The organism is Natrinema versiforme JCM 10478 (genome assembly GCF_000337195.1).
Taxonomy (GTDB): domain Archaea; phylum Halobacteriota; class Halobacteria; order Halobacteriales; family Natrialbaceae; genus Natrinema; species Natrinema versiforme.
In genome coordinates, this window is sequence record NZ_AOID01000060.1 from 1 (window position 1) to 57,671 (window position 57,671).

General features: G+C 55.2%; 43 protein-coding genes and 13 pseudogenes. 31 read left to right on the plus strand and 25 right to left on the minus strand.

Annotation, left to right across the window (positions count from 1 at the left end; genetic code table 11):
• Positions 1–104, minus strand: a pseudogene (locus C489_RS22725) (IS6 family transposase); the annotation flags it as partial.
• Between the two features lie 41 nt (positions 105–145).
• On the opposite strand from C489_RS22725, the pseudogene C489_RS18200 reads away from it, so the two are divergent.
• Positions 146–562 (plus strand): annotated as a pseudogene (locus tag C489_RS18200) (zinc ribbon domain-containing protein); the annotation flags it as partial.
• 287 nt (positions 563–849) lie between these two features.
• On the plus strand, positions 850–2,124 hold the full coding sequence (locus tag C489_RS18205) for a glycosyltransferase family 2 protein (RefSeq protein WP_006432822.1): 1,275 nt from the start codon (positions 850–852) through the stop codon (positions 2,122–2,124).
• A 157-nt stretch (positions 2,125–2,281) separates the two neighbouring features.
• Here C489_RS18205 and C489_RS22330 read toward each other — a convergent pair whose 3' ends face one another.
• Positions 2,282–2,446: an HVO_A0556 family zinc finger protein gene (locus tag C489_RS22330; protein WP_169331193.1), complete on the minus strand. Its 165-nt coding sequence runs from the start codon at positions 2,444–2,446 to the stop codon at positions 2,282–2,284.
• Between the two features lie 230 nt (positions 2,447–2,676).
• Here C489_RS22330 and C489_RS18215 point away from each other — a divergent pair, with 230 nt between their 5' ends.
• The 3 genes and pseudogenes from C489_RS18215 (at position 2,677) to C489_RS23110 (ending at position 5,384) form a co-directional block, all read left to right on the plus strand.
• Positions 2,677–3,021, plus strand: coding sequence for a hypothetical protein (locus C489_RS18215; RefSeq protein WP_006432823.1), 345 nt, complete (start codon positions 2,677–2,679; stop codon positions 3,019–3,021).
• Between the two features lie 356 nt (positions 3,022–3,377).
• A pseudogene (locus C489_RS23105) lies at positions 3,378–4,699 on the plus strand (RNA-guided endonuclease InsQ/TnpB family protein).
• 115 nt (positions 4,700–4,814) lie between these two features.
• Positions 4,815–5,384, plus strand: a complete 570-nt coding sequence (locus tag C489_RS23110) for a hypothetical protein (RefSeq protein WP_394296306.1) — start codon at positions 4,815–4,817, stop codon at positions 5,382–5,384.
• A gap of 96 nt (positions 5,385–5,480) precedes the next feature.
• Here the strand turns inward: C489_RS23110 and C489_RS18230 are convergent, their stop codons facing one another.
• From C489_RS18230 to C489_RS18235, 3 genes are all read right to left on the minus strand, one after another.
• The gene (locus C489_RS18230; RefSeq protein WP_006432825.1) at positions 5,481–6,401 is read right to left on the minus strand and encodes an NAD-dependent epimerase/dehydratase family protein; all 921 of its coding nucleotides are present in this window, start codon (positions 6,399–6,401) and stop codon (positions 5,481–5,483) included.
• A gap of 175 nt (positions 6,402–6,576) precedes the next feature.
• Positions 6,577–6,762, minus strand: a complete 186-nt coding sequence (locus C489_RS21015) for a hypothetical protein (RefSeq protein WP_083902837.1) — start codon at positions 6,760–6,762, stop codon at positions 6,577–6,579.
• Between the two features lie 254 nt (positions 6,763–7,016).
• The gene (locus C489_RS18235; protein WP_006432826.1) at positions 7,017–8,000 is read right to left on the minus strand and encodes a nucleotidyltransferase family protein; all 984 of its coding nucleotides are present in this window, start codon (positions 7,998–8,000) and stop codon (positions 7,017–7,019) included.
• Positions 8,001–8,151: 151 nt separating this feature from the next.
• On the opposite strand from C489_RS18235, the pseudogene aglF reads away from it, so the two are divergent.
• A pseudogene (gene aglF, locus C489_RS18240) lies at positions 8,152–8,894 on the plus strand (UTP--glucose-1-phosphate uridylyltransferase AglF).
• A 9-nt stretch (positions 8,895–8,903) separates the two neighbouring features.
• Here aglF and C489_RS18245 read toward each other — a convergent pair.
• Both C489_RS18245 and rfbB read right to left on the minus strand, forming a co-directional pair.
• Positions 8,904–9,371, minus strand: a complete 468-nt coding sequence (locus C489_RS18245) for a GDP-mannose mannosyl hydrolase (RefSeq protein WP_006432828.1) — start codon at positions 9,369–9,371, stop codon at positions 8,904–8,906.
• Between the two features lie 9 nt (positions 9,372–9,380).
• On the minus strand, positions 9,381–10,301 hold the full coding sequence (rfbB, locus tag C489_RS18250; RefSeq protein WP_006432829.1) for a dTDP-glucose 4,6-dehydratase: 921 nt from the start codon (positions 10,299–10,301) through the stop codon (positions 9,381–9,383).
• 53 nt (positions 10,302–10,354) lie between these two features.
• On the opposite strand from rfbB, the gene rfbD reads away from it, so the two are divergent.
• From rfbD to C489_RS18260, 3 genes and pseudogenes are all read left to right on the plus strand, one after another.
• On the plus strand, positions 10,355–11,248 hold the full coding sequence (gene rfbD / locus C489_RS18255; RefSeq protein ID WP_006432830.1) for a dTDP-4-dehydrorhamnose reductase: 894 nt from the start codon (positions 10,355–10,357) through the stop codon (positions 11,246–11,248).
• Between the two features lie 167 nt (positions 11,249–11,415).
• Positions 11,416–11,538: a hypothetical protein gene (locus tag C489_RS22915; protein ID WP_006432831.1), complete on the plus strand. Its 123-nt coding sequence runs from the start codon at positions 11,416–11,418 to the stop codon at positions 11,536–11,538.
• Positions 11,538–12,776: pseudogene (locus C489_RS18260) on the plus strand (RNA-guided endonuclease InsQ/TnpB family protein). Before C489_RS22915 ends, C489_RS18260 begins: the two are co-directional and overlap by 1 nt.
• An 11-nt stretch (positions 12,777–12,787) precedes the next feature.
• Here the strand turns inward: C489_RS18260 and C489_RS18265 are convergent.
• Together C489_RS18265 and C489_RS18270 are read right to left on the minus strand one after the other, a co-directional pair.
• Positions 12,788–12,967, minus strand: coding sequence for a hypothetical protein (locus C489_RS18265; RefSeq protein ID WP_006432832.1), 180 nt, complete (start codon positions 12,965–12,967; stop codon positions 12,788–12,790).
• Positions 12,968–12,969: 2 nt separating this feature from the next.
• On the minus strand, positions 12,970–14,043 hold the full coding sequence (locus C489_RS18270; protein WP_006432833.1) for a glucose-1-phosphate thymidylyltransferase: 1,074 nt from the start codon (positions 14,041–14,043) through the stop codon (positions 12,970–12,972).
• Between the two features lie 105 nt (positions 14,044–14,148).
• Between C489_RS18270 and C489_RS21020 the strand changes: the two genes are divergently transcribed.
• Positions 14,149–15,474, plus strand: coding sequence for a sulfatase-like hydrolase/transferase (locus tag C489_RS21020; protein ID WP_006432834.1), 1,326 nt, complete (start codon positions 14,149–14,151; stop codon positions 15,472–15,474).
• 6 nt (positions 15,475–15,480) lie between these two features.
• Here the strand turns inward: C489_RS21020 and C489_RS18275 are convergent, their stop codons facing one another.
• Positions 15,481–15,951 carry a dTDP-4-dehydrorhamnose 3,5-epimerase family protein gene (locus tag C489_RS18275; RefSeq protein ID WP_006432835.1) on the minus strand — a complete coding sequence of 157 codons (471 nt, stop codon included), beginning with the start codon at positions 15,949–15,951 and terminating at the stop codon, positions 15,481–15,483.
• A gap of 159 nt (positions 15,952–16,110) precedes the next feature.
• Between C489_RS18275 and C489_RS21025 the strand changes: the two genes are divergently transcribed.
• Complete coding sequence (locus tag C489_RS21025; protein ID WP_006432836.1) at positions 16,111–17,541, plus strand: flippase; 1,431 nt, start codon at positions 16,111–16,113, stop codon at positions 17,539–17,541.
• A gap of 393 nt (positions 17,542–17,934) precedes the next feature.
• On the opposite strand, the gene aglM is transcribed toward C489_RS21025, so the two are convergent.
• A complete protein-coding gene (gene aglM / locus C489_RS18280) occupies positions 17,935–19,239 on the minus strand; it encodes a UDP-glucose 6-dehydrogenase AglM (RefSeq protein ID WP_006432837.1) in 1,305 nt (434 codons plus the stop codon).
• A 213-nt stretch (positions 19,240–19,452) separates the two neighbouring features.
• Between aglM and galU the strand changes: the two genes are divergently transcribed.
• From galU to C489_RS18300, 5 genes and pseudogenes are all read left to right on the plus strand, one after another.
• Entirely contained in the window at positions 19,453–20,358 is a 906-nt protein-coding gene (galU, locus tag C489_RS18285; RefSeq protein WP_049891057.1) for a UTP--glucose-1-phosphate uridylyltransferase GalU, read from the plus strand.
• A complete protein-coding gene (locus C489_RS18290) occupies positions 20,355–21,299 on the plus strand; it encodes a UDP-glucuronic acid decarboxylase family protein (protein WP_049891059.1) in 945 nt (314 codons plus the stop codon). The genes galU and C489_RS18290 overlap by 4 nt, the downstream gene beginning before the upstream one ends.
• A 312-nt stretch (positions 21,300–21,611) precedes the next feature.
• The gene (locus C489_RS18295) at positions 21,612–22,559 is read left to right on the plus strand and encodes a glycosyltransferase family 4 protein (protein ID WP_006432840.1); all 948 of its coding nucleotides are present in this window, start codon (positions 21,612–21,614) and stop codon (positions 22,557–22,559) included.
• A 1,388-nt stretch (positions 22,560–23,947) separates the two neighbouring features.
• On the plus strand, positions 23,948–24,850 hold the full coding sequence (locus C489_RS21035) for a glycosyltransferase family 2 protein (protein WP_006432841.1): 903 nt from the start codon (positions 23,948–23,950) through the stop codon (positions 24,848–24,850).
• A 50-nt stretch (positions 24,851–24,900) separates the two neighbouring features.
• Positions 24,901–26,080 (plus strand): annotated as a pseudogene (locus tag C489_RS18300) (ISH3 family transposase).
• 102 nt (positions 26,081–26,182) lie between these two features.
• Here the strand turns inward: C489_RS18300 and C489_RS21040 are convergent.
• Entirely contained in the window at positions 26,183–27,304 is a 1,122-nt protein-coding gene (locus tag C489_RS21040; protein WP_083902840.1) for a glycosyltransferase family 4 protein, read from the minus strand.
• A gap of 56 nt (positions 27,305–27,360) precedes the next feature.
• Positions 27,361–29,235, minus strand: coding sequence for a hypothetical protein (locus C489_RS21715; protein WP_152423193.1), 1,875 nt, complete (start codon positions 29,233–29,235; stop codon positions 27,361–27,363).
• Between the two features lie 327 nt (positions 29,236–29,562).
• On the opposite strand from C489_RS21715, the gene C489_RS21045 reads away from it, so the two are divergent.
• The 3 genes from C489_RS21045 to C489_RS18310 all read left to right on the plus strand — a co-directional run bounded on the left by C489_RS21045 (position 29,563) and on the right by C489_RS18310 (position 33,876).
• Positions 29,563–30,687 (plus strand): glycosyltransferase, encoded by a 1,125-nt coding sequence (locus C489_RS21045; protein WP_083902841.1) that lies wholly within the window; start codon positions 29,563–29,565, stop codon positions 30,685–30,687.
• Positions 30,688–30,833: 146 nt separating this feature from the next.
• Positions 30,834–32,237 carry a sulfatase gene (locus tag C489_RS18305; RefSeq protein ID WP_083902842.1) on the plus strand — a complete coding sequence of 468 codons (1,404 nt, stop codon included), beginning with the start codon at positions 30,834–30,836 and terminating at the stop codon, positions 32,235–32,237.
• Between the two features lie 43 nt (positions 32,238–32,280).
• Positions 32,281–33,876 carry an alkaline phosphatase family protein gene (locus C489_RS18310; RefSeq protein ID WP_006432848.1) on the plus strand — a complete coding sequence of 532 codons (1,596 nt, stop codon included), beginning with the start codon at positions 32,281–32,283 and terminating at the stop codon, positions 33,874–33,876.
• A 7-nt stretch (positions 33,877–33,883) separates the two neighbouring features.
• Here the strand turns inward: C489_RS18310 and C489_RS18315 are convergent, their stop codons facing one another.
• The gene (locus tag C489_RS18315) at positions 33,884–34,996 is read right to left on the minus strand and encodes a glycosyltransferase family 4 protein (protein ID WP_204366755.1); all 1,113 of its coding nucleotides are present in this window, start codon (positions 34,994–34,996) and stop codon (positions 33,884–33,886) included.
• Positions 34,997–35,301: 305 nt separating this feature from the next.
• Here C489_RS18315 and C489_RS22920 point away from each other — a divergent pair.
• Positions 35,302–35,733 (plus strand): annotated as a pseudogene (locus C489_RS22920) (glycosyltransferase); the annotation flags it as partial.
• 72 nt (positions 35,734–35,805) lie between these two features.
• On the plus strand, positions 35,806–36,048 hold the full coding sequence (locus C489_RS22925; protein ID WP_275039582.1) for a glycosyltransferase: 243 nt from the start codon (positions 35,806–35,808) through the stop codon (positions 36,046–36,048).
• On the opposite strand, the pseudogene C489_RS18325 reads toward C489_RS22925, so the two are convergent.
• A pseudogene (locus C489_RS18325) lies at positions 36,014–36,417 on the minus strand (sulfatase-like hydrolase/transferase); the annotation flags it as partial. The gene C489_RS22925 and the pseudogene C489_RS18325 overlap by 35 nt on opposite strands.
• A 102-nt stretch (positions 36,418–36,519) precedes the next feature.
• Between C489_RS18325 and C489_RS18330 the strand changes: the two are divergent.
• Positions 36,520–37,650: a glycosyltransferase family 4 protein gene (locus C489_RS18330; protein ID WP_006432852.1), complete on the plus strand. Its 1,131-nt coding sequence runs from the start codon at positions 36,520–36,522 to the stop codon at positions 37,648–37,650.
• A gap of 2 nt (positions 37,651–37,652) precedes the next feature.
• Here the strand turns inward: C489_RS18330 and C489_RS18335 are convergent, their stop codons facing one another.
• On the minus strand, positions 37,653–38,402 hold the full coding sequence (locus C489_RS18335; protein WP_006432853.1) for an HNH endonuclease: 750 nt from the start codon (positions 38,400–38,402) through the stop codon (positions 37,653–37,655).
• A gap of 737 nt (positions 38,403–39,139) precedes the next feature.
• Between C489_RS18335 and C489_RS21055 the strand changes: the two genes are divergently transcribed.
• Positions 39,140–39,379 carry a MarR family transcriptional regulator gene (locus C489_RS21055; protein WP_083902843.1) on the plus strand — a complete coding sequence of 80 codons (240 nt, stop codon included), beginning with the start codon at positions 39,140–39,142 and terminating at the stop codon, positions 39,377–39,379.
• 363 nt (positions 39,380–39,742) lie between these two features.
• On the opposite strand, the gene C489_RS22335 is transcribed toward C489_RS21055, so the two are convergent.
• The 3 genes from C489_RS22335 to C489_RS18345 form a co-directional block, all read right to left on the minus strand.
• Positions 39,743–39,886 (minus strand): DUF7563 family protein, encoded by a 144-nt coding sequence (locus tag C489_RS22335; RefSeq protein ID WP_006432855.1) that lies wholly within the window; start codon positions 39,884–39,886, stop codon positions 39,743–39,745.
• A gap of 227 nt (positions 39,887–40,113) precedes the next feature.
• Positions 40,114–40,626: a hypothetical protein gene (locus C489_RS18340; RefSeq protein ID WP_006432856.1), complete on the minus strand. Its 513-nt coding sequence runs from the start codon at positions 40,624–40,626 to the stop codon at positions 40,114–40,116.
• Positions 40,627–40,929, minus strand: coding sequence for a hypothetical protein (locus C489_RS18345; protein WP_006432857.1), 303 nt, complete (start codon positions 40,927–40,929; stop codon positions 40,627–40,629). It abuts the gene before it with no gap.
• 1,970 nt (positions 40,930–42,899) lie between these two features.
• Here C489_RS18345 and C489_RS18350 point away from each other — a divergent pair.
• Entirely contained in the window at positions 42,900–43,844 is a 945-nt protein-coding gene (locus tag C489_RS18350; protein WP_006432858.1) for a hypothetical protein, read from the plus strand.
• Here the strand turns inward: C489_RS18350 and C489_RS18355 are convergent.
• On the minus strand, positions 43,834–44,079 hold the full coding sequence (locus tag C489_RS18355; RefSeq protein ID WP_152423194.1) for a hypothetical protein: 246 nt from the start codon (positions 44,077–44,079) through the stop codon (positions 43,834–43,836). The genes C489_RS18350 and C489_RS18355 overlap by 11 nt on opposite strands.
• Positions 44,080–44,907: 828 nt before the next feature.
• On the opposite strand from C489_RS18355, the gene C489_RS18360 reads away from it, so the two are divergent.
• Positions 44,908–46,203 carry a glycosyltransferase family 2 protein gene (locus C489_RS18360; RefSeq protein WP_006432860.1) on the plus strand — a complete coding sequence of 432 codons (1,296 nt, stop codon included), beginning with the start codon at positions 44,908–44,910 and terminating at the stop codon, positions 46,201–46,203.
• A 2,244-nt stretch (positions 46,204–48,447) separates the two neighbouring features.
• Here the strand turns inward: C489_RS18360 and C489_RS22340 are convergent.
• Positions 48,448–48,624: a hypothetical protein gene (locus C489_RS22340; RefSeq protein ID WP_169331194.1), complete on the minus strand. Its 177-nt coding sequence runs from the start codon at positions 48,622–48,624 to the stop codon at positions 48,448–48,450.
• A 311-nt stretch (positions 48,625–48,935) separates the two neighbouring features.
• Positions 48,936–49,220, minus strand: coding sequence for a helix-turn-helix domain-containing protein (locus tag C489_RS18370; protein ID WP_006432863.1), 285 nt, complete (start codon positions 49,218–49,220; stop codon positions 48,936–48,938).
• Positions 49,221–49,468: 248 nt separating this feature from the next.
• Here C489_RS18370 and C489_RS18375 point away from each other — a divergent pair, with 248 nt between their 5' ends.
• The 5 genes and pseudogenes from C489_RS18375 to C489_RS18395 all read left to right on the plus strand — a co-directional run.
• Positions 49,469–49,867: a hypothetical protein gene (locus C489_RS18375; RefSeq protein ID WP_006432864.1), complete on the plus strand. Its 399-nt coding sequence runs from the start codon at positions 49,469–49,471 to the stop codon at positions 49,865–49,867.
• Positions 49,857–50,732, plus strand: a complete 876-nt coding sequence (locus C489_RS18380; protein ID WP_006432865.1) for a hypothetical protein — start codon at positions 49,857–49,859, stop codon at positions 50,730–50,732. The genes C489_RS18375 and C489_RS18380 overlap by 11 nt, the downstream gene beginning before the upstream one ends.
• A gap of 520 nt (positions 50,733–51,252) precedes the next feature.
• Positions 51,253–51,885 (plus strand): annotated as a pseudogene (locus tag C489_RS23250) (RNA-guided endonuclease TnpB family protein); the annotation flags it as partial.
• A gap of 14 nt (positions 51,886–51,899) precedes the next feature.
• Positions 51,900–52,621: pseudogene (locus C489_RS23255) on the plus strand (RNA-guided endonuclease InsQ/TnpB family protein); the annotation flags it as partial.
• 81 nt (positions 52,622–52,702) lie between these two features.
• A pseudogene (locus C489_RS18395) lies at positions 52,703–53,161 on the plus strand (hypothetical protein); the annotation flags it as partial.
• A gap of 75 nt (positions 53,162–53,236) precedes the next feature.
• On the opposite strand, the gene C489_RS18400 reads toward C489_RS18395, so the two are convergent.
• Both C489_RS18400 and C489_RS18405 read right to left on the minus strand, forming a co-directional pair.
• Positions 53,237–53,536, minus strand: a complete 300-nt coding sequence (locus C489_RS18400; RefSeq protein ID WP_006432867.1) for a type II toxin-antitoxin system RelE family toxin — start codon at positions 53,534–53,536, stop codon at positions 53,237–53,239.
• 10 nt (positions 53,537–53,546) lie between these two features.
• Positions 53,547–53,819: a ribbon-helix-helix domain-containing protein gene (locus C489_RS18405; protein WP_006432868.1), complete on the minus strand. Its 273-nt coding sequence runs from the start codon at positions 53,817–53,819 to the stop codon at positions 53,547–53,549.
• 320 nt (positions 53,820–54,139) lie between these two features.
• Here C489_RS18405 and C489_RS18415 point away from each other — a divergent pair.
• Positions 54,140–55,438 (plus strand): annotated as a pseudogene (locus tag C489_RS18415) (RNA-guided endonuclease InsQ/TnpB family protein).
• Between the two features lie 824 nt (positions 55,439–56,262).
• Here the strand turns inward: C489_RS18415 and C489_RS18420 are convergent.
• Positions 56,263–57,564 (minus strand): annotated as a pseudogene (locus tag C489_RS18420) (RNA-guided endonuclease InsQ/TnpB family protein).
• Positions 57,565–57,671 lie beyond the last annotated feature (107 nt).

Consider the following 57,671-nt stretch of genomic DNA (forward strand, 5'->3'; position numbering starts at 1 on the left):
TGGCGAATACCCTTTTCAATGATCTCGCGGGGTGTCCGCTCTCGCTCCACAAACTCCAAGTCGATCCATCCAGTAGAGATGTCGAGGCGGTCAGTTTTGGCCATGAGCATCCAAAGCTTTGACCGCCTCGTTCCTAACTTAACATGGCCGGATTCGCAAGGATAACGACAAAGGGCGGTACGTCAACGACAAGATCCACAAGATGCCGTTCGCCCGCTTGCTGAACTACATCGAGTACAAGGCTCACGACTCGGGTACCGATGTGCAGTTGGTCGAAGAATACGACACCTCGCAGACGTGCAACCGCTGTGGGTCTGAGGGCGTCCGCGAGACGCAGGGACGGTTTGAGTGTCCCGAGTGTGGATTGGACGATAACGCGGACAAGAACGGTGCGCTGAATATCGGCAACCGAGCCTTGGGCAAGTTCTCGAAACCGCTGTCCGAGGCGGGGGCTGTACTGGCACAGCCCGAAACGCAGGTCATCGTCCACCGTGACGAGGAACCTGCGAACCTCTCCGTATCCGTGGGTTCAACCCCCTGTGGGGGAACCCCACGGCTTTAGCCGTGGGAGGATGTCAGCATGAGGGAATTGATCCATCCATGACTTTCGTCATTCAAGTACTAGGTATCCTAATACCGAATGTTTATCAAACCGTCCGTAGAACAGGTGCGCTGTTGACAAATATGCCGCTCAGTATGGATACCACTTAACGACCGTCGCGAGTGGTGACCGGAGAGCCAAGAGGATAATATGACAGCAAGGTCTAAACGGACGGGCGATGGCGGTGACGGAAAGAGGGATGGGGGAGCCAACAAAACATCAACCGATGACAAATCTTCTACCATTCTATGAGTACATCAGAGGGAGGTGACCAAAGCCAACCGGAGGTAGTAGAATCGGTATCACAATCAGCGGAAGCGGAACTCAATCAAGAGGGGGATCGCCAGCACGCGAAGGCCTACGAGAACGAGATCGACGATCTGCTCGTCGGTCCGGACAGCGAACAAACGCCGGTTCTGAGCGTCGTGATGCCGACACTCAACGAAGAAGATGGTGTCGCCGAGTGCATCACGCGGGCAAAAACAGCAATCGCCGAACTCGGTGTGACCGCCGAGATTATCCTGAGCGATAGCTCGACCGATCGGACACCCGAAATCGGCCGGGAATTAGGTGCTGTTATCTACGAGCCTGACGAACCCGGCTACGGCTACGCCTACCGGTATGCGTTCGAGCGAGCCCGTGGCGAGTTCATCGTTATGGGTGACGCCGATACGACCTATGACTTCGAACAGATCCCGCGCTTACTGACCCACCTCCGCGACGAAGAGGCCGATATGGTGATGGGAAGCCGTCTCGAGGGCGAGATCAAGCCCGGGGCGATGCCGACATTACACCAACACATCGGTAATCCGTTACTGACGAAATTCTTGAACGCCTTCTATGGCGCCGGAGTAAGTGACGCACATAGCGGCTTCCGAATTTTCACGCGGGATGCATTCGAGACAATGGATCTCGAGTCGACCGGGATGGAATTCGCCAGCGAGATGATCATGGAAGCCGGTGCGAAGGATCTCGAGATCGTAGAAACACCGATCGTCTATCACGAGCGGGAAGGGGAGGAGACACTCGAGAGTTTCAAAGACGGCTGGCGCCACGTCCGGTTCATGCTCATCAACGCGCCGGGGTACCTATTCTCTGTGCCAGGACTCCTGATGAGTCTTGTCGGGATGGCCGTAATGGGGCTCGCATATACCGGGGTTCCGGTTGGCGGTGTGTCTCTCGGAATCCACTCGATGATTGCCGGGAGCCTGTTAACCATCGTCGGCTATCAGATTTCCAGTCTCGGCGTCTTCGCAGCCGTAACGAGTGACCCCATTCAGAAGCCAGAGGATCCAATCACTGAACACGTGACCCAGTCGCTATCGCTCGAGCACGGCGCGACGGCTGGGCTGGCAGTGTTCGGTGCCGGTGGCGTGTACGCAGCCACACTGGCTTCCCAGTGGATCACGAACGGCTTCGCGACGCTCGAGTTCACAATGGGTGCACTGATCGCGTTTACCGCGATTATCATTGGTCTCCAGACCGTGTTCTCGTCGTTTTTCCTGAGCGCCATCAATCGGTGACTAGCGGTCTATTCGATTTCTTTTCGAGTCGGTTTCGTTCCCGGAATGGACTCGAGATTGGTATCGTCACTAATGGGGACTTCCAGCAAACCTCGAAGACGTTTAGGTCGCCGCGTCCCCGTTTTGAGTTGCGTCTCAGCGCCGAAAATTGCGGCAGTTACCAGAGTTGTGCACCGGGCGTACCACACACGTCGCAGACGACAGCATCGTTCCCCTTGTAGCTATCCTGTACGAGTTCCCCCCCATCACAAAACGAGCAATCGGTTCCCTCGAGTGCATCGATTACCGGATGCAGATCGGAACCACTTTCCTGTCGTTGCATGTGGGTTACATCTTTCTGCAGTAGGTGATAAATCCTCGGGATGGCGTACCGACAAGTGATAAAAGTGACTCCTAGCGTCACAGATAGCTCGTGTCGAGTACAGGTTTCTGAAGAGTGCGTTCCCATTTAACTGGTCTCTGAAACATCCGTTCTGAAATCCCTTCTTGAGTGTTCTCGAGATTGTAATCAAACCTCTGCCTTTGTGTAGCAGCGGACTGGACAGTGATACGATGAGCCTCGCTCTGACTCATTTCGCGGTCGGTGCGTTGTGTGCGACTCTCCTGTTAGCGTATCTGCCAGTTCGGACAGAATACGACGCGCCCCTCGTCGTTGCGAGTGGCGTCTGGGCGTTGCTTCCCGATTTCTGGCGCGTGACTCCGATCTATAGCGGTGCCTTCAGAGACCTCGGTCACTCGGCACTTGGAAACGCCTGCTGGCTGCACTCCGTTTTCGATCGTGCCGATCCGCACGAGTCAACCCGATTAGCCGCCGTGATGTTGGGAGTCTATTTCCTTGCGACTGTCATCTACGCCGAACGGCGTCGCAGCGACCCAGATATTGACTACAACCTGTGAAACCACAGTAGTGGTGTACAACAGCATCAATCCGGTACCGTGCACCGACTCGATATCCGATTCGAGTGACAGACGATATAGACATGGTCATTTCTTCTTTCACTTCAGCATCCGCGAGCGCGGCCGCACAGACGAAATATAGTACCTCTCCGGCCCCACGAATACAGTGTGACCGACAGGTCTGTACCCTACACGCCTGACTTAGGGAAATCACAGCGGTAACAGCGCAGAAGCCCACGGTAAAGCCGTGGGAGGAAGCGCGTAAGCTACACTACACGAACCACCGAACACAGCACAGCCGCCTCTCCAACGTTATACAAAATTATTAATAAAGAGTAGGCATTACTGTGATACAGATGGCGTGGGAGGTAACTCGCACCGTACGTATCCGCCTTGACGTGCCCGACGACCGCAAGATCGACCTCCACGCCACCAACAACAAATTTCAGTACTGCGCCAACCGAACCAGTGACTGGGCATGGCGCTACCCTGACGAGGACTGCGTAACCAGCAAGAGTGAAGTCGAAGACGCTATTTACGACGACCTCCGCGAAGAAACCGACTACCTGCACGCGAATCTTGTGCAGAAGGCCATCAAACGCGCCACCGACGNCAGAGTACGACACGTTCAGCATCGTCTACGACAAGCGAGCCGCCACCTACTACCGCGACAAGGTGAGTCTCGCCACCGTCAACGGCAGAATCGAATGCGAATACGACCTGCCTGAGAATACTAAAGGAACGCCACACGGCGAGTACTTGCTGAACGACGACTACTCCTTCTCAACCAGCACTGTCCATTACGACAGCGAAGCCGACGAGTTCTACCTGCACGCGGTGATGGAACGAGAACTCGATGTTGAACGTCCTGAGAAAGCCGAGCATTCGAAAGTGCTTGGCGTGGACTGCAACGTTGATGACCNATGACCATATCGCCGTGACCTCAACAGGTGCATTCGTCGGAAATGCTGACTACCTCAACCACCAGCGCCGCGAGTTTGAAAAACGACGTGCCAGTCTCCAACAAACAGGCACGCGGAACGCCCACCTAACCGTCCAGCGTATTGGTGACAGGTTCGGTCGCTGGAGTACAGACTACCTCCACCAGTGTTCAAAAGCCATCGTGGAGGCGGCTCGTCGCCACGAGTGTACGCACATTGCGTTCGAGAACTTGGAACAGANCCACCAGTGTTCAAAAGCCATCGTGGAGGCGGCTCGTCGCCACGAGTGTACGCACATTGCGTTCGAGAACTTGGAACAGATTCGAGAGCGGATTAGCGACGAGAAGAAGTTCCAGCAGTGGGCATTCAACGCACTACAAACAATGGTTGAGTACAAGGCTGAAGCCTGCGGAATCGTCGTGGAGACTGTGAATCCGCAGTACACGAGCCAGCAATGCTCGAAGTGTGGGTGTACTCTTGAAGAAAACCGTAACGACCAGCACTTTGAGTGTCTTGACTGTGAGTACACGGCGAACGCAGACTATAACGCGGCGAAGAACGTGGCACGGAAACTCGCACTCAAACTCCAGCGGGGGCAGAAGTCCCCTGTTGGAGGGGCGTTCTGTCAGTACGCCCTGCAGTCAGGGATGATGACCGTGAACGCTACTGAAGTGGCGTCCGATACTCCCGTGTCGGTAGAACGAGAGTCCACTGGCAAGCCCACCCCTGAAGNGTGAACGCTACTGAAGTGGCGTCCGATACTCCCGTGTCGGTAGAACGAGAGTCCACTGGCAAGCCCACCCCTGAAGGGGTGGGTAGCTGACTGAGACTCAGCTACAGACACTTCGTGCAATTCATGCCCATCCAGACGAAACGCAGGCAGAGCTCGCAACGCGGTTCAATATCACCAGCGCATCTATTAGCCAACGGGTTAATGCCATCGACGGATTCGACTGGTCCGATCGACGGATGTTCACCGATGCGGTGTTCGACTCGAACGCCACGGAAGCTATCGATCAGACTGCGACATCTTCTACCTCTGGATCGATGAGTGGGAACTCTACGCATGAGATACAGCACCCTTCCGAGTCCGACTCCGACAACGACGCCACCAACAACGAGTCTGAGTCAGACTCGTCTGCGACAGGGCGGCCACTCAAGACCGACAGATCGAACAACCCTCGAAATGAGGATCAACCATACAGGCGTAAACACGTGTCTGACCAACTGTCTACACTTACTGCTCAAGTCGATCAGCTCGAGCAGCAACTCGCGGATCAGTCCCAATCAACAGCACCATCTGCATCGCTTGCTCCCGAACTCGCTCATAAGGTCGCCCACGCATGTCTTCGCTCGGATTCCATCTCTGAGGACGAAGAATTACAGATTTTGCGTGAGCTGATGGGTGTCGATAGTGATTAACCTAGTACACTCTGATAGTGAGTTTAAATCACACTAGTAAGAGCGAGTCGATACTAGTGCCTCGTATGGTTGTGACATGTGCAAAACTCTGACTAGCTACTCCTGGTAGGGTGCACAGACCTGCTCGAGTCCCTCCTCGAGCGAGATATGAGGCTCCCAGCCGACTTCCTCGCGAATCTTGCTCGAATCAGCGCAGGTGTCATGGACGTAGACGCTGTCTGGAATCGGATTCTCGACGTACTCCGGCTCGATATCGGTGTTGAGTTGGTCGTTGAGCATCTCGACGAGATCGTTGAAACTGTAGGCGTCACCGGTACCAAGGTTATAGACGCCCGTGAGTTCGCGGTCAGCGGCGAGTTCGAGACCGCGGACGATATCGTCGACGTGTGTGAAGTCTCGTGTCTGTGTGCCGTCGCCGTAGAGGACTGGTGAGTCGCCGCTGGCGAGGTCGTCGGCGAACTGCGCGATCACGTTGGCGTACTCGCCTTTGTGTTCCTCGGCCCCGCCGTAGCCCTGATAGACCGAGAAGAAGCGCATCCCAGCGACATTCATGTCGTAGTGGTTGGCGAAGTACTCCCCGTAGCGCTCGCGCGCCAGTTTCGAGGCTTCGTAGCCAGTGTTGACCGAAACCGGCATATCGACTGGGGAAGGCTCGGTCTGGTTGCCGTATATGGATGACGTAGAGGCATAGACGACCGTTTCACAGCCGTCTTCGCGGGCCTGTTCGACGACGTTGACGAAGCCCTCGACGTTGACGCGTGCTCCCTTGGTGGGGTCGTCCTCGTGCATCGCGTATGAAGACAGTGCTGCCAGGTGGAACACAACATCGACGTCAGTCGGCAGATCGTCCTCGAGGACACTACGGGTGTGGACCGTAACGTCGTCGTCTACGTTTTCGGACGTCCCGAGATACTCATCATCGATCACGATCACATCGTTGTCCTGTGTGAGGTGGTTTGCTAGGTTGGAACCGATGAAGCCTGCGCCACCCGTCACTAATACACGTTGGTCGTTCATACGATGGCGTTGTTAAGCGACTCTGATAGTTCTACGGACTTTCGCCGGCGGCGGGCTGTACGCCGCGTCGCTCACCTCTAGTGGATTTCGACTGGCCACTTGACGATAGGGACTAATCAGTATCATATCGACTGTTACCTATGGCGATATTCAACGGTATGATCGGTTCGAGGTCCTACGCGTCCGGCTCGGTCGGCCCGACGATAGGGATCTTAGTTGCCGTCTCTTCGGGTGCTTTCTTCTCCTTCCCAGTTGGCGAGTAGTGTTGTCGCACGTACTCTCTACCAAAGGGGTGTTTCAGGAGACCCCAGTAGCCCATCGTCCGTTCCAGTCGGCACATCACCCGTTTGTGAGCGCTCATGGCTATCTAAGACCACGGAAGATCCTTATCCGTTTGCAGCGTTTTGACCTGCGTATCGAGACGTGAGTTGTGGTTCTCGAGCATCATGTCCCCGTACTCAGGGGAAAACCGCTGTCGGACAGTTAGGGGCTCGAATCTTCCCTGTTCCCTTTGTGAACGAAGTCATGGGGCTGCATGAGAGACGCTCGAATTTCCGTATCGGTATCCTCAACATCTACCACCGCCGCTCGACTCGAGATTGAAGGCGTTGGTCGTTACTGATCAAATGGCGGTTCAGCGAACGTCATCTCCGGGCCGATTATCGCCGAGTCCACCTCGATTTCGCGGAGATCGGTACTCGTCCCGACGACTGCTCGCTCGATCGTCCCACCGGTGATCGTTACGTCGGGAAAGATGACGCAGTCTCGAAGGGTCGCGTCGGTAATCTGGGCGCCCTCCATGACGTGTACGTTCGCCCCGACCGTCGTCTCCTCGAGCGACGCGTCGGGGTGGATCGCGCTGTCGCCGTCGAACTGCCAGGCGACGGCGTCGAGGTAGCTCTCGGGCGTCCCGATGTCGAACCAGGCGCCGTCGAACGTGAATGCGTCGACGCGCTCCCGATCGACGAGCCACTGGACGAACCAGCCCGGCTCGTCGGGGTTGTTCTCCCCGGCCAGGTACGTCTCGAGCAACTCGAGGTCTTCTGCACGAAACCCGTAACAGGCGACCGAGACGAGCGTACTCGGCGGGTCGTCGGGCTTCTCTTGGAAATCGACGATCTCGCGGCCGTCGTCGTCGAGCTCGAGGACGCCGTAAGATGTCGCGCGCTCGTAGTCGCCCACGTCGTAGGCGGCGAGCGTCGGCGTTTCCTGTTGGCGGAAGAAGTCGACAAACTCGCTCACGTCGAAGCTGAGGAGGTTATCACCCGCGATCACGATCGTGTCGTCCGTGAGGTTCTCCCGGTCGACGAGCTGAGCGAGGGCACCGATGACGCCGAACTTCTCGTCCTCATCGATCGTGTCCTCGATCGAGAGCTGGGGTTTGTGGTAGGTCTTGGTTTCGAGGTGGTCCTCGAAATCGTCCGCGAAGCGCTCGTTCGTCGAGACGTAGACGTCGTCGATTCGGTCGTCCGTCTCGAGGTCCTCGAGGACGCCGTCGATCACGGTCGTGTCGGCGACCGGGAGGAACATCTTGGGTCGATGGCGGGTGATCGGCCAGAGTCGCGTGGCGTAGCCGCCTGCGAGTACGATTGCGTCCATAGGTGTGGATTCTTCGTCGTGTAAAAGCAAGTTCCTATTTGATGTATGTTTGTCTCCGTAGACCTTCCTAGTATCGCCACTAGAGTGAACATAGTGGCTTCTCGGACTGTGTGCAAAACGTTACTACGCGTTAGGGTGATGACTCATTCATATGAAAGCAGTCGTACTCGCGGCGGGCGAGGGTACGCGGCTTCGACCGCTCACCGAGGACAAACCCAAGGGATGGTCGAGGTCGACGACAAACCAATTCTGACCCACTGTTTCGATCAACTGGTGTCGCTCGGCGCCGACGAACTGATCGTCGTCGTCGGCTACCTCAAGGAGAAGATCATCGATCACTACGGCGACGCGTACGAGGGCGTCCCGATCACGTACAGTCACCAGCGCAAGCAGAAGGGGCTGGCGCATGCCTTGGTAACTGTGGAGGAGCACATCGACGACGATTTCATGCTGATGCTCGGCGATAACGTGTTTCAGGCGAACCTCGAGGACGTCGTCCGTCGCCAGCAGGAGGATCGAGCCGACGCCGCGTTCCTGGTTGAGGAAGTCCCGTGGGACGAGGCCGACCGGTACGGGGTCTGTGATACCAACAAGTTCGGCGAGATTACGGACGTCGTCGAAAAGCCCGACGATCCGCCGTCGAATCTCGTGATGACCGGGTTCTATACGTTTACGCCCGCGATTTTCCACGCGTGTCATCTGGTGCAGCCGTCGAATCGAGGCGAGTACGAGATCAGCGAGGCGATCGACCTGCTGATTCAGTCAGGGCGGACGATCGATGCGATTGGGTTGGAGGGATGGCGGATCGACGTTGGATACCCGGAAGATCGCGAGGAAGCGGAGGAACGACTGCAAGCGCGCTTCGAATCGGCGACGGAAACGGTCTCCGACTGAAGCGGGGTTCTACTCCCGACCGATCGACGTGTTTTCGAGATATCGTTCGACGTAGGGATGCAGATCAGCGTCGTCGAACGGCGGCGTGAACACACGGAACTGGCTGTGTTGGTCGTCCGATTCTGCGATGTCCTCGAAGGGCTCGACGACGAACGCATTGGCGACGTAGTGTTTGCTCTCGACGCCGTCGACTTCGGACGTCTCGTAGAAGTGCTCGAACACTCCGAGTCGCTCCCGAATCTCGACCTCGCACCCGAGTTCCATCTCCGCGACTCGTTGCACGGCGTCGGTCAGTCGTTCGTTTTTGAATACGGTTCCGCCGGGGACGAACCACTCACCTTTGGCGGGTTCGTTTTCGCGCAATCCCAGTAGCACGCCGCCCTCGTATTTCACGACGAGATCGACTGAGACGATCGGAGCGTTCTCGACGATGGTACCCCAGTCGTCACCCTCGACCCAACGCTCGTCTTCTGTCATACTTCGGGATTAGAGATAGTAGTCGACGGCTCGTTCGAGTCCCGCTTCGAACGACCACGACGGTTCCCAGCCGAGGCGTTCGATCTTGTCCGTCTCGAGCGCGTAGCGCTGGTCGTGGCCCGCGCGGTCCTCGACGAACGTGATCTGGTCTTCCGACCCGCCGACGGCGTCGAGAATCGCTTCGGTCACCTCGAGGTTCGTCCGCTCCTCGCCGGATCCGATGTTGTACACCTCGCCGGGCTCGCCCTCGCGGAGGACGAGATCGAGCGCCTCGCAGTTGTCCTCGACGTAGATCCATTCGCGGACGTTCGATCCGTCACCGTACACGGGGAGTTCATCGCCCGCCGCAGCGTTCCGGATGAACTTCGGGATCAGTTTCTCCGTGTGCTGGCGCGGGCCGAAGTTGTTACACGTCCGGGTGATGAGCACGGGCAGCCCGTGCGTCGTCTCGTAGCTCTTGGCCAGCAGATCGGCGCTGGCCTTGGTCGCCGCGTACGGGTTGCGCGGGTTCAGGAGATCCTCCTCGCTGAAAGTCCCATCGAGGATCTGGCCGTACACTTCGTCCGTCGAAATCTGGAGGAATCGGTCTACGTCCGCGTCGACTGCCGCATCGAGGAGCGTCTGGGTTCCCTCGACGTTCGTCTCGACGAACGGGGCCGCGCCCTCGATGGATCGGTCGACGTGGGACTCGGCAGCGAAGTTGACGATTGCATCGGCGTCGGACACGAGCTCCTCGACGCGCTCTCGATCACAGATGCTCCCTTCGACGAACTCGTGGTTCGGGTGCTCGAGCACGCCGTCCAAATTGTCGAGCGATCCCGCGTAGGTCAGTGCGTCGAGCGTGACGACCTCGTCCTCGCTGTTCTCGAGGAGATGGCGGACGTAGTTAGACCCGATGAATCCCGCGCCGCCAGTAACGAGTATTCGCATACAATCACGTGCCTCCCAGCACATATTTACACTTTCGGGAAGGGGGCTTCCATATGACGGTACTCGTCGTCGGTTCCGGGGGGTTGCTCGGGAGTGCCCTCGTGGCCCGGTGTCTCGAGCGATCCATCGACGTAGTCGGGACGTATCACTCGACGGCCCCAGCGTTCGATATCCCGCTCGAGCAGCACGATATTCGAGAGACAGACGCATTCCGAACGATTCTGGACGACCATCAGCCCGATACCGTGGTCAATTGTGCCGCCATGACGGACGTGGACGGCTGTGAGTCGGACCGCGAGGCCGCGTTCGCTGTCAACGGGACCGCCCCCGGTGAAATAGCTAGTTGCTGCGCAGTGCGCGACGTTCCGTTCGTTCACGTGTCGACGGACTACGTCTTCGACGGGAACGCGTCGGAGCCGTACGACGAAACGGCGTCGACGGATCCGATACAGGTCTACGGCGAATCGAAACTTGCTGGGGAGGAAGCCGTTCAGGGTGTCGACGGCGACATACTAGTCGCACGGCTCTCATTCGTGTACGGGGTTCGCGGCGATACGAACAACCTCATCGGCTTCCCTGCCTGGGTGCGGAATACGTTGGCCGACGGTGACGACGTTCCCCTGTTCGTCGACCAGCATCTGACGCCGACTCGAGCGGGGCAGGCTGCGGACACGATCCTCGAACTGCACGAGGCGGGGGCCGAGGGCCTGTATCACGTCGCGTGTCGGTCGTGTGTGACGCCATACGAATTCGGTCACGAAATCGCACGTCTACAGGACGCAGACGACACGCTGATCGATGAGAGTCAGCAGGCGGACGTGCAGAGAGACGCAGAGCGACCGTCGTACACGTGTCTCGACGTGACTGCGGTCGAGGAGGAACTCGGGCGTCGACAACCGACGCTCGAGGACGATCTCCGGGCGATCGAAGAACAGTTCGAATCCTAGGGTCGGTTAGCTGAATCGAGGCGCTAAGCACCCTTCCTCAGCGAGCGCCGAAGGTGCGTGCAGGGAGGGGATACAGCGCCGCCCGTGTTTCTTGCACTGTTCTACAGCAGGCCATAGGCCAACGCAATCAGTAGTGCTTTACGTATAGCGTGCATAGTGTGCATACGGTGAAACGGAAGACCATCACCATTCGGGAGGACCAAGACGAGTGGATCGAGGAGCAACATCTCAACCTCTCGTCGTTCGTCCGTGAGCAACTCGACGAACTCATTGAGGAACGCGAGAACTGATGTACTATACCTACAAGTATCGCCTCGAGCCGTCCGACGCCCAACGCGAGGAGTTGGACCGCCACCGCGATCTCTGTAGGCAACTGTACAACCACACTCGCTACCGCCTCAATAAGTACCGAGAGAACCACGGCGAGTTGCCGTCCATGACCACGCTCCGGTCGGAGCTACCCGACCTCAAGAAGTGGTGGGACGGTCTCTCGGACGTGTACTCGAAGGTACTCCAAACCGTCGTGGAACGGCTATTCAACAACCTCAGTAGCCTTTCTGCGCTCAAAGAGAAGGACTATGGCGTCGGCCAACTGAAGTGGAAGCCACCACGGGAGTTTCGCAGCTTCACGTACAACCAGTCTGGCTTCAAGCTCGACAAGAAGGGCGGCTAGGCTGTGCTGTCACTCTCGAAACTCGCGGACATCCCGATCCGGCTCCACCGAGAGATCCCCGACGACGCCATACTCAAGCAGGTTACGCTCAAGAAGGAACCGACCGGTGAGTGGTTCGCCACCTTTGGCGTCGAAGTTGACCGAGAGCCACCGAAGAAGCCCGACCGTCCAAAGAACACCGTCGGGATCGATGTGGGTATCCTAAAGTATGCCCACGACACCGACGGCCACGCGGTTGAGTCGATTGACCTCTCAGATGAACGCGACCGACTCGAGTGTGAGCAACGAAAACTCTCACGCAAAGAACGCGGCTCAAACAACTACGAGAAGCAACGCCGTCGCGTGGCCGAATGCCACGCTGATCTGAAACGTAAGCGCCGAGACTTCTTGCATAAACTCTCGAACTACTACGCTCGAGAGTACGATCTCGTCGCGGTCGAAGATCTCGATGCGAAGGGTCTTGTCGAACTTGGTGGCAATTCTCGGAACCGCGCCGGAGCAGCGTGGGGAACGTTCCTTCGGATGCTCGAGTACAAGTGCGACCGCGAAGGGACGCACTTCGTGGCCGTCGATCCAGCCGGAACGACCAAAGAGTGTGCGGCGTGCGGTGTCTCGACCGACAAACCACTGTGGGTCCGCGAACACTCCTGTCCCTCGTGCGGATTCACCACCGATAGGGACTGGAACGCGGCCTGGAATATTCTTTCTCGTGGTATCAAGCAGGTAGGAGCGGGACGCTCCGAATCAACGCCTGTGGAGACTGCGCTCCCTACGGGAACCTATTCGGTTCCTGCAAAGCGCGTCTTGGAAGCAGGAATCCCCACCCTCAAGCGCGAGCCGTCAGGCGAGCGATAGGGTAGGGTAGTTCACAGCTCGTACTGTTCGGCGTGCTCGAGGAAGAACTGGCGGTCCTCCTGCGGGAGGTCTGCGAACCTGAGGACGTTCGCACAGTCGAGGCCCGGACACTTCATGACCCGGTTACCCTCCAGTTCGTTCGCCGAGACGACGGTGCCACACTCCGTGCAGGTGTGCGTGATGATGCGCATGGTTAGAGTTTGAGTTGTGAGTTCTCGCCGACGACGAGGCGCCGTCCCTCTGGGAGTTCGTCGTCGGCGCGGCCGACGTTCGCGCCCCGGCCGAGGAGACTGTCGACGATCTTGCCGTTCGTCCGTATCGTGGTGTCGCCGATGACGACGCTGTTCTCGATGTGGACGCCCTTGAGGGTCGAGTCCGGACCGATCGAGGTGTACGGGCCGACGTAGGTGCCCGACTCAATGACGGTGTTCTCGGAGATCGAGACCGGGCCGCGGACGACCGCGCCATCTTCGATGGTCGCCGTCTCGTGGAGGTCGACGCGGCCGTCGACGGTGGCGTCGGGCGCGACGCGGCCGTTCCGCTCAAGGTGGTCGTCTTCTAGTACTAGGCGATTAGCCTCGAGGATGTCCTCGGGTTTGCCCGTGTCCTTCCACCAGCCGCGGACGACGTGGGAGTCGATGTCGTGGCCGTCCTCCAGGAGGGTCTGGATCGCGTCGGTGATCTCGAGCTCGCCGCGCCAGGAGGGTTCCAATCGTTCGATGACGTCGAAGACCTCGTTCGAGAAGACGTAGATCCCGATGAGCGCGAGGTTCGTCGGCGGCTCGTCGGGTTTCTCGATGAGTTGCGTGACGGTCCCGTCGTCGTCGACATCGGCGATCCCGAACTGCTGGGGATTGTCGACCTCCTGCAGGGCGATTCCGGCGCCGTAATCGCCGCGCTCGAAGCTCTCGACGAGTTCCGCGATCCCCTGTTTGAGGATGTTGTCCCCGAGGTACATCACGAAGTCGTCGTCACCGACGAAATCGCGGGCACAGCCCGCGGCGTGGGCGAGTCCCAACGGGTTCCCCTGAACGATGTACGTGATCTCGACGCCGTAGTCGCTGCCGTCGCCGAGCAGTTCCTGGATTTCCTCGCGGCCCTTGTGGCCGAGGATGACGCCTATCTCGGTGACGCCGGCGTCCTTGAGATCCTCGATTGCGTACTCGAGGACCGGTTTATTCGCGACTGGTACGAGCTGTTTTGGGCCAGTGTGGGTGATCGGGCGGAGCCGCGACCCAGTTCCACCGGAGAGTAAGACCCCTTTCATAATGTCCTCGTTATCGTACTGGCTGAAATATCGTTCGTTTGTCCGAATAACTAACTATCCGATACTAAGAAAACGACTATAAACTTTCCCGAAAACCATCTAATAATGCTAAAGAAGTTCGCAAAAATCGGACTCGATACATTTCGGCGGTGCCAAAACCGATTAACGTATGCCTCCCGATCAAGAAAAATTCCAGCGATCAATATCGATTCTCCTCAGAATGTCCTCGTAATTACAGTTGATTGCCTACGCAATGACCGAATTTCGCGGACCGGATATCGTCGTGACACGACCCCATTTCTTGACTCATTGGACTCATTTACGCCGGCGGTTGCAGCTGCACCGTGGACATTCAGCTCAGTTCCGTCTATTCTAACCGGTTTCTATCCGCATCGGCATGGTGCCGCGTATCCCGATGACTCGTCGAGGAATCAAGATCTCAATAATCCTCCAAACGGAGTCCGGGATAACGTCTATACGATAGCTGAATTGCTCGCCTCGAGTGGCTATGAGACTAAATTTATCACGGCTATTGGGACTGCTGCGGTTCCGATCGAAGGACGGTTCAAATCCATGAAGCGGTATCACGATGCGGATGCTGAAACGTTACTCTCAGAAATTCAAGACTGGTGGAATTCAGAATCCCGTCCAAAATTCGGTTACGTTCAATTAGGTGATCTACATGAACCTCTACACGAGCCTGAGACTAACTATTTCGGTGAGATCCCAAATGTTGATGGAATTGATCGATGGCGGTTCACATCTGGCAGCATTCAAAGTGAAGAGTTCAAGGAGTACTGTTCCGCGCGGAAACACCTGTACGATACGCTCGTACGCTACGTTGATGAGCAAATCAGGCAGACATTCAATGAACTATCGGACCTTGACGACACCCTTGTTATCGTGACCAGTGATCATGGCGAGGAGTTTTGGGAATACAAGAAATTCGAAGAAGCTCATTTTGAGGACTCGCGTGGAATCAGTGGCGTTGGTCACGGCCATGCGCTTGTTCCACCAGTTCTCGAAGTACCGATCCTTACTAACCTCAACGAGATACCGTCCACCGAATCACGGCGAAGCTTGACCGATATCGTGCCAACAATTCTCTATGAATTGGAGGCAGACATTGAACTCGATTTCGATGGTCAACCGCTTCAAAATTCCACTAAAACAAACGAACCTGTACTCTCTCAGGAGATCGCGTACGGTCCAAATCAAATAAGTATTACTGGTGATAATAATCACCTTATTTATATCCCCATGGATGACCGATCTGTAGTAATCGACTTTGAGACTGGAGAGACTATTGACAACCCGGAGTTAGAAGAAAGACTCCTGAACTACGTACCACGAGAGCGAACAACCGGTTCTAATGTCGATCTTTCTCAAGATATTCAAGATCGACTCTCCGATCTCGGGTACACTGAATAGACTCAGCTATTCGTGTGGCGACTCCTCCCAATCTAACGGTATTCTATCAGTATCATAGGGAATTCGTTCCTCGTCAGGGTCCTCGTAGTCATAGAGCTTCGATGGGAAGTTAAGCAGGAACGCCGGCTCGTCCCCGATCGCTTTGAATCCGTGCCAGCAGTCGCCTGGAATGCGGATCGCCTTCTGGTTGTGCTCGCCGATGATGAACGTGTCTAGTTCGCCCTGCGTGGGGGAGTCCTCTCGATCGTCGTAGATCCCGACCTTGATCCGTCCCTTCGGACAGATAAAGTGGTCGATCTGGCCCTCAAGGTGGCGGTGCCACGCGCGGACAACACCGGGATAGGTCATCGAATAGTACGACATTTCCGGGTTGGGGTCGTAGAGCTCCCAGTCCTCGCGGAAGACTTCTACGAGGTGGCCGCGTTCGTCGGCGTTTACTTGGAGATTTCGGACTTCAATATCGTGTATTTGCGTCATATGATCCAGACTTGCTGTGGAGATATCTTAGCTCTGGTGAATTCTGAGTTGGATACAGAACACCTTCGTTCTCTCACTACCCATAATACTGAGACCATCTTTCGCTTATTCGGTGACTATAAGGCTTTCAAAGAGTAGACAAAGTCCTAAGAGCCATAGATGAATATTGGACGCTCTAGTCTCAAACTCTTTGCTGCACAATTTGGCAGTTCAATTCTACAGTTTCTTGGAATTGCCTATTTTGCACGAGTACTCGGCCCCTCTCCGTTGGGTGTATTTTTCCTATTTCAAGCCTTATTAGGTATGCTTGCGATTCCTGCTAACTTTGGACTCAGTGGTGCAGTTGAGAAGCGTATCAGTGAGGGAAAGTCACAAGGGGCATACTTATCTAGCGCTATTGTTCTCAAAATCACCCCTCTCATACTGATAGTGGTGACGATTCTCCTCTTTCAATCCTTGATCAATAACTATCTTGGTGACGATCTCGCTATTCTTCTCGCAGTTGCAATCATTCTTCAAGAAGCTTCACAACTTTCTATAGCCGTTTTGAAGGGAGAACTCCGTGTCGGTGAGACCGCGATTCTACAAGTAACTCGTCAGATAGCTTGGGTGGGTGTTGGAACAGCATTCGTTAGTCTAGGGTTCGGTTCTGTCGCGTTAATTTACGGGTTGTTGACTGGCCTATGTCTGGTATTGGTTTGGGGCTGGTACAAAGTGTCTATTATACCAGACAAACCCTCACGAGAGCATGCACATTCGCTGATTGAGTATAGCAAATACAATGCTGTATCTTCAATTGGTGGATACTTTTATAACTGGATGGACGTAGCAATAATTGGGTTATTTCTTACGCAAGCACATGTTGGGGCATACGAGATTGCGTGGCGGGTTACTTCAATCGTTATCCTCTTGAGCCGATCAATTGCAACTACAATCTTCCCCCAGATTAGCAAATGGGACTCAAAAGATGCCCAAGATAGAATTGAGGACCTCCTTCCGCAAGTACTTACTCCTTCCCTGATCCTTGTTATTCCGGCGTTCTTCGGTACAGTAGTCCTTTCTGAGGAGATTCTCGGATTACTTTTCGGCTCTGAATACACAATTGCATCATTAGCACTTATAATTCTGATGTTTGACCAAGTGACTGAAGCTGGTCAAGTTGTATTAGGTCGATCTCTTCAAGCGGTAAACCGTCCTGATCTCGCTGCCCGCGCAACTGTTGCTGGAGTGGTTATTAATTTAGGATTAAATTTAGCATTAGTAAAGCCGTTTGGCATCACTGGTGCAGCAGTTGCCACAATGATAGCATCTTTGATCAGTGGACTACTTTTGCATGGCTTTTACTTGTCCCAAATAGTTCCAATTAAAATACCATCCCTCGAATTAGCTAGTTGCGCGATCGCCGCGGTAGGAATGACAATACTGATACAGACGGTTATTGTGATCGTTGGAGTTGGATCAATAGCGAAATTATTAATTATGGTCGCTCTAGGCGCGGTCATATACACTATATTGCTTTTTTCATCACCACGCATGAGGACAAAGATGAAAATATATTTTGAAACCATTTCTACTAGAGAGAGTCAATGAATATTGGATTTTATTTCCGGATAAAGGAATTTGATCGGGAAGTTCTTTGACTTTCACACTGTAGATCTAAGGGGGTCCTCCTAGTGATACTCTTAAGTTGTTGATTTTATACTATATGGGCTTTGTTCAAATTTATGAGGCAGGTTTATTTCCACCTGATCTTAAATCCAATATTATGTTACGTTATTTGCCCCAAACAGTATGATATTGAGTTGGCCCTCAGCTAGTCTTTGAGTTGAGGTTATAATGGTTTGATCCATCCATGACCGGATATCGTGGCAGAATCGCTCAGTAGTTCGGCGAACCGATCTGGTCATCCACTATGGACTTGAGATTCAGGACTTTACTACTAACAGTTGACCATAGACTATTCCTCAGTCGGTGGCCGGATGGTTACCAGGTCAGTCCTTCGTAAGTAATTCCATCTCGCCGTTCGATAATTCGCCGTCCATCGACGACGAGGGGATTCGCCATCGTCTCGAACGCATCATCGAGGGCTGCGAACTCGTCCCAGTCAGTGACGATGACCGCGCCGTCGCTGTCCTCCAGCGCGTCGGCGGCGGTCGCGGTGTAGTCGAGTGCGGGGAATCGCTCCCGCATGGGGTCAACCGCAACCGGATCGTAGGCGATGATCTCAGCTCCGCGCTCCCGCAACAACTCGATGACGGGAATCGCACGGGAGTTTCTGATATCGTCAGTCTGGGGCTTGAACGAGAGACCGAGTACCGTAATTCGTGCCCCATCAAGGTTGACGTGTTTTTGGAGGAGGTCAACCAATCGCTCGGGTTGGTGGTCGTTCACGTCGACGGCGGCCTCAAGGATGGCCGGCTCGTAGCCTTCTTTGCGCGCGGCGGCCCGGATGGCGGCGACATCCTTCGGGAAACACGAACCGCCCCAGCCGACGCCGCTGCGGAGGAACTGCGCGCCAATGCGATCGTCACGCCCGATTGCCGCCATCACCTCGTAGGCGTCGATTCCAAACTCCTTGCAGATGTTTCCGAGGTCGTTCACGAGGCTGATCTTCGCGGCAAGGAAAGCGTTGTTCGCGTACTTGATCATCTCGGCCGTCCGCGTATCCGTCTCGATAATCGGTGTCTCAGCCGTCGAGATGAGCGGTTCGAACACCTGGTGCATATCGCTCTGGGCACCGTCGTCGTCCGCCCCTAGGACGATCTTGTCGGGGTTCAGGAAGTCGCTCACCGCACTTCCCTCACGGAGGAACTCCGGATTCATTCCGACGCCGAACTCCTCGCCCGCAATTTTCTCGCTTCCACTCTCGAGCAGTGGCGTGATCGTGTCTTCCGTTGACCCAGGAACAACTGTGCTCTTCACGATCACCGTATGCCAGTCGGACGTTTTCGCGAGCGTCTCTCCGAGCTGAGTCGCACCGGTCTCCATAACCGACAAGTCAATACTCCCGTCGTCGTTCTGTGGTGTCGGCAGACAGAGAAACGTCACATCTGTCTCAAGCACGGCATCGTAATCTGTGGTGGCACGAAGCCGACCAGTGCCGTCCTCACCCGCATGGGCCTCGAGCAGTTCCGGGAGCCCGTCCTCGTGGATAGGTGGTGTGCCAGTGTTGATCACGTCGACGATCCCCTGATCAACGTCGACATTCACCACTTCGTGTCCGAGATCGGCGAAACACGCCGCAATCGTCGTCCCGACGTAGCCGCTTCCGATGACAGAAAGACGCATCTTGTAATCCGTTTTCTCCGTACCGCACAAGAAGGATCCGGTATCTTGTGTCTTCGTTTAGTGGCTAAATAATTAGTCTAACCGATGCTCAGGAGATGCAAGGCTATCGGACCTTGATTGATTTCATCTAACAAGTAGAAGACAATTCATATGTTATCACTTGGCCGTAACGACAAAACGTATCTATCCTCGGCATAGATAGGGGAACAATTCATGGAGGTCACGAAAGCTATCATTCCTGCGGCGGGGTTCGGAACGCGGTTCCTCCCTGTCACAAAGGCTCAACCGAAGGAAATGATGCCCGTCCTCGACAAGCCGACGATCCAGTATGTCGTCGAGGAGGCCGTCGAAGCAGGTATCGACGATATTCTCATTATTACCGGCCGGGGGAAACAGGCGATCGAACGACACTTCGACAAGTCATACGAACTCGAGGAGGAACTTGAGGCCGCTGGCAAATCGGATCGACTCGAGCGCGTCCGAGAAATTTCGGACCTTGCAGATATCCACTACGTCCGGCAGAAAGAGCGAAACGGGCTTGGGGATGCGGTTCTCTACGCCCGCAAGCACGTCGGGGACGAGCCGTTTGCACTGCTACTCGGAGACACGATCATCGAGAACGACACAACATGTACCGAGACGCTTATCTCACAGGCTGAAGAACACGATTCGTCGGTCATATCTCTCGAACGCGTTCCCTGGGAGCAGGTACCATCGTACGGTGTCGCTGACGTTGACGACACGGCGTCAACGTCCGGTAGTTTTCCCGTGACCGACTTCGTCGAGAAGCCGTCACAGGAGGACGCCCCGTCGAACCTATCGATTACCGGGCGGTACGTTCTCGAGCCCGAGATCTTCGACATCCTCGAGGCGACGGAGCCTGGGGTTGGCGGCGAACTCCAATTGACGGATGCGATTCGCGCACTCGATACCGTTCGGGGCGTCGAACTCGACGGTGATCGCTACGACATCGGGAACATTCCGAGCTGGCTACAGGCGAACGTCGAAATGGCACTCAAGCACGACCACGGGGAGATGAACGACGCTATCAAACAACTGCTTGACGAACAGCTCCAGCGTAAGTCCGATGAAGATCTGGTCTACGAGAGAGAGCAATGAGCCGTATTCTCGTCACCGGTGCAGCTGGATTTCTTGGGTCCCATCTCTGTGACCGACTATTGGCAGATGGGCATGAGGTTATAGGTATGGATAATCGCGTCAGTGGTCAAATAGAAAATCTAGACGACGCTTTCATACACGATCAGTTCTTTTTCCATGAGCACGACGTGACGGAGTTCATCCACGTCTCCGGAGAGTTGGATGCGGTCCTCCACTTGGCAAGTCTCGCGTCGCCGGTCTTCTATCGAGAGCATCCAATTAAGACACTGAAAGTCGGGGCGCTAGGCACGCACAAGACGCTCGGATTGGCGAAAGAAAAAGACGCAACGTACCTCTTTACGTCGACAAGCGAAGTATACGGTGACCCCGAAGTAAATCCACAGCCGGAAGACTACCGCGGAAACGTCGATCCGTATGGTCCCCGGTCGTGTTACGACGAATCGAAACGCTATGGTGAGTCCCTCGTGCGTGCGTATCGCGAGGAACACGGTCTCGACGTTCGAATTGCACGAATCTTCAATACGTACGGCCCTCGAATGCGAATCGACGATGGCCGAGTAATCCCAAACTTCGTCCGACAGGCGTTGACCGGTCAGGATTTGACCGTATATGGGGACGGTGACCAGACCCGGAGTTTCTGCTACGTCTCGGATATGATCGAGGGACTGCTCGCGCTGTTGCACTCAGATGTACAAACTCCTGTGAACATCGGCAACCCCGACGAGCGGACGATCAACGAACTCGCCGCACTCGTTATTAATTCCACTGGTAGTGACAGCGATATCACGCATGAACCACTCCCTCCACAGGACCCTCAGGTACGATGTCCCGATATTTCGAAGGCCCGCTCCGATCTCGGTTGGGAGCCCACGGTTTCGCTGGGCGATGGGTTGGAAGCGTCGATTGAGTATTTCAGGGAACACTGTGACCTCCGATTGTAGAGTAGCGAGGATATAAGCGACAATCAATTCACAAAATATGTTCCGAAAAGTCGTAGAACCGATGGAGGAGGAGCGAGTACTCCAACTGGTGACCACCTTATGAAGATAAATATATTGATTCCGGTTCTCGGTCCAAGCGGTGGAATTCGAGTTATCTATGAAATCGCCAATAGGTTACAACGAAACCATGATGTAGTATTATATTACCCAGTAATTCCACCAGAAGCACACGTACGACGATCCAATCATCTTTTCAAACTAGCCAGTGCCAGCATTAATGCTCTCAACAGAACTCGCAATTCCGTAGAATGGATGGACTTGAACGTTCCTGTGAAGAAAGTTGTCTGTTTCCAGAACTCCTGTCAGGCCCTTCTGGAGAGGCAGGTACGAGACGGTGATATTCTAATCGCAACTTCATGGCCAACGGCCTACACCGCCAGTGAACTACCGCCGTCAAAAGGAGAAGAATACTATTTCATGCAGCACTACGAGATCTGGCCCGTTTGGAACGACCTCGATTGTTGGAAAGAGGTAGAGAGTCTCAATGGCTCACCTTCCATTGCAATGGCAGATGTCACTCCTGATGACCCCCACCTAGCGCAATACAAGGATTTAGTTGACGAATCTTACTCTCTCCCCGTTCGGATCATCCGTACCTCCGAGTGGGAGGAAAAGATACTGGATCAGCTTGGCGAGAATTCTGTCGGTTCCGTTTCGTACGGGGTGGATCACGAACTGTTTTACCCGTCAACCACAACGGAGCAACAAACTGTACTGGCTCTCTATCGAAATTCCCCGGAAAAAGGTGACCGACAAGCGATCGCTGCCTTCGAGAAACTCCATAGAAGAAACGAGGATATAGAGTTCTTGATGTTCGGTCGCAGTAAGTCCTCTCAGGTACCTCGTTTTGTGGAGTTCGAAGAGGATCCCAGCCAAGAGATGATCCGTGACCTATATTCTAGGTCGGATATATTCGTCTACCCGAGTTGGGTCGAAGGATACGGGATGCCACCGATGGAGGCAATGGCATGCCGTAACGCCCTCGTTTCGACAGACGTCGGTGCAGTTCGTGACTACACGCCACAGGAGGGGGTCGAATTTGTACCGGTTCGAGATGTAAACGCAATCGTTTCGAAAGTCGAACGGTTACTCCAGTCACCCGATCGCCTTGAATCCATGAAAGAGAGAAATAGGGAATACATTCAGCAATTCCGCTGGGAGAAGACTGCTGAAGAGTTCGAATCAATCATCACTAGTTGACTACTCTTTAGAGGTCTGAAACTACCTTATCTAATAGAGGCGCTAGTGCATCGTAACTGTACTGCTTGATACACCGTCTCCGAGCAGTATTGCCTAACTGAATTCATAACGATTCGTCGGAGAACAATCTGAGAATCGCTTCACGGAGTTGTTCCGGTACTCGGAATTGACGATCACTCACATTCATTAAAGGTATTCAGTAGATCAGAGACGTCAGTAGCTACTACCGGTTTCGCTATCGGCATCGCAGGTAACTGTCCTCTGGCCGCCATGATATCACGCTGAGGGACTACAATCATATCTGCCGCTGCGATCTACTTTGGAATCTCATTGAACATGTTGACGTAGCCAGAAGCGGTATCTTCTCAATGGTCGTTCGGACCTAAAGGAATGATGTTTGAAGGACTCGGACATGCTTGACTCACCCTCCTAAATACGGTGTTTCTCGTTTGTGTTAATGGTATTTTGAATGTGGTGCTTGTACCCATTCTTGGGATTCTTGGAGCAAGCATCGCCACGGGAAGTGCTCTCACTGTCGCGGAAATTGCAAGCATTCTCGAACTGTATTTTCTACACGATATCCACCCCTTTAGCCGAAAATTGGCGCGTGTTTGGGCTAGCTACGCTTTTCCCTCTTTCTCGGTATTTTCGTCGTCTCCCTTCTTGAAGGCGTCTTTCTCGCAAGTTCACTACCGATCCTCATTGAATTGGCGATAAAATTGATGAGCGTCTCGGTTATCCATTACTAACAAATACACTCATGCCAAATTCCAGTGACTGAAATCACAGCTATCTGTTTGTGACAACTGTGACAATTTCGTCTACCACTGAGACTAATGTACTGTAGTTGTACTGTTTGACGCACCGTTTTCGAACCGTTTGTCCGATATCTCCTCGCAGTATCTGTCGAAAAACAGGTTGATCGTCATTGCTGACGAAATCTTGAGCGCAACTCGCGGTACAGGTAAATTCCAACGGATTTCCTTGGATGATTTACGTAATATTGACGCCTAGTCACTGCCGTCGCCGAGCAGTTCCGATCTCTTCGCAGCCCTTTGTAGTTGAGGATGACATCGACTTCCTTGAGGTCCTTGCTCACGTACTTGAGGGCCGGTTTGTTCGCAGCGGGCACGAACTATTTCAAGACCGTGTGGATTATTGGCTGGCGGCGAGTGCTAGTTCCGCTGGAGAGTAAGACTCTCTCGTAATATTCTTGCTACTGTGCTGACTGAGGCTCACAAGATCAGACTCAGGATGAGATTCGTTGTTTAAGTAGTAGATCAAGAATTTATAGATCCAAGAATAGTATTTGGGTCCTTAAACAAGAGATGCATGCTAACTTCTAGCAGAAGAAGCTTTATCAGTTTTCTCCTACCAGTACGAGACTAATGACCTCATCTAATGAGACTGTTGTTGCAGTCATCCTTAATTGGAATAATTATGATGACACCTCCTCGTGTATTGAATGTTTATTATCAATAGGTTATGCTGAACTTGACATTCTGGTTGTAGATAATGGGTCGACAGATAAATCTGATCAGAAAATTGAATCGGAATATCCGATGGTGACTGTTTCACGGACAAATAAAAACCTTGGCTTTGCAGGAGGTATGAACGCTGGAATTCAAATCGCATTACAACAAGACCCTGCATACATTTGGTTGCTCAATAATGATGTAGTCATCAAAGATAGCAAAATACTAGATAAGTTGACTAGCAAGCTAGATAATAATATCACGATTGGTGCAGTCTCTCCATTAATAAAGTCGTATCCAAAAACAAATGATATCTGGTTCTGGAAAGGATATATTGATTGGAACAGTGGAAAAGCCCATCATCAAAACCCTCCTATTATAAATCAAAAAGAAATATCTAATGAGTACCTCCCTATCTGCTGTGCCCTATTCCCATCTGAAATTTTTGAAGAGGTAGGATTGTTACCTGAGATATATTTTCTCTATTATGAAGATGTAGACTATTGTACGAGAATCCGTAACAATGAATATAAACTCATTACAGATACCGATTCAGTAGTTTATCATAAACGAGGAGGAAGTACGGGAGATAGGCACAGCCGAACTTCTACCTACTATAACACACGAAACCAATTGCTTTTTATTCAGGAATTTAAAGACCGTATCAGCCCATTGTACCCACTTTGGTATATGAAAGATCTTGTTTGGGAGTCAACCTTAAGACTATACAATAAACGTTATAAATCACTTCACTCTCTCTATCAAGGTGCAGTAGATGGACTTCGACAAGTGAAAGGTAAAGGGCCTTATCCATAGAATTAGCACTTCAGAATGATAGTTAGTGGGAACGTCTGCTTGCTGAGGATATGCACTTCAAGAAGCAAGCAGACGATCCAATCCACGAAGACCAGTTCCATCACTTCCTCGTCACACGTTGACGAGGAAGTCACTCTCAACCTCGCTTCAAACGCCGAACGACATCTGAAGACGTTCACAAGGTCCTTGTCGTCGCTTGCGCCGACGGGAGCTCAATCTTGACACTCTGCGAGAAGAGCGAAGATTCCCCTACCAGAACACAGTTTTGTATCCCCTCCGAGAGAAGTTTGACCTGGAATCGGTTGAACGAATCGGCAACACATTGCTTCAGAAAGACGTTCTTGACATTCTCTCCGAACAGGTGGAGGTCGTGGCTGACCTCCACCTGCACCCCTACTATGGTGACGAAGACGAGACAGACGGTCTCTATCACTCGGAAGCGAAACATGGAACTATGCCTTCCACGCCTATGCCACACTCTACACGCGTGTAACGAACAAACGATTCATGCTGGCAGTGCCCCATCTTGAAGATGGAGACACTGCCAGCAACGTCCTTGCAGCGTTTCTTGGTGTTCTCGATGGCCTCAACTTCGGTGTTAAGCCGTCTATCTTGACCGTGAACTCTACGACAGTAAGTGTTCCATATTGCTTCAGTTCACACGTACGTGATACTGATCGTTCGGTGGGAACAAACGATTAAGCAGAAACTCTCGGAAGGATGGAGCCGCGCAATCCAGCACGATATGATAGTGTAACTCGACGGTCCAGTTGTGACCGTCGAGTTTCCCGTCTACATCCACTGTACCAACCAGAACGGACGATACGACGAATACGGAGTGGCGCGTCACGGCTATGCCGTTGACGAGCCGTTCATCGAGATATCATGAGACGATTGATACACTACGCGAAACGCTTCGGTATCAAGGCCAGCTACCGGCTCTCTGAGCAGAGTATTGCGACGATATCGATGCAAGGTCCGGTCGTACGGCTGTCGTACGTCGTAGTGAGTTTGCTCTTGCAGAACGTCTGGCGGTATCTATACTGGGAATACGTAGCGACATCCTGCCATGGCAGGTGTCGCCTCTTGTCCTAGTCATTCAAGGAGTTCATCAACATGATCTGACGGGCAGTGTGGATGGCCCTCGCGGTGCCTCAGGTCGTCCCCACAAATCGGCTACCGAACGATCGGTTTTCACCGCTAAGCGCCGGCCGGGAAGCCTCACCGTGAGTGGCAACGCTGTCACGTCGGCGGCTGACTGCCCCCGAGCACCCACCAATTTGTGAGCTCGTATCCATAGAATGAAAACTAATACCGTTGATATGAATGTCATCAAATAGAATACTGATATACCTCTTCTAATTTCCTGGCTGTCTCATCCCAATTTTGATCTAAAGCGCGTTCATAATTCGCACTACTAACTGACTTAAGTTCGGTACTATTATAGACTTCTTCCAACTGTACCTTAAGGCTATCTTTTACATCTGGATCATACAAGAACTTGTTTTCTTTTGGGAAGACTGCTGGTATACAGCCAATTTTGGGTGCTATGACTGGGACACCAAATGAGAGGCCTAGATGTGCAGATCCTGAATTGAGAATATCCCGATATGGGAGAACTAAAACGTCTGCCGCATTCATATAATTCTGTACATCTTCATCATCTATATACTTCGGTACAATCTGAAGATCATCTACTTGTTCGTCGAACTTACTGAGTTCCCGCTCAATTTTCTCATTCCAGGGTTGACCAACAACCCACAATTCGATATCATTGTATGGCAATTCGCTGAATTGCGATATTAGTTCAGGCACGCCCTTATATTCTCGTATCAGTCCGAAATAAAGATAGACGAACGAATCACTCGTAATTCCTAAATCTTCTCTGGACTCTTCTCTTCCAACGTTATTCTGATATGCCCCCATATAGTTACCGTCTGGAACTACGTGCATTTTACTTGGTTTAGCATTCCTATACATCTTAGATAACGTACCCGACGCAGACTTACATTTTACTGTTACTCCATCAGAAACTAAAAACAAAGCTTCATTGATCAGTTTTTCTGTTTTCGAATATTTCTTTTCATGATGTTGCTTATTATGAACTGTCCAAACAATTGAGATAGAGAAAAAAGAGACAAGAAGCAAATCGAATAAGAAGAAAGCAGCTCGTGAAAAGGTGATTAGATCATCAAGGAACTTATAGCTAGTAAAGTTATCAGTCATATAGTAGCCAAATACCCAGTCTAATTGCATTACATCTGCGCTTGAATTTGAAAAAGCAGTGCGAGTTAATGGTAATATAATTGGCCAATCTATACCTTTAACTGATATCCCATTTCTTTTCTTCAAGGAAGATTTCAGCAGCTCCATATATGGATTTTTGGGATTATCTCCCATCAAAAGAACTGATATTCTATCATCTTTTGACATTGTTTCCTCTATTTCAACCATCTCTAAACAATATACGCTTTTCCACTCATATGTAGTTTATGATGACTGCAGACCTCTCAGTTAGTCTCTGTTATGCCGATCTCCTTCGAATCGTATATTTTATTCGACCTATCTATATCTTCCTGAAGCCACTCTTCTGACATTCTTATCTGGCTTAGATACGGGCCCTCACTGTTATGACGCAGCTGGTACCTAGGCCAGTTTTCATTATATACAATTTTATTAGTCGAGTCAAGAGATGAGTTTTGAACAGAGAGCTCACTATTTGCTGTGGTACCAAACAACTCAAGCATTTCTTGCGTTACACTGAAAGAGGATAGAGGTTTTTTACCATACTGGTTATTGAATTTTGCGACAGACTCTAACTGCCTATATTCCTCTTCAGAGATTGACGCTTGATTAGGGTATTCGGTTCCACTATAATTTTGAACATCGTCAGCAGCTACCATTGATCCTGTAGCACTGAACACAAATATTAGTATTATGATCGGGATACCTTTCCTGATTTCATAATTCCCAATAATTTCATATGTTCCATATCCAGCCACAATGAATACAAAAATGCTAAGTGGGAATGCTAACCTGATAAGTGCTGTAACCGAAAGGGGAGTATCTAATACTAACACCGACCCAAGAAATCCTAGACAGGCTAGTGGAAACATATTCTGTCGAATACTTATATTCTGCAGCACCTTTACGAAACCTAAAGACAAAATAGAAATTAATAGTGATTGGTAAACTCCATTAATTCCAAAAAGCCATCCAAGAGAATCGACAATTCTTTCGCCACCTTCATTGATCCCTAGATAATAAATATTCTCCCCACCAGATCCAGTATTCACTCCCATTGATGTGAACGTTCTAAGAACACTCGTGGATATTACTACAAATGTATTTAGGAATTCCGTTGCATCGTAGCCCCAGTAATAGAGAGCAAGTAAGTAAGACGATAAAATCAAGGTCCAATTCAAGCTTGATATATATGGTTTTGAATCAGTATATATTTTAGCGTATATGTCAAATATGTATAAAATAAACAGTACCGGCAAGATGAGAAGTAGTGTGAAATGATGTGTAACTATTAAAAAGAATACAAGAGGAATTCCTGCGATTACGAATGCAGACTGAGAACGTTTAGAAGAGCTAGTGGCAATGAAGATCAAAAAGAATACCAAGACTAGTGCAAGTGATTGAGGGAAGAAGTAGTTTGAAAAGAAAAGATACCCCTCTGATACTGATAAAAATATCACTGAAAGATATGCTATACGGACAGAACTCGTATAGACTTTGATGTACGTATAGAGTGCTCCAAGCAAGGCGGCAAAAGATAGAGTTCCTATCATAAGAATGGATCCATGTGGTTGGATGTCAGCAACTATCGATAAACTCCCTGACAAAACATGTAACCCTGGAAAACTAGAGTAAGAAGATGTGATTGCAGAGGGATCGCCTTCTGACAATAGATCATTTATATATTTGGTATGTTTAATCAGATCTAGATTTCCTATATAAAAATAAGTTGTTTCTATTTTCGAATATGAGTTTATGAAAAACAAAATCACTAGCTGAAATATCATCCCCTTGGTGACATCATTTCTAGTGATGAATTGGTATATAAGAGAGGCATATCCAATAGGTATCAAAAACAAATATACTACCAATATAGGACCAAAAATTAGTAGGATTATAGACACACATGCAATTATAATAGTTAATTTTTGATATTGAACCTGATTCACAGCACTTATAGTGGAATCATTAGCGTAGGCTGACCCCACATACCATAATATTCCTAGTGATGTAGAAAATCCAATGGTTGTATACATTGATTTCACGGCTAGAGGAGGACTTAAAATAAATGATATAGCGAAGGCAGCAATTGCTGATCCAACTATTAAAAGACCAAAGATGACTTTGGTTTTATCTATCATATTGAAATATCTTGGAATTGATGCGTATTTTCACGTAACAATAATTCCTGTAAGGCCGATCTATTTCTGGTGGATACTTAAACTCTTGGGTTCTCTTTCTGGTGCTGTTTCGTTAAGCGTGGAAGTCGGAGTGGTATTATCTTGTGGTGTCCATGCCAAAATTGACCGCTTCAGTGGGTGTATCGACTGGATCGCGACCGCTACAACCGTCGGAGACCGCATCAATCGCTCGATGGAAACACACCAGCTGGGGAGATTCAGAACTAGACAGTGCCACATTGAATAATAGGTTTTAATTTGTCTGCACTGTTTTGGCAACACAATCCCATGTCAAACAACGGTGTGAAAAAAGTCTCCATGTTTTTGCCTGCCTTAGAGATTGGTGGAGTAGAACGAATGTCCGTAAATATGTTATATGAATTAACAAAACGGGGGATAGACACTGAAGTTATCTTGGCTAGGAAAGACGGTGGTTTTAAATCTGATATCCCGGACGATACGACTCTTGTAACATTAGACTCACCAGACCCTACCAAATATACTCTTTTACCAACTTCTCCATATTTGGCAAAACACCTAGAAAAAACTAATACTGGTAAGTTACTATCGTTCATGACTCATGCTAATATAACTTCTTTGGTTGCCGCTAAGATAGCCAAACAAGACATCAAACTAGTAATTGGGGAGCGAAACCATCTTTCCAGAAAATTAGACCGAGAACCATGCTATAGGGCCACACCAATTAAATTCCTAATACAAAATCTCTATCCTAAATCTGACCACATTATCACCACATCCAATGGAGTGGCTGATGATCTGAAAGGCTATCTGAAAAGGGAGACCTCCATTGACACAATTTATAATCCCGTTGTCACAGATGATCTGATTTCTAAATCTAGAATGAATGTTGACCATGTATGGTTTAAGTCAGATGATACACCCGTGATTTTAGCAGCTGGTCGATTACATCCACAAAAGGATTTTCGAACATTAATAAGGGCATTTAATAGGGTAGTTGATAAACGAGACGCTCGATTGCTAATTCTTGGAGAAGGTCCAGAGCGGGAGAGGTTAGAATCACTCATATCGGAATTAGAGATAGAATCATTAGTTGAATTACCTGGTTCTGTAAATAATCCGTTTCGTTATATGGCAAACGCTTCTGTTTTTGTTCTTTCTTCTAAATGGGAAGGTTTTGGTAATGTGATTGTAGAAGCTATGGCTTGTGGATGTCCAGTTGTTGCAACAGATTGTCCAAGTGGTCCTGCTGAAATCCTTGAGAATGGCGAATATGGTGAACTCGTTCCAGTTAAGAGGCCAGATCTACTATCTGGTGCAATCGAAAAAACCTTAGATAACGATAATAATAAAGATAGGATTCGAGATCGAGCTAATGATTTTACGGTTCAGGAGATCACAGATCAGTATCTTGAAGTACTTGAATTAGTATAAAAGTACATAATGGAATGAGATATGAATTTTAAATTCATAAGCGGGTATTTTTTTATGATGGTGGCCTCTATTATTCAGTTACTACATAACCTTTGCAGACCAGTGTAAATAGCTATTATTATTACGATTGACGGTTCAGTTAGTGTATGAAGAACATCATACTTATAACAGTAGATTGCTTTCGCTACGATCGGTGTGGATTTTCCGGACATAACCGTCCGACGACTCCAATTCTTGACGAGTTCGCTTCGGAATCTATCGTTTTTGATAGTACGTACGCTACTGGGCCCTACACGACTGAATCTTTTCCAGGAATACTGGCCGGAGAGCATTCCCACAATGGGTCGTACTATAGTGATAGTGTTGGTTGGAAGGCACTCGAAGACGATTCGGAAACCCTCGCTACTCACCTTCGAGACCAGGGGTACGAGACGATTGCGACCCTAACGAATCCGCATCTGGTGACGGAACGAAACTTTGACAGCGGGTTCGAGTCGTTCCGAAACCTCCGGGCAGGGCCAACAGATCACTCCAAATCGTCGGACGGTGGCTTCGATTTCGCAGATCTCATGTACGACTTTCGCGAACGGATGCGCAACTACTCGTCCGTTCTCAACCCGTACACGCTCCCGTACGTCTCCTATCGGTATCTCCAGCACCTTCGAGATTGGCCGACGATTCCCGGGGAAAAACTCACAGAGGCGTTCGTCGAGGACCTCAAGAACCAGTCAGAGCCATTTTTCGCCTGGACTCACTTCATGGACCTACACGCCCCACTCAACCCGCGGTTGATCAGAGAGGGTGGACTCTGTGCAAGCGATCGGATAGTCAAACACCTCCTCTGGGACGCAGCGCGAGCCGGCCGAGTACACGAACCGCGATACGATACGATGTACGATAGTGCCCTTCGCTACGTTGACCGATGTATCGGCTCGGTCGTCGAGCACCTGAAGGCACAAGACCAGTGGGATGATACGGTGCTCATCGTGACGGGCGATCACGGAGAGGTGCTCTTCGACCGCGACGGAGTCTACGGTCACCCACGCCACCACCTGTACGACGATCTTCTCCATGTACCGCTGTTAGTCCGAATTCCTGGCGAGGACGCAAGACGAGTCTCTACGCCTTTCTCCCTCGCCTGGCTCCACGAGCTCATCGCGGAAGTCCTCGACCTCCCGGACGGTGACTTTCCGACGTTCAGCGGCAGAGAGTCAATCTTCGACCCAATGGACGATGAATCGACTCCCGTGATTTCGGACTCAATCGACGAACGCGGACATACCGTCTCCGTTCGTAATTCCCAGACAAAACTCATCAGTCACGCACCAATTGATGAGGTCGACGATTCCTCACCGTTGGCAGCACCTGACGTTGCTTTCGATTACGTCCAAGACCCGGGGGAGAGAGTATCACTAGATGGAAACGACTACCCGGATCTCCAAGACCAGGCTAAAGGGCTTCATACTGATCCAGCGGAACTCTCGAGCATCGATGGAAAGTTCTCCGAGGACGTAGAACAACGACTGAAAGATCTTGGTTATCGGACGTAACCATGTCGTAGAGACTATTGCAACGGTTTGAGATTTAATACACATGAACGCAGACAACGTCATCCTCATCGGACTCGACGGCCTCGACTGGGACGAGATCGACACCTGGATCGAGGATGACACACTATCGAACCTCCGAGAGTTGCGCGAAAACGGAACGGCCACGGACCTCTCCAGCACCCACCCTCCCTGGACTCCCTGTGCCTGGCCGTCCCTCCTCAGCGGACGGAACCCGGGCGAACACGGTGTGTTCGACTTCTTCACTAGGGACGGCTACAACAAGCGACTCATCGAGCGGCCGGACGTCGACGCACCGTACCTCTTCGAGGCGGCCGACGCCGAGAACCGAACTCCCCTCGTCATCAACTACCCGGTCACCCACCCCGCCCCGGCCCTCGAGAACGGCGCGGTCGTCCCGGGCTACCTCGCGCGCGAGGACATCACCTTTCATCCTGAACATCTCCGAGAGGAGTACGAGTCTGAGCATGGTGAGTACGTCATCTATCCCGAGTATGGGACTGAGGACAACGCTGTCGAGGAGTACGTCGACGTCGCTCGTCATCGCCGGAACGTAGCCCGGTTCCTCGATGAACGGTACGACTGGAACCTTATGGCCGTCCAGTTCCAGGTCACCGACTCAATCTTCCACGACCTTGACGACCGCGAGAAGATCCGACAGATTCTCGAGGCGGTCGACGGCTTCGTTGGGGATATCATCGATCTGGCCGACGACCCGACGGTCCTCGTCGCCTCGGACCACGGGATGGGCGACTACGACTGGACCTTCTACGTCAACTCGTGGCTCGAGGAACAGGGATACTGCGAGACGATAGAAGGAGAACCACAGTATTTCGGTCAGCAGAAGCAGGGCGTACTGAAGGGGAAGGAATCCTCGGAAACGAACCTCGGCGCTGCGGTCCGGTTAGCGGCAAAGACCTCCTCGAAAGTAGGCCTGCCACCGCGGCGTATCCATCGTGCCCTTGATGCAGTTGGTCTCGCTCAGTTCGTGGAGCGAGTGCTCCCGGAGGACGCCCTCGTTGCAGCACAGAACGAAGTCGTCGATCACCCAAACTCGACAGCCTATCAACTCTATTTCAATAGTCTTGGCATTCACCTCAATGTCGAGGGTCGTGATCCCGATGGCATGGTATCAGAGGATGAGTATGAAACGGTCCGTTCGAAGCTCATCGAGAAGCTAACTCGGGTGCGAGATCCGGAGGGAAATCTCGTCTTCGACGACGTTCGTCCGTGTGAAGAGGTATACGATGGTGACCATCTTGATGACGCCCCTGACATCTCCTTGTTCCCTCGGGAATATCGATACGACGTGAGTGGCTCCATACTCGATACGTTCCGTCGATATTCTCACAAGAATCATAAGCCGGACGGGATTCTTCTCTCGAACCGTCCGCTTGATACGACTGACAAACCTGAGATATACGACATTGCACCAACAGTGGCGGCAGAATTGGGAATCCCGATCGACACTCGAAACGATGGGAGAGTGCTAACCCAGCAGAATGAAGATCTGGAACGAGTGGACTGGGACGATATCGCCTCGAACTATTCGGATCGCGAATCGGATACTGACATGTCCAATGTTGAAGACCGGTTAGCAGATCTCGGGTATATGGAGTAATCGTCTCTCATGTGACGTCCTGGTACACCTCGTGCGTTCGTTCCGCGACACCTTCCCAGGAGTACTCTTTTTCGACGAGGTCTCGGGCAGTTTCCCCCCACGCCCGCGTTCGGTCTGGATTTTCTATCGCGAATCTCATTCCATCCGACAGGGCTTCGATGGAGTCTGGTGCCACAAGCTGGCCCGTTTCGCCGTGGTCAACGAACTCTTCGACCCCTTCGACCGCTCGTGCGATCACTGGTGTCCCTGCTGCCCAGGCCTCGAGTAACGTAAGCGGGTGTCCCTCCCAGGCCGATGGAAGAACGAACATCTTTGCAGAGGCGTAGTGGTGTGGCACCTCTTCGTCGGAGACTCGTCCCTCGAATGAAACGGACTCCTCTATACCGAGTGACTTTGTTTGTCGCTCGAGATCCTCCCGCTTCGGACCCTCGCCCACGATCCGAAGATTCGCATGGGGGTAATCGTTGTTCACGTCGGCAAACGCCTGAATCAGGTCGGAAACTTGCTTACGTGCAGTGAGACGTCCCAGATACAGAAAATCATCCGTTCGATTGCTATCGACCGAAAACCATTCGTAATCGACACCGTTCGGTATCGCGTGAACTGAAGGATGGTGGTCACTGAGGAGGCCAACGTGCTCGTTATTCACCGAAATCACAGAATCGTAATCGAAGCCGAGAACGAACTGTTTCTCTATGAGCCGTTTGATACCCGAGAGAGCGGAGTTATCTCGTCCGACTCCAGTTGTTAATGCCGTTCCGTGGATAGTGAAAACAGTCGGTGTTCTGGTTGCAATTCCTGCAAGACGCGTGGGAACGGCGGGAAGAAACGTGTGTCCGTGGATAATATCGTAGTCATTGGAAAGGAGGCTAGGGAGTGGCGTTGCCATCGAGGTAATTCGTCCGATCGGATTCCAGTATTCTGTACAGGGGGAAAGACGGTGGATCCTGACGTCCTCCGATTGATACTCCTTGTTGGTGTCGTACCGCTCACCGTCTTTCTTGAGCGCTCGAGTATAAATATCGACTTCACAATTATAATACTTTGAGAGTGATCGGGAGAGTTCTCGAACGTGTACTGGTCCGCCACCAGTTTCTGGCCACCAATCGTCGATAACCATCGCAACCTTCATTCTATTTGTCATTGTTATGCGCCAGGACTAGGATAATCCGCTCGCAAAGCGTCAAACGAGAGGGAAATTACGTGGTCCCAGCTGTCGTCCATCACTCAGGAAGGGGATACAGAGCCGGATATATCTTTACATTTCACCGACAGACCATCAGGACGCAACCAAAACCGAATTGATGTCTCCGTCGGAACTCCCGCTCAATGAATGTTGCATTCGTCTCCAACGTGGTCTACCCCTTCGTCACCGGCGGGGCCGAAAAGCGGATTCACGAAATCGGAACCTGACTCGCAGCTGAGGGCCACGACGTCACAGTATACGGTCGTCACTACTGGGACGGACCGCAAGTGATGGACTATGAGGCGCTCACTCTCTACGGAGTCGCGCCCGCCAAAGAACTCTACAAGAACGAACGACGATCGATCACCGAAGCGGTCGACTTCTCCGTGCGTTTCCTCCCTTATCTCCGACGAAACGCCGAAACTACGACGTTATCGTTGCGTCCCTCTTCCCTATTCCCCGTTCTCGCATCGAAACTCACTACACTCGGAACGGACACGCCACTGATCACGACTTGGCACGAGGTCTGGCTCGACTACTGGGACGAGTATCTCGGTCGACTGGCTCCCTTCGGCAAGGGAGTTGAACGACTCACCGCGAAAATGCCACACCATCCGATCGCCATCTCGAGCGTCACGGCGAACCGCCTCACGGAGATCGTCCCCAACGGGATCGATGTCAAGCAGATCGAAACAACCCGACCTGCCGAAGACGGGTTCGATGTCCTCTACGCTGGCCGACTCATCGAGCACAAGAACGTCGATCTTCTTCTCGAGGCGTTCGATCGAGTCGCTGAAACCGATCCCGACATCACGCTGAGTCTCATCGACAATGGGCCGGAACGGGACGCCCTCGAGCGACAGGCCCAAACCCTGGACCTCGCCGATCGAGTGACGATGCTCGGCTTCCTCGAGGAGTACAACGACGCACACATGCGTGCGTCAGATATCTCCGAAACTTGTCGAGCGCCCGCTGGGCCAATGTGATGAGCTTGTGCTGACCGAAGGGAGATCGTCGTCGAACCCGCTATCGAAGCCGTAGACCCTCGAGACGAACGGGTTCGAGTGAAAACTACTGGTCGCAAAGCCTTCTTCCGAGAGTTGAGACGCGATCGTGTCCGTCGCGAGTCGATAATTCGAATCGATAGCGACGTCGGGATACTCTCCCGTCAGCAGTGCCGGGACCGCCTCGCGCGTATGCGAACTCGCGCTGTAGGCCTGGGTGAACCGAATCGACTCATTGGCGAGTTCGTCCAGTACCGGCGACGTGTCCCGGTGGTAGCCATAACAGGAGAGGTGATCCGCCCGGAGAGCGTCCGCCGAAAGCAGGATCACGTTGTCCGGTTCGACAGTCATTACTCGTGAGAACTGGAGGAGGGTGTTATAATTTAGACTCGAAGACAGGACGATCGGGTGACACCGTAAGGGCATTAATATCCGCTCGACTACTAGTCAGCGATGGATATCGCTTTCGTGTCCAATGTCGTGTATCCGTTCGTGACGGGGGGTGCCCAGAAGCGAATTCACGAAATCGGAACGCGACTCGTCGCAGACGGTCACGACATCACTATCTACGGCCGCCACTTCTGGGACGGGCCCGAAGAGATCACCCACGATGGCATCACGCTCCGTGCCGCCGCTCCCCCAGCGGACCTCTACACGGACAATCGCCGATCGATCACGGAAGCGATCGATTTCTCGGCTCGAGTCATCCCCACTCTCCGCCGCCACATCGACGAGCACGACGTCGTCGTCGCTTCCGTCTTTCCGTTTTTCCCAGTGCTCGCGTCGAAACTCGCAACACTCGCTACCGATACCCCGCTCGTCACCACGTGGCACGAGGTCTGGCTCGACTACTGGGACGACTACCTCGGAACCCTCGCGCCCTTCGGAAAGGCGATCGAGCGGCTCACTGCCAAGACGCCGCAGTATCCGATCGCCGTCTCGAGGGTGACGGCCGAGCGCCTCGCGTCGATCGACTCCAGTCGTGTCCGTGTCGTCCCAAACGGTATCGAAGTCGGACGCATCCAGACGACGGAGCCCGTCGAGGACGGCTTCACCGTGCTCTTCGCCGGTCGGCTCATCGACGACAAGCACGTCGACCTCCTCCTCGAGGCCTTCGACCGCGTCGCCCACACAGCCCCTGATGCCACGCTGGGAATCATCGGTGATGGCCCAGAACGCGACCGCCTCGAGCAACAGGTCCAAACTCTCGAGCACGCCGATCGCGTGACGATGCTCGGCTTCCTCGAGGAATACGACGACGTGCTTGCCCACATGCGCGCAGCGGATATCTTCGCCTCACCGTCCACCCGGGAAGGATTTGGCATCACGTTCGCGGAAGCGATGGCAGCGGACTGCACCGTTATTGCAGCGGACCATTCCGAGTCTGCCGCCTCTGAAGTCATCGGCGACGCGGGGTTCCTCGCATCTCCAACTGTTGATGACGTTGCTAGTGTGCTTGAGCGCGCCCTCAAAGGTGAGCGCCCGAACACGGAACCAACGACTCGAGCTCAACGGTATGACTGGGATACCGTCGCCGAACAGGCAGAGCAGTGTTACCGCCGGGCAATTAACAACAACTGGTAACTTCACCTATCGTTCAAAGTGATATCCTCCTCGAAATTGGTAGTTCTGATTGTATTCTGTAGCCGTTCAAGTGTCGCCTCGACCTGATCTCGATCACCGGCCTCAAGTGTAGACTCTAACTCATCGAGACCAGTCGTCAGAGTTTGTCGAAACTCGGACAGCGTCTCCTCAAGCGACCGTCGGACTGCCTGCTCTTGCTTCCATCGGAGTCTTACTCTGTCGGCTGTCGACTTCGCCGTTGCGGGACACACTGTTCGATACCGTCCCCCTCCCTGAGCAGTTACACAGTTCATCCGCTCGAGTTGAGAGACAAGTGATCGAACACAGTCTTCCGAGGTCTCCAGCTTTTGTGAGAGGAGATATGGGGAGAGACTTCGTTCCTTCAACACGGAGAGGATTTGAAGTGCATCGTCGCGCCCAATCTCATTCAACTGCCATTCGATATGGGACCCTTCGAGATAGCCGTGACAGGATTCACAGACGGCAATGAGGTTCAGCTCAACGCGAGCATCTGGCTTTGAAAGATACTTTCCGGGGACGAGATGATGGGCCTCCATCGTCAACGGATAGTTCTCGTAGTTCCCGTTGTGATTGCCACAGCGCTGGCACACGTAATTATCTCGTTCCTTAATCTCGGTGGCACGCTTTTCCCAGTCGTAACTACGTGAGGCTGGCACGTCGAACTCAACGGGATTAGTATCCACGTCTTGCTCCTCGTCCAAAACCTCCGACAGATCCCATTTCGGATTCATGGCGCACAGCCCTCCGTCGGGTGACTGTATGCTCGAACTGCTAGTTCAGTGAGACAGAGACGATGACTTCGCGCCGTGGGCAGCGCAATCGTCCCAAGTCGACCACCAACTACTACCTCCGTCACCCCGAGCGTTGGCGACCGAACCCTGCTGGGCGCACACTCGAGACAGTACAGGCGAGAGACAACCCAGTCTGCTGCTTCGGCACAGCGATACGCATACGCGAACACGATATCGGTCTCGTGGAGCGCCTCGCCACAGCCGATGCAGACGGCGCCGTTGGCACGCGGCCCAACAGGATGACCCGCTAACACCGCTTCCGGGGTCGCGGTGACCGTTGTCTCATTGTTGAGTGCCCCGTTTGTCGTCGACTGGTGTCGACCGGCATTGTCACTAGTCATCGCTCCCCTCCTTCGGTTGGTGTGCCAAGTTGAAGCATGTAAAACAGGCCAGTCGGTCCCCTCTCGGACCGTCACACCAGTCGTGATCGTACCGTTCGTTAACGCAATCTCTTTTGTCGATCGGATTTGTAGCTATCATTGCTTCTCTCACCCGAGAAGCGCGGTCCAGTGTTCCAGCACTGGGCCACAGAATTTCTATGACAGCCCGCGCTTCTCACATAATTCTATTTCATCCAGCTACTTAGTATTTTGCTAAGCGAATTGCTTAGCTGAAGGCTAAGCTGATTGTTTAGTATTTAGCGTAGTATTATGTTCTACGATACAGCATATATCACTATGGTTAACCAAAGCTATGAGCCGAACGAACGGGAGGCAATCATCATCGAACTGTTTAAAGAAGGGCGAAAATCCGATAAGCCGTGGGGGCGCGCAAATCCGCAGTTCTTTCGAGAGGAAACCAATCTAAAAAAGGGGCAAGTTGAATATGCCCTCCGAAACCTCACTAATGCAGGCTGGATTCGCCGATTGAACAAAGGTGGATTATACGAATTTGTTGACGATCCTCGCGAAGACTAACACCGTGTCCTACCGAACTCTACCGTGACAAGTGATCGTAGGGTAGTCCAGTACATAGCCCCGTAGTAGGAGTGGCAGCATCCGTGTTCACCGATGCCGTCGATATCTTCGGACAGTCCGATAATCATGAGGTTCGACGACGATTTTGAGTGTATCGTGCGGCGCATCGATCTGACAACAGGCTGGTTCGGGACTGCAGCCTCGCGAACGCTTGCCTGCTAGGAGTAGCGATTTCAACCCCCTGTCGATTCAGCGACCAGCAGCAATGGCCGTGCGGGCTGGCACCCAGCGGCCCGCAGACGGGCCTCCTCTGCCGCTGCCAGGTACCAAGGTGCAACCGAGCGTGCCTGCCTCGAGGCTGCATCACTCACTGCGTGTGGCAGCGTCACCGTCGCCCAGCTCGCGGTTGGTCCGACACGCCGGACAGCCGTCGACCTCGCCCCCGACGCCGAACACGCGGATGAAGTCCCGCGTCACGAACTCGCCACAGTCGCTACAGGTTGGCATATAATAGTATTTCACAATAACACGTCATAATCGTGGTGGTCACTGTGGGGCGTGGACCGGCCGGCGGGAGCGCCGTCGCAGCCCCGATCGCCGCGGCGAGTTACTCTGACCGGTGGCGAGCCGCCTGCGCCACGACACCCCAATCCACACGACACAGCGGTCGCTTCACACCGCAGTTCCATCGCGGCAGCCGAGTACCCCGGGCGGACAGCGCGGCCGCCACACCGTCAGGACTCTTCGAGCAACGAGCGGGCCCGTTGCACGTAGCTATTCGCGTCCCAGCTGCGGGCATCGCTGATCTCGTCGAGGAGCATCCGAGCATCAGCAGCAGACAACTGCTCAGTTCGAACGAGGACCGAGAGCAGCGTCGGTGTCGTGACGAGTCGGGTATCAGCGAGCGACGCGTGGATCAAGCCAAGCTGGTTGAACTCGTCACAGAGGAAGAGCGCAGCATCGAGTTCGTTCGCCAGGGTAACAGCGGCGTTCTCGCCGTCATCAAGCGGAAACTCGGTGTCAAGGTCGACTGACCGTGTCTCGAGTGTATCTTCTTGGTCGAAAACAGTAGTTGCAGCACGACCGTGAACGTCGTCGTACGAGGCGATATCCCGGAGTTCTTCGATGACTGCTGTTGGGACGACGACGTCGTATTGGGCCAAACAGATCGAGAGTGGATCGGGATCGTTGCTGACGGCGATTCCGAGACTCACGAGGGCGGAGGAATCTGCGACAAGCCGTGACATCTATGCGTCGGCGACCGTGTCGATGAAGGCTTCGTCCAATTGCTGTTTCAGCACACGGAGGTTCGCCGCCTCTTCGGCACCGACGAGCGCTTTGAGTTGTTCGAAAGAGATCTCGTCGTCGTAGTAGGCGGCCGCGATCTCCTGCATGAGCGCATCGTCGTGAGCGGCCTCTTGGAGGTACTCCCGGAGCGCAGTCACGAGGATATCCGTCCGGTCCTCCCCGAGGACGTCCGCGAGTGCATCGGTTCGGTCGACGAGCCGGTGGGGCGCCCGAAACTGGACGCGCTTCTTATCGCCACTCATTATGTGTACAGTGTGAGCCAACCCACTTAGCCCTTGCCGTGTGTACGTTGTGAGGTCTTTAGCTTCGGAACAGTTCAAGGCTAACACGGTAGCGGATCGGTATCGACTCATCTGTTCACGGTTGAAGCAGCACTAGGTGGATCACCGCGGCCGGCGAGGTTGCCGTGACGCAATACTTCGCGAGCGTATCCGCCGAGTTACTCGCATGACCAGCGGTCTCCGACAGGCGGGATGTCGGACCATCGACGCCTGACTGCCGGGGCACCACCCGCGATGACGACAGCGATGGTCTGGGCGCACACGACCCCGGAACGCGCAGGCCCATACTTGGATACTGGCTGACCGCCAGTACGGCGCGAACCGGATGGGTTACCGTCCGGCGGCGACCAAACAGGCGCACAAGGCGTCGAGACAGAGATCCTCGCCACGGTCCTGCTGACTTCGTCGGCCATGCCGCTGCGGTACCCCCGGGTTAGGTGCTGGCACTGCTTGGAGACGAGGAGGCCGACCACCGGATTAGCGGATGCAGACTCGTCGGCCGGCTCGGAGTGGGGTAGCTCGACCGCGCGTGCGTCTCACCTAATCGACGGTCGGAATCCTGGGGCACAGTCGGTGGCGGGACGCGTCGCTGGGTTCCGGGACCTTCGTTTTCGCTCTGGACCAGCCCAGCCCAGACTCCACCCTCCGCTCTGCGCTCGCTCGATGTGACTCATCCCCACTACTATCAGCTCGCGTACGATAGGTTTCCTCATTAGGTTTGATTGGATGTTTGAGAATAGTGGGTGGACCGGTGCGCTGACAGTAGTTAATAACTCCGTCTATTACTGAAGCATGACCTAATCATTCATATCTATCAGTAACTGGCCTCCACATTCCTCGAGAAAGAGACAAAATTCTGGCAAGTGTGATCGTCAAGTCAGCCGATGACACCTGCCCGAAGAGGGCCTGTTCTTGGGAGGGCCGCTTCGGCCGGATGGCGCTCTTTACAGAGTCGTTCCCGTCCGCCGCCGAGAGAGCACTCCAAGACGGCAGCAACGGGAACATCACCGGGCTACTTTCGGCGGCAAATTTTCGGCCCTGCGTGACGGCTGTATCGACATTGGGTAACCTCAATGGCGTCCGTATCTCGCTCACCTGATCGTCGGCGAAGACGCCGCGAAGGTTTCGGAGTGGCTTGTTCACTACTGAGTCGCGCCATGGCGTCGCTGAACGATTCATCATGGTCCTTCGCCGTGATGTATCGGAGCTGATGTGGCCTGATGACAGCTTGACCTCCTCCCGTGCCTAAAGACGCGGGTATGCGCTCGCACCATGTATCATGCCGCCAGTGGGGCTGAACGTCGGACTCGGTATCGGCATGACCATAAGCGGTACAAGGCGGTTCATTGGCGTGGTGCCGGCGCTGATTGCCGGGAGTTCATATCAAAGCAAACCCTGCAGGGGTGAGCGAAGGTTCGTCGACTGGGTTCTCAGACCCTGTCTGGGATTGTATCCCATATATACCGGTGTCCACGGTGGATACTGGTGTCCACCGGCCTTTCAGGGGGTGTAGAGACGTGATATTCGAAGCCAGCAATGAACGATTCCGTGGTTTTATATGGAGGGATCGGCTCCAAGTCATTCTTGTCGCGATCGCGGACAAGTATCGAGGCAGCGTCGTCATGGAGAATCTCGATGCGTGGAGGTGCAGATACGTAAGCGGCGTGCAGGGTGAAGCAGGGACCACTGACTGCACAACTGCTTCGGCACTACATGGTCGACGGCCAGGCCTCGCTTCGAACGCGTTCCACGATTGTCGGCAGGCAGCTCCGTCGACCTCGAGGTGTTTGTGTACCTTGGTGATCCCCTCGTCCAGCCCTGTCCTCGCGGCCGTGACGCAGTAGCGCGCCCGGCGGACTTTCCGTTGGCAGCGAGCCAGGCCCTAACGTCCTCAAGGTGTTCTCGGACTCGTCACACGCGTCCAGCACCATATGGACCACCAGTTTATCAACCAGATGTATCTCGCTGCCGACCCGGCCACCGATGGCCGAGAAAACGTCGTCCACATCTCGTCACAGGGGGCGGAATCGCCGGACTATCCCTGTGGCGCCCTTGATCTTCGCCCCCGATCGCTCACGCTCAGCCAAGTGAGCGATCCCGGATCGATCACGTACGAGGACTACAAAGGGGAGCAAGCCACCTACAAGGTCCCGGACGACGTGTTTCTGATTCTGCGAACGGCCGACGGTACGCTTCACGTTCTCAGACGCAAGGTCGACACGGACACAACCGGCGAGTGGCGCACACGGGACGTCTCGAACGAATTCACCCGAGATGGCTGGCGATCTGTTGCGATCGACGATAGCGATGCCGATGAATCCACCGACCGGATCGCAGCAGCTCTCGAGACGATCGGCCAGTACATCCTGGATCTCCGAACGCAAGCCACCTTTGCCGACGTTCGAGCGGAGTTTGGCGCCGAGGCAGAGGTACTGGCGGTCGCGGTCGGCAACGGGAGCGTTGACGGGGTCGTGAGTGACGCGTACTTCCACAATCTGCAGGTCGCAGACCAGGACTATGTCATCCCGGCGATGCTCGTTCTGGAGGCGGACATCGTGGGCGCCGATCACGTCACTGCGACACTTTCGGCTGCGAACGCCCCCGCTGACGTCGGCCCGACCGTGGCCGATATCGCCGCGGAGTCAGTTCGGATGGCAGAGTATCTTCCCTTCGCACCATCATACCCGGGCTCGACGGCAGCCGAGACGTCGGTGCCAGCCCAAACGATGGGGGTATCGTCCGAGCAGGGCGTCACCGTTGAGTTCGACGCGGACCAGGTCTCTGCCCTCGAAACGAATACGGTGTACATCCACGGCGAGTTCGCCAGCCAAGAGCCGCACACTTTCGTCGCCATCGATGAACTAGCTAGTAATTAATAAGGGAAATTACTAGTACGATCAGTGATACGAGTTCCGGGACCGTGAGCCGCCACTCGTCGGGCTGGTCGCGGCGGGCGGACGCGAGTTGGGTGCGCCGGTCGTCGCCGTTGATGACGACCTCACGTACCCCGCGACGGAGCCGGTCATCGAGGTCGAAGACTCCCGGGAGCCGCTGCCGGACACGGGTCCGGCCTGCGCAGGCCCTGGCCATGGCCGCCGGTGGCGATGCCATCGTCAATGCCCGGATTGGCGCGCTGGCAGCCCGTTTCAGGGCTACTTGAATAGCGTCCGTCGATCGGGTCGGGGCGCGGCGCCACAGTACGCCCTCGGGTGTCTGTCGGGCGGGGCGAGCGCCGGCTTCCCGTACGTGTCGGCCAGCGGCGCCACTGAGGTGGCGAAAGAACGGTTCTCCAAAACGAGGGCAGCGTCCCTCGCTTTTAGCCGTCGGTACTCGATGGCACGTGACGGCGGTCGAGCGCTGTCGGCCCACGGTACGACTATGCGTTCTCCGCTGGACAGGCTCCTGGCCCGTCCTCGAGCCGGAACCGGGCCCCTTCGCCGTTCCTGAGCCGATCGCCGCGTGTTTCGGACGGGAAACCCCGGCTTGTGACCTCGTAACAACGACACGGTCGGCGGTCGAAGCCGGCCCGCCGTCCTGCTCGGCGGGGTTCGTGCCGTCACAAGAGCGGTTGCACTCGATCAGGTCCCATGCCTCCCCACTCGTAGCTGCTGCCTGCCATCGCCACGCTAGTTTATCAGTATAATTGGGGATTTGCCGGCACGTCGCCCAGCGGTGTGGACGACTATAAAAAGCCCATACCGAATAACGTGGTGATTGGAGCGTTGACAGTCGAGGCGATTTATGAGGGAGATCCCTGTCTGGGCGTGTCGGGGGAGTCGATGCAAGCCAATCCAGCGATCACGGACGGGAGGTACTGCGAGCGCCCACCGACGCCGGCAGCCCACCGCTTGGGCAGTAGGCGAGGTGAGTGCCCATGAGTCCCACAGGGCGACCGGGTGCACACCACGTGCAGTCCGGGGCCACGCCCCGTGAGCGGCCATGACGGCGTTCGATCCCCACGACAGAGCGGGGCCGGCTGATGCACTCCCAGCGACGCCTGACCGGCCAGTCGAGGAACTCGTCGTCACACCGGCCGATGATGTCTCGCCCACGCTGTCGATCGTCCTGCCGACGAAAAACGAGGCAGCGGGGATCGGCGAGTGTCTCGACCGGATCGAACGGGCGATCGCCACCCTCGGCGTGCCGACGGAGATCATCGTCAGCGACAGTTCGACCGATCGGACGCCGGAGATCGCCCGCGCCCACGGCGCGACCGTCGTCATGCCGGACCGCCCGGGCTACGGCGCCGCGTACCAGCGTGCGTTCGAGGCCGCCCGCGGTGAGTTCATCGTGATAGGGGATGCGGATACGACCTATGACTTCGCCGCCATTCCTCGCCTCGTCGAACACCTCGTCGCGACCGACGCCGATCTGGTCCTGGGGAGTCGCCTCGCGGGGGAGATCGAGCCGGGCGCGATGCCCTGGCTCCACCGGTATGTCGGTAATCCATTGCTCACACGGTTTCTCAATACGTTCTACGGCACCGAGGTGAGCGACGCCCACAGCGGCTTTCGGGTGGTGACGCGCGCCGCGTTGGAGACACTCGAGTTGACGACCGACGGGATGGAGTTCGCCAGCGAGATGATCATGGAAGCCGGCGCCCGCGGGCTAACGATCGAGGAGGTCCCGATCACGTACCACGAACGGGAAGGAGAGGCCACCCTCGAGAGTTTCCGGGACGGCTGGCGCCACGTCCGGTTCATGCTCACCAACGCCCCGGGCTATCTGTTCTCGGTTCCTGGCCTCGGTCTGGGCGTACTCGGGCTTGTCCTCATGGGCCTCGTGGCGGCTGGTACGCCCGTCGGTGGCGTCACCCTCGGCGTGCGGTCGATGATCGCCGGCGGCGTGCTCGTCCTCGTCGGCTATCAGATCATGAGCTTCGCCGTCTTCTCGACCGTGGCGACGGATCCGATCCAACGGCCGTCGGATCCGCTCACGCGATGGCTGAATCGGGCCCTCACGATCCGGCGTGGGGGTGTCGGCGGCTGCGTGGTGTTCGCGGGCGGAAGCCTCTATGCGCTGGCCTTGCTCTACAGGTGGCTGACGGCCGGCTACGCGACACTGCCGGTCGTCACCAGCGATATCGCCGCGCTCGTCGCCATCGCGTTCGGCGTTCAGACGGTGTTCACCTCGTTTCTGGCCGCGATGCTGCGAGAGTCCCGGCTCGCCCGCACGCGGGCCAATGCCCGATCGGCCGCGGGGACGGACGGCCACGACCCAGCGGCGGGCGATTAAGTGGGTGGCCGTCCGCCACGCCATCAGGGCGCCGGCGGACGCCGCTGTCGGCTACCCGACTCTGGGTGCCCGAGTCGCGGGAGTCGGCCTGGCTGTGACCACCGGCGGTGTGTGCCGACTGCCGGACGCACGCTGCCTGGAGGTCACCAGCCACAACAAACAGGCGGGTCGCGCAATCGAACTGGCCGCGTCATCGCCTGTTCGGCGACGGTGTACCACTGCGTATAAGAGCGCTAGCATGTCTGGTCCGGCTACTAGAATCTCCTGGTTCCCCATTAGGTCTCTGTCTATACCCACTAATGAGTACGGGCATGCGTGGTATGGGAGCGTATGAGATAGCATGTGCAAGGAGTCGAAACGGGACGCGCCTGTGGTCGTCGCGACCGATACGTCCGTCGAGGTCGGCCAATACGCGGAGCACATCCTCGAGGTGCCAGCGGTGAGGCCGTGGCACACGCCGGCCCTCACCAACGTACAGTTACAGCTGGTGGCCTCTGGGTAGCGACTCGGCTCGGGCGGTCGACGAACTGCGGTAGCTCGCCAAGCGCGTGCCGGTCGAATACCGAGTCACAGCGGCATCTCACTGCACACGGCGGTGATGTAGCTGCCCGCCCGTACAGGAGCGTGTGGGCCAGGACCGAACTCACATCAGCAGTACAGGAGTGGCAGTCTTAGTCCTCACCGTCGCGCTCCGGGGTCTTACGGAGTCCCTTCTGGGCCGCTGGCGACAGGTCACTATGAACGGACTCGTCGTCGGCGGTCCGACTACGGCTCCTGGGAGGCTCCGTGTCCGGGCGCCACTCCACTGCGTCGATCGCCCTGTCATGAGCGGCGAGCGCATTGTCGGCAGCGGTGGCGTTGTCAGAGCCTCCCCGCCGCTCCGTACAGCGCAAGTACGTCGTGGTCGTCTGGTCCGCTTGCAGCCGGGCTCGGAGCGACATGAGTGCCGCGACGACGAGCGCATGGCCCAGACAGTAAAGACAGCAATCGGTGAGCCGTCCCTGGTAGCATCCGTCCTGGTATCGCGGTACGTGTCGCCTCCCGTGTGAATCGTGTTCAATGCACATGATCTTCCCCAGGCTTGCAACTGCTACCCTCTGTCCATATAAGGGTTTGCCATAGTTACGTGTCTGGTTGGCGGAGCACAGCGGTCGGCACTTGCGCCTAGCGAGCAGGTTAGGCCGGTCCAGCGCCGCTCAGTGGCGATACCGCTCCCGGAGGCACGGCGCCCCTGACGCAGTTCGCTCGGTCCGCTCGAGCGACGAACTCGAGGACTGGCGCCAGGACAGAAAGTGTAGTAGCTCGACCCCATCTGTGCCGGCCCGAATCGGCAGAGATCTGGTCCATCAGTCGCGGGCGCACGCAATGCCGCCTGCAGCGGGTTCACGTTCGAACACGCACGGGCCCGAGGCTACCAGCGACAGCACCCACCAGCGCTCGAGACAGCGGTCCCCCGCCGTGTTCGCGGCGGCACATCGAGCCACGTCGCTGGCTCCCAATGCTCGGCGGGACCGGCCCTGCACCGGCGGGCACAAGCGGCGGTGACCACCACCGAGTCACTGGCAGCTGTGTCCTAACCCGCTCCTAGTACGGGGATCTAGGCGGAGTCTCTCCCACACGACAGCTGGTCACCCATCCTCTCGGAGGACTGACTGGGCGCTACTGCCGGAGGGCGACGGCCTACTGTGCTGACGGCGCGCTGGGCGCCGGAAGTGACCCCCTGATTGATATGCGTTGCCGGCGCAGCTCTGGCGTGGGATGGGTGTCCTCGACGCAGTCACCGAGCGTGTTGCTGGCCGTAGCGACAGCGTCAGCCTGCACGAATGCCGTGACTGTGGTGTGATCCTCGAGTCCGCGGGGCCGGTGTGTCCGACCTGTGGATCCACAGAGATCGCGTACTACGAGTGGTGAGCACCACATCATCTCACGGCGGGCTGGCACCCGGAGCAACAGCATCACTGTCCGGCTATCGCGTCCCTCACGATGTCCCACGGTGCGGCGGTGTGAGCAGTTGGTGTCGCCCATGGAAAAGCCGCCCTTCTAATGCGCCGCCAGTGCACTTCGGCATGATCAGGAGCATGATAAGAGAGAACTGACAGCGTCGCCGGCCACGCGCGGCGGCCCGGCACACGTACTACCGGATTCAGTGTGATCGCTCGCTGGGCCAGTCCACGCAGCCCACCTGATCGGCCACCCTGGCTGGCGAGGAGCGGCGGGACAGCGCCGTCGCTTGCGGTCGGCCGCCTAGGTGTTCGAGCGGGTGCTAACAGCATCGGCGTTGGCCGGCGGGCCCTGGTCGCGGCGCTTCCCGGTCGGCGTATACTGCTTGCGGGCCGCTGCCCGTCCGCGTGGATGGCGCAGGAGCCCCCAGTAGAGTAGCGCGCGGTGGAGCCGTAATCCAAGCCGCTTGCGCCGGTCCATATTTCACCTCCGTGTGGGAGACTCGTATACCCGCTACCTAACTGCTGACCGTGACCCAGGCGCTCCCCGCTGGCGCGGGGAGACAAGATCGTGGTCATGCGGTCGCGGCGGCCCCGTGGGTCGCCGGCGACCGGCCACAGCGAGCCGGCTGCGCGTGGCGGCGTCTCGGCGGTGGTAGGCCGTGTCCGGCCGCGCCCGCTCTCTCGTCGCGTCCCTTGTTGGAGCCGAGGCACTCCTGTATCCGGGTATCGGCCTCGAGCGCGTCGGGCCTTCTGGTATTCTCAAGGATCAGTAGCAAACCAGAGTGGCTGTCAGTCGTCCTGCTCGAGTTCGTTCGCATCGAGTTCGCCCTCGAGATACGCAATCCCCCGATCAGTGACCCTGTAGTAGCCACGTTTCTCATCGATCTTCTCGAGCAATCCTGCATCGGCGAGTACGTTCATGCGCCGAGAGATGGTATTCTGACTTCGGTCTAACACACCGAGTTCCACAACGAGATTATACCAGATGGCAGTCGGCGGTAGCGCGATCCGATGGCCCGTGTCGGTCTCGAGTTCCTGAAGGTATTCTAAAATGGCATCGTCGGCCTCGTTCATCCATGATACACGGGCCCGCATACCCCCGAAAATCATCTGATCGGTGATTAACTGCATCGGATCAGAAGCCTCCTGAGATATATGATTTAGATCTGGACCATATACACTAGATAATTAAGTGGCTCGAGTGCCAGTATATTTCTACGGAAGCTATACGCGGATTTGACTCTCTCGAGAGTCGAAAACAGCGGATCGGTGGTGGAAGCACCGAGTCCGCGAGAAGCTCCCGTAACTACCCTACGGAAGCCATGACGAACGACGATTCGCGGGGTCTTGAAAGCCCCGACAGACACGCATCGACGGAGACCGACCTGGACACGGACGCGGTTCGCGACCGCCTCGAAGCGATCACCGACCTCACCGAAACCCTCCTCGAGGAGGTCCGCCGAACCGGAGAGACGCTCGACGACGGGACGCGCCGCGACGCGACCCGTCGGCTGCGGGAGATCGACGCGGAGGCGAGACGCGTCGGCCTCGAGCTGTGTGACCGGCCGCTCGCCGAGAACCCCGCTACCCTCGTGGGTTGTGACTCACTTACGACGACGTATTCCGGCCCGGCACCGGGGGCGATCGACGCTGCCGGATCGAAGCGCGCGGACAACCAACCCACCGGCGACTGCAATCGCGGTGATCGTGATGGCGAGTGAGTCGGCCCGCGACGATATCGCGGCGCTTCGCGAGCAGATCGCGACCCTTACCGATCGAGTCGCCGAACTCGAGTCCGAGTGCGCCCGCAAGGACGAGCGTATCGAGAACCTCGAGGCCCAGGTAGCCGAGTACGAGTCCCAGACAACGGAAGCCGAACGCGCCGCCGAGGCGGCGCTCAGGAAGGCCGACGCCAACAAGGACCGCGTCCGCGAACTCCAAGCGCGGGAACTCGAGAAGGGCGCCCACCTCCGGACCGACACCGTCGATCCCCATGAGGTCGACGTCGCCGGCGACCGCCTCGAGAAACTCGCGAAGGACGACGGCGAAACCTACTACCGCGTCCCCGACTCGAGCGATCCGCTCGACCGGGGTGACGACGTCGCACTCGCCCACGGGGACCTGCTCCCCATCCAGCAACTGGCTCGCATGGATGCGGACATGCGCCGGTCGGCGGCCAACTCGCTCCCGACGCGACTGGCCGCCAAACTCTGGCAGGCCAGAACCGATCCCGCCGTCGGCGACGATCCCTGGACCGACGGCTGCAAGTCCGTCGACGAGTACGTCACCGCCTCCGATCTCAAACACTGGATCCGCAGACAGGAGGACGGTATCAGCGAGACCTACGCGAAGAAACTCGTCTCCCGAACGATCGATGCCGTGCTTGACCTCTCCAAACACCGGCTAGCGGTCCGCAAACGGACCCAGCGCAAGAACGGCCTCGAGTACACCGAACGTCGGCTGCTCCTGCCGGTCGACGCTGAGATCCCCGGTGAAAAGAGTGCCTCGAGACCCACTAATGAGAGTTCCTCGAGTAACATAGCAAAGACGGACTCGAGCGGCCTGACTGCTCCCGGAGACAGCTGACGTCCTCGGATGACCGTGGACGGCCCCTGAACACTCGCCTCGAGAGTGAGCACGTCTCTCACGTAACCAACACTGCACCTGCCGTGAGCGGTCGTTCGTTGGGTTCGGTAGTCATGGGTCCACTATCTCGAGCAGTCTTCGGCAGTCCGTAGCGAGACGGCCTCGAGTTGCTGTCCGGAGACGACAGCTGTCCACCGACGTTCGACCTCGCTGACTCTGCTCGTGATGTCCGGTCCGGCGGGGAACCCGATTCACTATCGAGCAGCCATTGCTAGTACCGCCAAGCAATCGCACTAGTACACGCCAGCAGTGTCCACCGGCCGTCGATCTCGAGGCAGGCTGGCACGATTATCCCCCCTAGTCACGAGACAACCATGGGTCTCAGAAACTATTATACGAAATCCAGGAGAAAACCCACGGCTTTAGCCGTAGGATGAATCCGTCATTGCTGGACCAAACCACGCGACGGTGACAGGCCGACTCCCCAGCGTTTAAGAAATACCAGTGCTCCATATAAGATATGGAGGTGCGGCGTACCGTCCGCGTTGCACTCGACGTGGACAGCGACGACGCCGTACTCCTCGAAGACACCGTAGACACGTTCCTCTGGTCGGCACAGTACGTCGTAGACCACGCTTTCAAAGGTGACTACGTCACCACCAGCAAAACCACGCTCGACGACGAAACCTACGACGACGTACGCGAGAAAACGGATGGGTTCAACGGTGGACTAGTGCAAGCCGCTCGGAACAAGGCCGCTGAAGCCTGCAAAAGCGTCGTCGCACGCTGGAAAAACGGTAAGAAAGCTTCGAAGCCGACGTTCACCAGCCCACACGTCATCTACGACCACCGAACCGCCACATTCCACGACAACTACGTCTCTCTCGCCACCACAGACGGTCGCATCGAAGCCGAGTACGTACTGCCCGGCGAGGATAGTGACACGCCGCACTCGGAGTACCTGTTTTCAGACGAATACGAAATCACGGGTGCCGAACTACACTACCAAGACGGCGACTGGGTACTTCACATCCACTGCAAGAAGGAAGTGGAGTCCGACACGTCGAAACAGGCAACACCTGAGAACGGAACAGTTCTCGGGGTTGACCTCGGCGTGAACCCCCTCGCCGTCACCTCGACGGGCACGTTCTGGACGGGCGACGAANAGACGGCGACTGGGTACTTCACATCCACTGCAAGAAGGAAGTGGAGTCCGACACGTCGAAACAGGCAACACCTGAGAACGGAACAGTTCTCGGGGTTGACCTCGGCGTGAACACCCTCGCCGTCACCTCGACGGGCACGTTCTGGACGGGCGACGAATTCGACCACTGGCGGCGCGAGTACGAGAAACGCCGTGGTTCACTCCAGCAGTGCGGGACGCGCTGGGCGCACGAGAACATCCAGTCAGTCGGACGGAAGGAAGAAGGTCGCTTCAAGCTAATGCTTCACCGTATCAGCAACGAACTCATCGCTGAAGCCCGTGAGAACGGGTGTACGGTCATCGCGTTCGAGGACTTGACCGACATCCGTGACCGATCTGGTGCGTCGTGGGGCCACAAGTGGGCGTTCGACTGCCTGTACGAGTATGTCGAGTACAAAGCCGAGGAACACGGCATCACAGTTGAGCAGGTTGACCCCGAGAACACGTCACGGCGTTGCTCGCACTGCGGGTTCACGCACCCTGACAACCGCAACGGCGAGGAGTTCGAGTGTCTGAAGTGAGGGTACGAGAATCACGCAGATTACAACGCCGCGAAGAACATCGGCTTACGGTATCTCCGTCGGAACCAAACTGGGTCTGGCGGAGGCGCNGAGGCTATTCTCCTGCCGAGGAATCGGCCAGAACGGGAGTCCACGCTGAATCCCACGACTTCAGTCGTGGGTAGCTCAAGACCCGCTCAAGGAACACCGACAGCCCACCGATGTATCGGTGAGGGGTGCTCGACAGCAAGACCCACGACGCTGTCAAAGATGATCTCGAGGCGTTGAGCCGTGGGCCCTCTCAGGACTCTCCGATAAACCGTTGTGAGCCTCCTGGACACGAGCGATCCACTCCGACCAAAACGACGCTTGCCCACAGTGACCTCCTGCCGATCCAGCAGCTCGCACGGCTGGACGACGATATGCTCCAGTCGACGACCAACGCGTTACCGACTCGATTAGCTGCCCGGCTCTGGAAGGCACGGACGGATCAGAGTATCGGCGACAACCCGTGGGAGACTGGCTGCAAGGAAATCAAAGCATCCGTCAAGGCGAGTGACCTGAAACATTGGATCCGCCGCCAAGAGCCTGGAACGAGTGAGACCTATGCGAAGAAACTTGTCTCGCGAACGATCGACGCCATGCTCGATCTCTCGAAACATCGTCTGGCAGTTCGGAAACGGACTAAACGCAAGAACGGACTCGAGTACACTGACTACCAACTGACAGGGCGTGCCCACGTTGAGGAACAGTCCAGATGACGCCGCTTAATGCTATTGTCGGGCTCATCACTCGCCATACTACTTGTCGTCGCGCCAGGATCCCCAGACTTCGCGGTATTTCCCGAGTTCTCGGTACTCTTTCTTCCGCTCGAAGGCGTCGATGGCGTAGATCACCTCGTTGTCTTTGTCCCAATCGATCAGCACGCGGAAGGCACCGACCCGAAGCTTGTAGCCGGGGTGGTTCTTCAACCGGTCGAGAAAGTGGTCCGGGAAGTCGCCAATGTCTTCCAGCTTGTTGATGATCCGCTCTGCGTCGTCTGTTTCGAACTGCTCCAGCGTTTCGACCAACGTCTCCGTCAGAACGACCTCGTGAGCCACCGTTCATCCCTCAGTCGTCGATACCGAGACGTTCACGGGCCTCGTCCGTTGACATCGTCCGTCCCGCTGCAACGTCCGCGTAGCCCTCGGAGACGCCCTCTTGTGCGCCGGGCGTCAGGATCGGTTCCGTGGTGTCGCGCAGCACCTCACGGATGAACTCCGACCGGTTGGTGTACTCCAGTTCCTCAGCCAGTTCATCGATCTCCTCCAGAAGCCGCTTCGGGACCTTCACGTTCAATTTAACCATCTCCCCGTCGCCGTTGTCGTCCGCGCCCGTGCTCATACGTCGTGGTACGCGGGTGGTACTCAAAGAACTGTCGCTCAGTCTTCACCGGTCGTTGACACGTAGCGAGCGGAAGCCCACGCCTTCAGGGCTGGGTCCGAGCGACAGCACGTCGTCGCAAACCACGCGCTACGACTCGTCTGGATGTTCCACCGCTTCCAGACCGGCTTCGATAATCTCCCGGTAGGCTTTGTCAAGAGCCATATCCTGCCGTTTGGCGTAGTCTTTCACTCGTCCATTCAGCGTGTGTGATATGTCGATGTTCGGGCGCATTTGTGTCCAAAAGACATTTAGACACACAGCTACAAACATCTATCGTCGTGAGGCGAACCAACACGTTCGCGGTACGCCCGCTGTCCGACGACGACGACCGGCTCCTGCGTGACCTGTTGGACGCCTCTGCGAGCCTGTGGAACGAGCTCAATTACGAGCGCCGCCAGCAATTCTTCGACGGCGAAAGCGTGTGGGACACCGACGACTACCGGAAACAATACGTCGATGTTCTCGGCTCTGCCACCGCACAGCAGGTGATTCGGAAGAACAAATCGGCGTGGCAGTCGTTTTTCGCCGCCCACGAGAACGGCGAGGACACCGCCCCACCCGGCTACTGGGGTAACGAGGACGACGGCAGAGAACTCCGCACGTTCATCCGCAACGACCAGTACACGCTGGAAACCGGCAAGCGGTCACGAGTCGAGATACCAGTCGATCACGCCCTGAAAGACGAATACGGGCTTGGGTATCACGACCGGCTCCGCCTCGAAGTGTGTGGCGCTCCCAAATGGGACGGCGAACAGGGCCAGTTGGAGATACAGTACGACGAGACAGACGACACGTTCAGGGCTTTCCAGCCTGTCACCATACCTGATTCTCGACAGGATTCACCACTGGCTTCTCACGAAGCCGCGCTGGACGTGGGCGCGAACAACCTCGTCGCCTGTACCACCACGACCGGCCAGCAGTACCTCTACGAAGGCCGGGACCTGTTTGACTGCTTCCGCGAGACGACCGAGGAGATCGCCCGGTTACAGTCGAAATTGCGCGAGGGGCGATACAGCAGTCAGCGGATACGGCGGCTGTATCGGAAACGGACGTGACGGCGCGACCACGCGCAGGATGCACTGGTCCGGGACCTGATAGAACGGCTGTACGCCGAAGGGGTCGCTACGGTGTACGTGGGCGACCTCACGGACGTTCTCTCGACGCACTGGTGCGCCGAGGTGAACGCCAAGACCCACCAGTTTTGGGCGTTCCGGACGTTCATCGAGCGCCTGTCCCACACTGCCGAAGAATACGGTATCATCATCGAGGTGCGGTCAGAAGTGGATACAACCCGGACCTGTCCGGCGTGTGGCGAGCAGGACGACACCGACCGGGACGGTGACGTGTTCCGGTGTCCGTGCGGTCACGAAGCCCACGCCGACCTGGGCGCATCTCGCACGTTCCTCGAACGACAGGCTGGCGAATCCGTTGGGTCGATGGCTCGGCCCGTGCGTCTCAAGTGGGACGACCACAACTGGTCGGAGCTACCACACTCTCCCGAGAGGGCACGTCCCAACGAGAAGCGCACAAACCGGAGTACCGGCGACGGGAAAATTGCCTCCGTGAGTGCGGCCTAGCCAACATCCCCACCGGAGGAATCCCACGGCTTCAGCCGTGGGAGGAAGTCAAAACGTCGTAGAAACGGGAAGCCCCCATCTGCTCACGGAAACTTTACGGCCGTCGCATGGCTTGTGAGACCGCCAGTCTCATGCTACCCTCAATCGCGAGCCGTCAGGCGAGTAGTAAGGTCGGTAGTTAACGTCCTCTGGAACGAGAGAACATTCCAGTGTACCTTTCGATGACATCTCCTTCCCTCATCACAGACTACAAATAAACATTCGATGTTAATCCAACGATGATACCAATGAGAAATGTTAAGTTGATAGCCGTCGTGTTTTAAAGCAACCCCAAGCACCAGTGTTGCTATGGGGTGGGGAATTTATGAGTGAGAACACGACTACTGAAACAGCCTATTGCTCGAGTTGCGACACCGAGAGAGAAATACGCATCACCGTTCCTTGGCAAGATAATATCTGTACTGAGTGTGGACAGAGTATCGACGAATAGAGGCATTTCAGGCCACATAGACTGTCCTATACTCAAGAGATGCGTTGAGTGGCGGGCGGCCTTTCAGTGCCACCGTGGCAGACGGTCGGCAACGAGAAACTGGCCGGTCAAACGTCGTAACACGGATCCCTGGTGGCGACGGACCGACATTGACTCCTGAAGGGCATATTGATGCTCGTCGTGATGGGGACCCATGGGCGGACCAGACTCGATGAACACCTTCACGGGAGTTTCGGTAAATCAACCTTCTGTAGTAAACTACCCTACCCTACTTCGCTTACCCCAGAGGGGGTTCGCTCGTTGAGGGGAGGGCTTTGATGTGGACTCCCGACAATCAGTCTCCGGCAATAGGCCGGTGACTCTCGCCGTTCAACATCCCACCATTCACACGCACGTCTACTGGTGTCGAAGGAAATCTCCGATTTCCTGACCATTGGAAAGCTTCGCTTTCCAAGACGTCTCCGCTCCCCTACTTGGGCGAGGAACGGAGTCTGTGTTTCCGCTTCCGGGCGTACCGGAGCCCGATATTCTTCGCTGCGTTGTAGTCCGCGTTCACCTCGTAGCCGCACTTCTGGCACTCGAAGTGTTCGCCGTCACGGTTCGCTTCGTGCGTGAACCCACAGTCTGTCCGAGAACAGCGTTGGGACGTGTGGTTCGGCGCAACCTGCTTCGCCGCGACGCCGCGTTTGGCGGCCTTGTACTCGACATACTCGAACAGGCGACGGAACGCCCATAAGTGGTGCCACTTCGCCTGTGGAAGCCGCTCACGGATGTCCGTTAAGTCCTCGAATACGATCACGTCGCACCCGTTCTCGACGGCTTCCGTAACGATCTCGTTAGCAACGGTGTGGAGGTACTGCTTTCGACACGCTTCTTCGCGCTTGCCGAGGCGAAGAAGCGCGTTGTGCGCAGCTTGCGTTCCACGCTGTTGCAGATCACCGCGTCGCTTCTCGAACTCACGGCACCAATGGTCGTAGTCGTCTCCCTGCCAGAAGCGCCCGGTCGAAGCGACTGCAAGGCTGTTGACGCCGAGATCGATACCAAGGACTGTTTGGTACTCAGTATCTTCCGAAACCTCGGACTCGTCATCGTCCGAATCGTGCTTCCGAGTCGTGATGTGGAAGTAGAACTCGTCGGTCGCCTTGTCGTATTGCAGTGTGCTCGCCCGGAACTCAAACTCCTCGGACAGCACGTACCGTTCGTATGGTGTGGGGCTGTCCGAGGGAAGTTCAAAGGCACACTCGACGCGCCCGTTGACGGTTGAGAGGGACACGCGGTCGCGGTAAAAGGTCGCGCTTCGCTTGTCATAGAGGATACTCCATGACGTGAACTCCGGCTGGCTCACTCGTTTCCCGTCCTCCCACCGTTCGACGCATCCCTTGACAGCTTGGACGGCGCGTCGAATGGCTTCTTGAACGAGGTTCGCGGTGAGATCGGTTTCCTCGCGGAGTTCGTCGTAGAGCGCGTCCCGTGCGGTCGTATTGGCCGTGATGCACTCTGTGTAAGAGGCGTTGGACCAACAAAACTCGGCGGCGCGGTTGGCACAGTGGAGGAACTGACGGGCGGATTCGTGGAGGTCGTTGCGACGCTCATCGGGAACAATGAGTTTGACCGGCGCGGTTCGACGAACCTCCATGTTTCAGATTACTGTCGGATGGTACTTATACGCTTGGAAGTCGGGTGGCTACCGTCGTGCGGTTATGTCGTCCTTTATCGGTTTCCTCTCCGACCTACTCGCTCGCT

Excerpts from the sequence above, each read along its gene's own strand:
- C489_RS18245 (WP_006432828.1), bottom strand. The coding sequence starts at position 9,371 with ATGACAGAAGACGAGCGTTGGGTCGAGGGTGACGACTGGGGTACCATC.
- C489_RS18335 (WP_006432853.1), bottom strand. The coding sequence starts at position 38,402 with ATGAATCCGAAATGGGATCTGTCGGAGGTTTTGGACGAGGAGCAAGAC.
- C489_RS21045 (WP_083902841.1), top strand. The coding sequence starts at position 29,563 with ATGTCAAACAACGGTGTGAAAAAAGTCTCCATGTTTTTGCCTGCCTTA.
- C489_RS18295 (WP_006432840.1), top strand. The coding sequence starts at position 21,612 with ATGGACTTGAACGTTCCTGTGAAGAAAGTTGTCTGTTTCCAGAACTCC.
- C489_RS21035 (WP_006432841.1), top strand. The coding sequence starts at position 23,948 with ATGACCTCATCTAATGAGACTGTTGTTGCAGTCATCCTTAATTGGAAT.
- C489_RS18405 (WP_006432868.1), bottom strand. The coding sequence starts at position 53,819 with ATGAGCACGGGCGCGGACGACAACGGCGACGGGGAGATGGTTAAATTG.
- C489_RS21715 (WP_152423193.1), bottom strand. The coding sequence starts at position 29,235 with ATGATAGATAAAACCAAAGTCATCTTTGGTCTTTTAATAGTTGGATCA.
- C489_RS18275 (WP_006432835.1), bottom strand. The coding sequence starts at position 15,951 with ATGACGCAAATACACGATATTGAAGTCCGAAATCTCCAAGTAAACGCC.
- galU (WP_049891057.1), top strand. The coding sequence starts at position 19,453 with ATGGAGGTCACGAAAGCTATCATTCCTGCGGCGGGGTTCGGAACGCGG.
- C489_RS18265 (WP_006432832.1), bottom strand. The coding sequence starts at position 12,967 with ATGCGCATCATCACGCACACCTGCACGGAGTGTGGCACCGTCGTCTCG.
- C489_RS18270 (WP_006432833.1), bottom strand. The coding sequence starts at position 14,043 with ATGAAAGGGGTCTTACTCTCCGGTGGAACTGGGTCGCGGCTCCGCCCG.
- C489_RS21015 (WP_083902837.1), bottom strand. The coding sequence starts at position 6,762 with ATGAGCGCTCACAAACGGGTGATGTGCCGACTGGAACGGACGATGGGC.
- C489_RS18350 (WP_006432858.1), top strand. The coding sequence starts at position 42,900 with ATGGACCACCAGTTTATCAACCAGATGTATCTCGCTGCCGACCCGGCC.
- C489_RS18355 (WP_152423194.1), bottom strand. The coding sequence starts at position 44,079 with ATGGCATCGCCACCGGCGGCCATGGCCAGGGCCTGCGCAGGCCGGACC.
- C489_RS18205 (WP_006432822.1), top strand. The coding sequence starts at position 850 with ATGAGTACATCAGAGGGAGGTGACCAAAGCCAACCGGAGGTAGTAGAA.
- C489_RS18340 (WP_006432856.1), bottom strand. The coding sequence starts at position 40,626 with ATGTCACGGCTTGTCGCAGATTCCTCCGCCCTCGTGAGTCTCGGAATC.
- C489_RS18345 (WP_006432857.1), bottom strand. The coding sequence starts at position 40,929 with ATGAGTGGCGATAAGAAGCGCGTCCAGTTTCGGGCGCCCCACCGGCTC.
- C489_RS21025 (WP_006432836.1), top strand. The coding sequence starts at position 16,111 with ATGAATATTGGACGCTCTAGTCTCAAACTCTTTGCTGCACAATTTGGC.
- C489_RS22340 (WP_169331194.1), bottom strand. The coding sequence starts at position 48,624 with ATGGACCGGCGCAAGCGGCTTGGATTACGGCTCCACCGCGCGCTACTC.
- rfbB (WP_006432829.1), bottom strand. The coding sequence starts at position 10,301 with ATGCGAATACTCGTTACTGGCGGCGCGGGATTCATCGGGTCTAACTAC.
- C489_RS18375 (WP_006432864.1), top strand. The coding sequence starts at position 49,469 with ATGACGAACGACGATTCGCGGGGTCTTGAAAGCCCCGACAGACACGCA.
- C489_RS18360 (WP_006432860.1), top strand. The coding sequence starts at position 44,908 with ATGACGGCGTTCGATCCCCACGACAGAGCGGGGCCGGCTGATGCACTC.
- C489_RS18290 (WP_049891059.1), top strand. The coding sequence starts at position 20,355 with ATGAGCCGTATTCTCGTCACCGGTGCAGCTGGATTTCTTGGGTCCCAT.
- C489_RS21055 (WP_083902843.1), top strand. The coding sequence starts at position 39,140 with ATGGTTAACCAAAGCTATGAGCCGAACGAACGGGAGGCAATCATCATC.
- C489_RS21040 (WP_083902840.1), bottom strand. The coding sequence starts at position 27,304 with ATGGTTGAAATAGAGGAAACAATGTCAAAAGATGATAGAATATCAGTT.
- C489_RS18315 (WP_204366755.1), bottom strand. The coding sequence starts at position 34,996 with ATGGTTATCGACGATTGGTGGCCAGAAACTGGTGGCGGACCAGTACAC.
- C489_RS18330 (WP_006432852.1), top strand. The coding sequence starts at position 36,520 with ATGGATATCGCTTTCGTGTCCAATGTCGTGTATCCGTTCGTGACGGGG.
- C489_RS18310 (WP_006432848.1), top strand. The coding sequence starts at position 32,281 with ATGAACGCAGACAACGTCATCCTCATCGGACTCGACGGCCTCGACTGG.
- rfbD (WP_006432830.1), top strand. The coding sequence starts at position 10,355 with ATGACGGTACTCGTCGTCGGTTCCGGGGGGTTGCTCGGGAGTGCCCTC.
- C489_RS18230 (WP_006432825.1), bottom strand. The coding sequence starts at position 6,401 with ATGAACGACCAACGTGTATTAGTGACGGGTGGCGCAGGCTTCATCGGT.
- aglM (WP_006432837.1), bottom strand. The coding sequence starts at position 19,239 with ATGCGTCTTTCTGTCATCGGAAGCGGCTACGTCGGGACGACGATTGCG.
- C489_RS22330 (WP_169331193.1), bottom strand. The coding sequence starts at position 2,446 with ATGCAACGACAGGAAAGTGGTTCCGATCTGCATCCGGTAATCGATGCA.
- C489_RS21020 (WP_006432834.1), top strand. The coding sequence starts at position 14,149 with ATGCTAAAGAAGTTCGCAAAAATCGGACTCGATACATTTCGGCGGTGC.
- C489_RS18380 (WP_006432865.1), top strand. The coding sequence starts at position 49,857 with ATGGCGAGTGAGTCGGCCCGCGACGATATCGCGGCGCTTCGCGAGCAG.
- C489_RS18305 (WP_083902842.1), top strand. The coding sequence starts at position 30,834 with ATGAAGAACATCATACTTATAACAGTAGATTGCTTTCGCTACGATCGG.
- C489_RS22335 (WP_006432855.1), bottom strand. The coding sequence starts at position 39,886 with ATGCCAACCTGTAGCGACTGTGGCGAGTTCGTGACGCGGGACTTCATC.
- C489_RS18235 (WP_006432826.1), bottom strand. The coding sequence starts at position 8,000 with ATGGACGCAATCGTACTCGCAGGCGGCTACGCCACGCGACTCTGGCCG.
- C489_RS18215 (WP_006432823.1), top strand. The coding sequence starts at position 2,677 with ATGAGCCTCGCTCTGACTCATTTCGCGGTCGGTGCGTTGTGTGCGACT.
- C489_RS18370 (WP_006432863.1), bottom strand. The coding sequence starts at position 49,220 with ATGAACGAGGCCGACGATGCCATTTTAGAATACCTTCAGGAACTCGAG.